At 71.1% G+C, this 45606-nt stretch carries 38 protein-coding genes and 1 pseudogene (1 of these 39 only partly in view); 16 read left to right on the top strand and 23 right to left on the bottom strand.

Annotated features, from left to right (window positions below; all coding sequences use genetic code 11):
• From ACIBCM_RS27275 to ACIBCM_RS27265, 3 genes are all read right to left on the bottom strand, one after another.
• The coding region (locus ACIBCM_RS27275; RefSeq protein ID WP_399247623.1) for a beta strand repeat-containing protein at window positions 1-1732 on the bottom strand (1732 nt) is incomplete at its 3' end.
• Between the two features lie 397 nt (window positions 1733-2129).
• Window positions 2130-3125 (bottom strand): endonuclease/exonuclease/phosphatase family protein, encoded by a 996-nt coding sequence (locus ACIBCM_RS27270; protein WP_399247635.1) that lies wholly within the window; start codon window positions 3123-3125, stop codon window positions 2130-2132.
• 140 nt (window positions 3126-3265) lie between these two features.
• Window positions 3266-3907, bottom strand: coding sequence for a M15 family metallopeptidase (locus ACIBCM_RS27265; RefSeq protein ID WP_399247621.1), 642 nt, complete (start codon window positions 3905-3907; stop codon window positions 3266-3268).
• Window positions 3908-3994: 87 nt separating this feature from the next.
• Here ACIBCM_RS27265 and ACIBCM_RS27260 point away from each other — a divergent pair, with 87 nt between their 5' ends.
• Together ACIBCM_RS27260 and ACIBCM_RS27255 are read left to right on the top strand one after the other, a co-directional pair.
• A complete protein-coding gene (locus ACIBCM_RS27260) occupies window positions 3995-4654 on the top strand; it encodes a response regulator transcription factor (protein WP_399247619.1) in 660 nt (219 codons plus the stop codon).
• A gap of 43 nt (window positions 4655-4697) precedes the next feature.
• A complete protein-coding gene (locus ACIBCM_RS27255; RefSeq protein WP_399247617.1) occupies window positions 4698-5927 on the top strand; it encodes a sensor histidine kinase in 1230 nt (409 codons plus the stop codon).
• A gap of 243 nt (window positions 5928-6170) precedes the next feature.
• On the opposite strand, the gene ACIBCM_RS27250 is transcribed toward ACIBCM_RS27255, so the two are convergent.
• The 4 genes from ACIBCM_RS27250 to ACIBCM_RS27235 are packed head-to-tail and all read right to left on the bottom strand — an operon-like array spanning window position 6171 to window position 10469.
• Entirely contained in the window at window positions 6171-7331 is a 1161-nt protein-coding gene (locus tag ACIBCM_RS27250) for a hypothetical protein (RefSeq protein ID WP_399247615.1), read from the bottom strand.
• Window positions 7328-8539 (bottom strand): VOC family protein, encoded by a 1212-nt coding sequence (locus ACIBCM_RS27245; protein ID WP_399247613.1) that lies wholly within the window; start codon window positions 8537-8539, stop codon window positions 7328-7330. Before ACIBCM_RS27245 ends, ACIBCM_RS27250 begins: the two co-directional genes overlap by 4 nt.
• A 20-nt stretch (window positions 8540-8559) precedes the next feature.
• On the bottom strand, window positions 8560-9120 hold the full coding sequence (locus ACIBCM_RS27240) for an aromatic-ring-hydroxylating dioxygenase subunit beta (protein WP_399247611.1): 561 nt from the start codon (window positions 9118-9120) through the stop codon (window positions 8560-8562).
• Window positions 9117-10469 carry an SRPBCC family protein gene (locus tag ACIBCM_RS27235; protein WP_399247609.1) on the bottom strand — a complete coding sequence of 451 codons (1353 nt, stop codon included), beginning with the start codon at window positions 10467-10469 and terminating at the stop codon, window positions 9117-9119. Before ACIBCM_RS27235 ends, ACIBCM_RS27240 begins: the two co-directional genes overlap by 4 nt.
• A gap of 192 nt (window positions 10470-10661) precedes the next feature.
• On the opposite strand from ACIBCM_RS27235, the gene fdxA reads away from it, so the two are divergent.
• The 3 genes from fdxA to ACIBCM_RS27220 all read left to right on the top strand — a co-directional run bounded on the left by fdxA (window position 10662) and on the right by ACIBCM_RS27220 (window position 13067).
• Complete coding sequence (gene fdxA / locus ACIBCM_RS27230) at window positions 10662-10994, top strand: ferredoxin (protein ID WP_399247607.1); 333 nt, start codon at window positions 10662-10664, stop codon at window positions 10992-10994.
• Window positions 10991-11989 carry an NAD(P)/FAD-dependent oxidoreductase gene (locus tag ACIBCM_RS27225; protein WP_399247605.1) on the top strand — a complete coding sequence of 333 codons (999 nt, stop codon included), beginning with the start codon at window positions 10991-10993 and terminating at the stop codon, window positions 11987-11989. Before fdxA ends, ACIBCM_RS27225 begins: the two co-directional genes overlap by 4 nt.
• Window positions 11990-12269: 280 nt before the next feature.
• A complete protein-coding gene (locus ACIBCM_RS27220) occupies window positions 12270-13067 on the top strand; it encodes an IclR family transcriptional regulator (protein ID WP_399247603.1) in 798 nt (265 codons plus the stop codon).
• A gap of 105 nt (window positions 13068-13172) precedes the next feature.
• Here the strand turns inward: ACIBCM_RS27220 and ACIBCM_RS27215 are convergent, their stop codons facing one another.
• The 5 genes from ACIBCM_RS27215 to ACIBCM_RS27195 form a co-directional block, all read right to left on the bottom strand.
• A complete protein-coding gene (locus ACIBCM_RS27215; RefSeq protein ID WP_397625056.1) occupies window positions 13173-13529 on the bottom strand; it encodes a cupin domain-containing protein in 357 nt (118 codons plus the stop codon).
• The gene (locus tag ACIBCM_RS27210) at window positions 13526-14299 is read right to left on the bottom strand and encodes an aldolase/citrate lyase family protein (RefSeq protein WP_399247601.1); all 774 of its coding nucleotides are present in this window, start codon (window positions 14297-14299) and stop codon (window positions 13526-13528) included. Before ACIBCM_RS27210 ends, ACIBCM_RS27215 begins: the two co-directional genes overlap by 4 nt.
• Before the next feature lie 28 nt (window positions 14300-14327).
• Window positions 14328-15491, bottom strand: coding sequence for an amidohydrolase family protein (locus ACIBCM_RS27205; protein WP_399247599.1), 1164 nt, complete (start codon window positions 15489-15491; stop codon window positions 14328-14330).
• 62 nt (window positions 15492-15553) lie between these two features.
• Window positions 15554-16378, bottom strand: a complete 825-nt coding sequence (locus ACIBCM_RS27200) for a fumarylacetoacetate hydrolase family protein (protein ID WP_399247597.1) — start codon at window positions 16376-16378, stop codon at window positions 15554-15556.
• Window positions 16379-16860: 482 nt separating this feature from the next.
• The gene (locus ACIBCM_RS27195; protein ID WP_399247595.1) at window positions 16861-17001 is read right to left on the bottom strand and encodes a hypothetical protein; all 141 of its coding nucleotides are present in this window, start codon (window positions 16999-17001) and stop codon (window positions 16861-16863) included.
• Between the two features lie 166 nt (window positions 17002-17167).
• Here ACIBCM_RS27195 and ACIBCM_RS27190 point away from each other — a divergent pair, with 166 nt between their 5' ends.
• The 5 genes from ACIBCM_RS27190 (at window position 17168) to ACIBCM_RS27170 (ending at window position 22807) form a co-directional block, all read left to right on the top strand.
• On the top strand, window positions 17168-18220 hold the full coding sequence (locus ACIBCM_RS27190; RefSeq protein ID WP_399247593.1) for a zinc-binding dehydrogenase: 1053 nt from the start codon (window positions 17168-17170) through the stop codon (window positions 18218-18220).
• Window positions 18217-19425, top strand: a complete 1209-nt coding sequence (locus ACIBCM_RS27185; RefSeq protein WP_399247591.1) for a methyltransferase — start codon at window positions 18217-18219, stop codon at window positions 19423-19425. The genes ACIBCM_RS27190 and ACIBCM_RS27185 overlap by 4 nt, the downstream gene beginning before the upstream one ends.
• Window positions 19422-20825, top strand: coding sequence for an amidohydrolase family protein (locus ACIBCM_RS27180; RefSeq protein WP_399247589.1), 1404 nt, complete (start codon window positions 19422-19424; stop codon window positions 20823-20825). The genes ACIBCM_RS27185 and ACIBCM_RS27180 overlap by 4 nt, the downstream gene beginning before the upstream one ends.
• Before the next feature lie 90 nt (window positions 20826-20915).
• A complete protein-coding gene (locus ACIBCM_RS27175; protein WP_399247587.1) occupies window positions 20916-21383 on the top strand; it encodes a VOC family protein in 468 nt (155 codons plus the stop codon).
• 1025 nt (window positions 21384-22408) lie between these two features.
• Window positions 22409-22807: a hypothetical protein gene (locus ACIBCM_RS27170; protein WP_399247585.1), complete on the top strand. Its 399-nt coding sequence runs from the start codon at window positions 22409-22411 to the stop codon at window positions 22805-22807.
• A 363-nt stretch (window positions 22808-23170) separates the two neighbouring features.
• Here the strand turns inward: ACIBCM_RS27170 and ACIBCM_RS27165 are convergent, their stop codons facing one another.
• From ACIBCM_RS27165 to ACIBCM_RS27140, 6 genes are all read right to left on the bottom strand, one after another.
• A complete protein-coding gene (locus ACIBCM_RS27165) occupies window positions 23171-24076 on the bottom strand; it encodes an ABC transporter permease (protein ID WP_399247633.1) in 906 nt (301 codons plus the stop codon).
• A gap of 5 nt (window positions 24077-24081) precedes the next feature.
• Window positions 24082-25260 (bottom strand): ABC transporter permease, encoded by a 1179-nt coding sequence (locus ACIBCM_RS27160; RefSeq protein WP_399247583.1) that lies wholly within the window; start codon window positions 25258-25260, stop codon window positions 24082-24084.
• Window positions 25257-26813, bottom strand: coding sequence for an ABC transporter ATP-binding protein (locus ACIBCM_RS27155; protein WP_399247581.1), 1557 nt, complete (start codon window positions 26811-26813; stop codon window positions 25257-25259). Before ACIBCM_RS27155 ends, ACIBCM_RS27160 begins: the two co-directional genes overlap by 4 nt.
• A gap of 30 nt (window positions 26814-26843) precedes the next feature.
• Window positions 26844-27932, bottom strand: a complete 1089-nt coding sequence (locus ACIBCM_RS27150) for a BMP family ABC transporter substrate-binding protein (protein ID WP_399247579.1) — start codon at window positions 27930-27932, stop codon at window positions 26844-26846.
• Window positions 27933-28067: 135 nt separating this feature from the next.
• A complete protein-coding gene (locus ACIBCM_RS27145) occupies window positions 28068-28382 on the bottom strand; it encodes a hypothetical protein (RefSeq protein ID WP_399247577.1) in 315 nt (104 codons plus the stop codon).
• Window positions 28383-30029: 1647 nt separating this feature from the next.
• Entirely contained in the window at window positions 30030-31478 is a 1449-nt protein-coding gene (locus ACIBCM_RS27140; protein ID WP_399247575.1) for an aldehyde dehydrogenase family protein, read from the bottom strand.
• Between the two features lie 73 nt (window positions 31479-31551).
• Here ACIBCM_RS27140 and ACIBCM_RS27135 point away from each other — a divergent pair, with 73 nt between their 5' ends.
• Complete coding sequence (locus ACIBCM_RS27135; protein WP_399247573.1) at window positions 31552-32634, top strand: NAD(P)-dependent alcohol dehydrogenase; 1083 nt, start codon at window positions 31552-31554, stop codon at window positions 32632-32634.
• Between the two features lie 132 nt (window positions 32635-32766).
• Entirely contained in the window at window positions 32767-34974 is a 2208-nt protein-coding gene (locus ACIBCM_RS27130; RefSeq protein WP_399247571.1) for a cytochrome P450, read from the top strand.
• Between the two features lie 328 nt (window positions 34975-35302).
• Here ACIBCM_RS27130 and ACIBCM_RS27125 read toward each other — a convergent pair whose 3' ends face one another.
• Window positions 35303-35974, bottom strand: a complete 672-nt coding sequence (locus ACIBCM_RS27125; protein WP_399247569.1) for a hydrolase — start codon at window positions 35972-35974, stop codon at window positions 35303-35305.
• Window positions 35975-36230: 256 nt separating this feature from the next.
• Between ACIBCM_RS27125 and ACIBCM_RS27120 the strand changes: the two genes are divergently transcribed.
• A complete protein-coding gene (locus ACIBCM_RS27120; protein WP_399247567.1) occupies window positions 36231-36533 on the top strand; it encodes a GNAT family N-acetyltransferase in 303 nt (100 codons plus the stop codon).
• 150 nt (window positions 36534-36683) lie between these two features.
• On the opposite strand, the gene ACIBCM_RS27115 is transcribed toward ACIBCM_RS27120, so the two are convergent.
• Together ACIBCM_RS27115 and ACIBCM_RS27110 are read right to left on the bottom strand one after the other, a co-directional pair.
• Window positions 36684-37919: a hypothetical protein gene (locus ACIBCM_RS27115; RefSeq protein ID WP_399247565.1), complete on the bottom strand. Its 1236-nt coding sequence runs from the start codon at window positions 37917-37919 to the stop codon at window positions 36684-36686.
• Window positions 37920-38499: 580 nt separating this feature from the next.
• Entirely contained in the window at window positions 38500-39501 is a 1002-nt protein-coding gene (locus ACIBCM_RS27110; RefSeq protein WP_399247564.1) for a dihydrodipicolinate synthase family protein, read from the bottom strand.
• A gap of 53 nt (window positions 39502-39554) precedes the next feature.
• On the opposite strand from ACIBCM_RS27110, the gene ACIBCM_RS27105 reads away from it, so the two are divergent.
• Both ACIBCM_RS27105 and ACIBCM_RS27100 read left to right on the top strand, forming a co-directional pair.
• Window positions 39555-40535: an LLM class flavin-dependent oxidoreductase gene (locus tag ACIBCM_RS27105; protein WP_399247562.1), complete on the top strand. Its 981-nt coding sequence runs from the start codon at window positions 39555-39557 to the stop codon at window positions 40533-40535.
• Window positions 40536-40671: 136 nt separating this feature from the next.
• On the top strand, window positions 40672-42633 hold the full coding sequence (locus tag ACIBCM_RS27100) for a PQQ-binding-like beta-propeller repeat protein (RefSeq protein ID WP_399247561.1): 1962 nt from the start codon (window positions 40672-40674) through the stop codon (window positions 42631-42633).
• A gap of 76 nt (window positions 42634-42709) precedes the next feature.
• On the opposite strand, the pseudogene ACIBCM_RS27095 reads toward ACIBCM_RS27100, so the two are convergent.
• Together ACIBCM_RS27095 and ACIBCM_RS27090 are read right to left on the bottom strand one after the other, a co-directional pair.
• Window positions 42710-43141, bottom strand: a pseudogene (locus tag ACIBCM_RS27095) (DegT/DnrJ/EryC1/StrS family aminotransferase); the annotation flags it as partial.
• Between the two features lie 135 nt (window positions 43142-43276).
• The gene (locus tag ACIBCM_RS27090; protein ID WP_399247559.1) at window positions 43277-45328 is read right to left on the bottom strand and encodes a hypothetical protein; all 2052 of its coding nucleotides are present in this window, start codon (window positions 45326-45328) and stop codon (window positions 43277-43279) included.
• A 180-nt stretch (window positions 45329-45508) separates the two neighbouring features.
• Here ACIBCM_RS27090 and ACIBCM_RS27085 point away from each other — a divergent pair, with 180 nt between their 5' ends.
• Window positions 45509-45606 carry the 5' portion of a hypothetical protein gene (locus ACIBCM_RS27085; protein WP_399247557.1) on the top strand. 955 nt of this gene lie beyond the right edge of the window, so 98 of the gene's 1053 nt are visible here — the first part of the coding sequence; its start codon is at window positions 45509-45511; its stop codon lies off the right edge, out of view.

The following is a 45606-nucleotide window of genomic DNA, read 5'->3' as shown; positions in this document are numbered from 1 at the left end:
TGAACCCGGCACCCCCGTACATCAGCCGCTCACCCACATACACATCACCGAACAGCTCCGCCGCGAGAGTACCTCCCTCGGCGACCACCCCACGCACCCCCTGGGCGAAGACACCGATACCGGGAGCACACTCACCCCACACACCGGTGTGCTGTTCACTGAGACCCAAGATGCCCGGCCCGGCTACGCTCTCCGCCTTGATGGCCGCATAACCGTTGCCGCCCCGGGCATGCAGTCCGATGTAGTTCACACTCTCCGCGGTCATGCCGTAGCTGTTCCGGCTGATGCCTTCCACACCGTAGGCGTATCCGGTTGCCTCCCCCTTGACGGCGGCGGTGTCGCCGGCGTCCGAGCTTGAGCTGCCCCAGACGCCGTAGCCTGCGCTGCTGGCCGCTCTGACCCCGGGGCCGCTGTCACTGATGCCATAGAGTCCGGGCAGGACACCGCTGCCCTTTCCGACGACCCCGGCGCTTCCGGTGCTGGTCCCGGTGATACCGGGTCCATTGGTGCCGGTGCCCAAGACACCGGGATTGCTGCCGGTGCCCTGCCCGAGGACTCCCGCGTTTCCGGTGCTGGTTCCGGAGACTCCCGGTCCGTTGGCCCCGGCGCCCGAGACGCCCGGGGAGGAGCCGCCGCCCGTCGCGGTGACGCCCGAGCCTTGGGTGCTGGTGGCTCTGACACCTGATCCGTTGGTGCTCGTAGCGGTGATGCCTGGTCCGTTGGTGCTCGTAGCGGTGATGCCTGGTCCGTTGGTGCTCGATCCGGTGATGCCGGGGCTGGAACCGGTGGTGGTTCCGCTGATGGCTGTGTTCTGGGCACTCGTACTCGTAATGCCGGGAGCGTTCGTGGCCTCGGCCTTCACCGCCGGACCGCCGCCGGCCGTCGTCGCCCAAACACCAACCCCCTGAACACTCGTCGCCCTCACACCCGGACCGCTGCTCCCGACACCCGAGACACCGGGATAGGAGCCGGTGCCCTGCCCGAAGACACCGGCGTTTCCCGTGCTGGTCCCGGAGACTCCGGGGCCGCTACTCGCGGTTCCGGAGACTCCTGGGGAGGTGCCGCCGCCCGTCGCGGTGATGCCCGCGCCTTGGGCACTCGTACTCGTGATGCCGGGAGCGTTCGTGGCCTCGGCCTTCACCGCCGGACCGCCACCGGCCGTCGTCGCCCAAACACCAACCCCCTGAACACTCGTCGCCCTCACACCCGGACCGCCGCGGCCGACGCCCGAGACACCGGGATGGGAGCCGGTGCCCTGTCCGAGGACACCCGCATTTCCCGTGCTGTTGCCGGTTACCCCGGGACCCTCGTCGCCCGTTCCCGCCACACCGGCCTTGTCGCCGTTCCCCGTGCCGGCGACCCCCACGTCTCCACTGCTCGTCCCCGCCACGCCCGGGCCCTGTGTGCCCGTACCCAGCACACCGGCGTGCGTGCCGCCGCTCCTGCCGGTCACCCCCGTACCGAGTTTGCTGGTGCCCAGCAAACCGGTGCCCGTGTCCGCGTCGGCCCTGCCGAGCACACCCACGCCCTGGAACTGGTGATTGAGACCGAGGACTCCCGGAGCTCCGGTGGTCACCGTCCCCGAGGCGTTCGTACCGGCCAGGCTGGAACTGCCGATGACCCCACTGCCGCGTGAACTGTCGCCCCAGACACCGAACTTGATCTCCGGAACTTCCTGACTCGGCTTGAATCCGGTGGCACCGTCCTGCGATTGCGGAGGCTTGATGGACATGACTCGCTCCCGTCCTGATGGGCGCTCATGCGCGGGTATCCGGTGTGGCTCGACCCTCGGGACGTCATCGCTGTTCACGCGGGCGTGGCAAGGGGAGCGCCCTGTCGGGCCGGTCGGTCGATCAGCCGGACCCGACAGTGTGTGTTTCACTTGACATGGTAGGCCAGTCGGGTGAACCGGGCACACCGGTACGGGGCGCCCCCGTGGGACGCGTACTCGATACGCTGCCGGAGAACACACCTCGCCCCGGAATCGCCCTGACGCCCGCGTGTACGGCGATGACTCCTGCGATCCCGTCCAGCGGGCGAGTCGGGCCGATACCGCCGGTAGGCGCCTTCGCCCGCGGCAGCGGCCCCGTACGGGAAGTGTGGGACGGTCCCGAGGCTCTGCGCAATGATCACCAGCGGATACCGGCCGCCACCGGCAGATGGTCGCTGCCGGTGGCCGGCAGCACCCACGAGCTCGTCGGCTCCACGCCCCGGACCAGGATCTGGTCGATCCGTGCCACCGGGAAGTCCGCGGGCCAGCTGAAGCCGAAGCCGTCCCCGGCGGTGTCGTTGACCGAGTGCAGTCGCGAGGTGATCCCGGCGAACGCGCCGTCGTCCGTGGTGCCGTTCAGGTCGCCGAGCAGCATCACCCGTTCGTTCGGCTCCGCGGCGACGGCCTCGGCGAGCGCCTTCGCGCCGCGGTCGCGGCTGTCGGTCCAGAAGCCCTTCCTGGGAAACACGCGTACGGACCCCAGGTGGGCCACATACACCGCCAGCGGCCCCCGGTCCGTGGCCACCGTGGTACGCAGCGCCCGGGTGTGGGCCGACTTCTCGTCGGCCGGCTTGGTGTCCGCCAGGGGCCCTTGGTCCATATCGACGTCGACGGGCCGGGTGTCCGACAGCGGCAATGTGCTCCACAGCCCGACCGTTCCCTGCACCGTGTGGTACGGATACGTCTCCGCCAGACCCTTCTCGTACAGCGGTTTCGCCTGCGGGGTGATCTCCTCCAGAGCCAGCAGGTCCGCCCGGGAGGCGGCCAGGTCGCGGACGGTGCCGAGCGGGTCGGGGTTGGCGGCGTCGACGTTGTGGCTGACCACGGTGAGGTCCCCGCCCGGGTGGGACTTGTCGGTGAGCAGTCCGCCGAAGTGGCTCAGCCACACCGTGACCGGCAGCAGCAGCGCGACCGCCGCGGAGGCGGAGCGGCGGTAGAGCGCACCGGCCAGCAGCACCGGAACGAACAGGCCGAACCACGGCAGGAAGGTCTCCACCAGGCTGCCGAGGCCCCCGCGGTCCGTGATCCGCTCGTGCGACAGCATGAGCAGGCCCAGCAGCAGCGCCGAGGCCGCGAGCACCCGGCCGCGCTTCCAGGGCTCCGGCCGTGAACCGGCGCCGAGTGCCCGGCGGATGAGCGCACGCCGGGTACCACCGCCGGAGTCGCGGCAGCCGGCGCCGTCCTGTCCGCCCGCCGCCGTGTCCGTCTGCGACGTCTGTGTCGTCTGTGTTGCCTGTGTTGCCTGCGTCGCGGTCCGTACTGGTTCGCTGCCGGTCACTGCTGCATCCTCGGGTCCTGGGTGGGGTCGGCATACATCCGCGGGCAGCCGTGGTCGATCGCATCGGTACGCAGTTCGTAGTGCCACGGTTCATTGCGGTAGATCCGGCACAGCCCGTACCCGGCGCCGTGTTCGGACAGCCAGGCCGTGGCGTCGGACCGGCCGATGTCGACCGCGTCCCCCGAAACGTGACGCGATGTCTCCGCGGTGGCCACCCATCGGGCGGCCTCCTCCTCGGACCCGTAGGTGGCGACCGCCTGGCGGAGAAGCTGATTCTGGTACGCCGCGGAACGCCAGCCGCCGTTGACGCCGAACTCGATCCCGTCGTTCACGGCGGCTTTCGCAGCCTGGCGGAGGGCCTTGAGCAGGCCCGGATCGAGGTTGGCCACAGCCGGAATCGCGTCATCGAAGACGGTCACGCCGTCGGGGACCACACCGTCGGCCTCGCCGGGCACATCACGGTGCTGACCGCGAGGCGCCTGCGGTGGTACGGCCGAGGTGGGCGAGGTGGACGGGGACTTCGGCACCTGGTGGCCGAGAACCGCGGTGATCACCGCTGTGACGACTGACAGGCCGGCCACCACGGGCCACCGGATCCGGCGGTTCCCCGTTCGTGCCGATGGTGGGGTTCGGTTCATGGCGCCAGTCAAGGCGGCGCGGTGTCGCCGGCACGTATACGGTTCTCGATACGCCGACGATATGCGCCGGCTCCTACCATCGGGAGCATGCGTGTGCTGATCGTCGAGGACGAGCCCTATCTGGCGGAGGCCATCCGCGACGGCCTGCGCCTGGAAGCGATCGCGGCCGACATCGCGGGTGACGGTGACACCGCTCTGGAGCTGCTGAGCGTCAACTCCTACGACATCGCCGTCCTCGACCGCGACGTCCCCGGACCCTCCGGTGACGACGTCGCCAGGAGCATCGTCGCCTCCGGCAGCGGTATGCCGATCCTCATGCTCACCGCGGCCGACCGACTCGACGACAAGGCCTCCGGATTCGGACTCGGAGCGGACGACTACGTCACCAAGCCCTTCGAACTCCGGGAACTGGTGCTCAGGCTCAGGGCTCTCGACCGCAGACGTGCTCACAGCAGGCCCCCCGTGCGGGAGATCGCGGGGCTGCGGGTGGATCCGTTCCGCAGGGAGGTCTACCGGGACGGTCGCTACATCGCGCTGACCAGGAAGCAGTTCGCGGTGCTCGAAGTCCTCGTCGCCGCCGAGGGCGGTGTCGTCAGCGCCGAGGAACTCCTGGAACGCGCGTGGGACGAGAACGCCGACCCGTTCACCAACGCCGTGCGCATCACCGTCTCGGCCCTGCGCAAACGGCTCGGCGAACCCTGGATCATCGCCACGGCGCCGGGCGTCGGCTACCGCATCGACCCCTGAGCCGGAGACCGCCAGAGGCCCGACACGAGGAGGCAGACGGACTGTGAACAGAGCGCACGGGTTGAGCGTTCGCGTCAAACTCACACTCAGCTACGCCGGGTTCCTGATGCTCGCCGGCACGCTGCTGCTCGCCGCCGTGTGGGCGTTCCTCCTGCAATACGTCCCCGACGACTGGAACCGCAGACTTCTCCACGAGAACCCCAACCGCCAGCTCCTTCTGCGCACCTTCGCCCCGGCGGCGGCCACAGCGATGGCGTTCCTGCTGCTCATCGGGCTCCTGGGCGGGTGGTTTCTGGCCGGCCGTATGCTCGCCCCCCTGACCCGGATCACCGACGCGACACGCATGGCCACCGGCGGATCCCTCTCCCACCGAGTCCGGCTGGCGGGCCGCAGGGACGAGTTCCGCGAACTCGCCGACGCCTTCGACACGATGCTCGCCCGGCTCGAAGCACACGTCGCCGAACAGCGGAGATTCGCGGCCAACGCCTCCCACGAACTGCGCACCCCGCTGGCCGTCTCCAAGACGCTCCTCGACGTGGCCCGCACCGATCCGAACCGTGACACCGCTGAGGTCATCGACCGGCTCCACGCCGTCAACACCCGGGCGATCGACCTCATCGAGGCTCTGCTCCTGCTGAGCCGCGCCGATCAGCGGTCCTTCGCCCGCCGGCGCGTCGACCTGTCCCTCATGGCGGAGGAAGCCGGGGAAACACTCCTCCCCCTGGCGGAAGAACACGGCGTCACCGTCGAGACCGGCGGCGACATCACCCCCACGGTCGGATCGCCGGAGCTCCTGCTGCAGCTGACCACGAACCTCGTGCACAACGCGATCGTCCACAACCTGCCCGGACGGGGCACCGTGTGGGTCACCACCGCCGTCCGCCCCGGTACGGTGGCGCTCACGGTCGAGAACACCGGCGAGCGGATCACCGCGGAACTGGCGGCGACACTCACCGAACCGTTCCAGCGCGGCACCGAGCGCGTACGCTCCGGCCACGCCGGTGTCGGCCTCGGCCTGGCCATCGTCAAGACCATCACCCAGGCACACCACGGCACTCTCACCCTCACTCCGCGCCGGGCCGGCGGGCTCCGTATCACCGTGGAGCTGCCCGCGACGGCCCCGGGCAACGAGAGGGGAGAAGGCCGGCGGCCGCCTACGGACTCCCCCGCCGACCGCTGCCCCGGCCGGTCGTGGCGCCCCGGCGCCTCCATCCCGCTCGCCCTCGCACCGGACACTCCGGGGGCCGGAATCCGCGGGACTTCTCCGGCCTGAGGCACCCGGCCGTGGACCGGACCGCCGAACCCGGCGCCGTCCTCACGGGGCGGCCGGGCGCGACGGGCCGGGCGCGACGGGGATGCCGCAGCCGGGAACCATCCAGTCGTACGGCCCGGTCCCGGCTGCCTCCCTGAGTGGCCGGGCCCGTCGACGGCTGTGTGAACGGCTCATCGGCGCCCGCACCGGGGTCTCCGCGCCAAGGGCTTGCAGGGATTCAAGGTGTTGCTTCCCCGCAAGCCTTCAAGCGGGCAGCTCCGTCAACAACCGGCGGTAGACACGCGTGTAGGCGGTCAGCTGCGCCAACGACAGTTCATCGCGACGCGGATCGGCGGCGGGCTTCGCCTGGGGTCCGAGGCGTACGGTGTCGACGCCCCGGGCGCGGAGCACGACGCCGTCGGTCGATCCCGTCCATCCGTTGACCGGCGGCGGCGGCGTCCCGAACTCGTCGAGCCAGGCCGCCCGCGCGGCCGTCACCACCGGGGCGTCGGCGGGCGTGGCCGCGGCCGCCGTCCCCGGCTCGGCCTCCACATCGACCACGCAGTCCCGCAGCACCGACTCGGCGCACCGGGCCCGCAGCCGGTCGGCCAGTTCGCCGGCCAGCGCCTTCGGCTCCACCTGGTCACCGGCGACGACGTACAGTCCGATACGCAGCTGGGCGGGCAGCAGGTCCGGCTTGTCCTCCCAGCCCCCGTTGATCGCGCCGATGCCGCAGGCCCGGCCGGCCTGCCCGGTCCGCGGATCGGCCGCCAGGTAGGCGGTGCGCCAGCGGGCCAGCTCGTCCAGGACGACGCCGGCCGAGGCCACGACTCCCCCGGGCGGTGTGGCCGACTCCGCAATCATCGCGATCCCGGAGCGGCCGGTCACCCGGACGGTCAGAAAGAACGAGCCCGGCTCGTGCCACAGCAGCATGGGCGGGCCGCACTTGGCCACGATCGCCGACCGCGGCAGCGGATAGGTGTCGGCATACGCCTCCAGGCCGGTGATTCCGCCCGCGCGCCGGTGTGTCCCGGAGCCGGCGAGCAGCAGCCGCCCGGCGCCCGCCTCGGCGAAGGCGACCAGCACGGCGGCCGCCGGCCCGCGGGCGACTCCCAGACCGAAGCCGGTCACCACATCACCGGCCACACCGAGCGGCATGACCGGCGAGGTCTCGGCGGTAATGAGCCCGATGCCCGGGCCGCCGTCGTCCAGCGACGTGTCGAGGTGGGAGTACAGCAGGGGCCCGTCCCCGTGTGCGGCGACCAGGCTGCCGCCCGCGGGGCCGTGCTCCAGCACCTGCCACTCGATATGCGGCCACCGCTGCGCGCACCAGCCGCGCAGCCGGTGGGCCGCCGTCCGTTCCTCACCCCGTGGGGCCGGGGTCGTGTCGAGCAGCCGCAGGACGTCCAGCAGTTGCTCTCTCAAAAGCGTCCCCAGTCGTCGGAGGCCGGACGCCATACGTCGATATTGCGCGGGTCCGCCGGCATTCTGCGGGGCCGGTGCGTCTCGTGCTCCTGCGGGGTGAACACCCGGTGCGCGTCGCACAGCTCGTACCGCGGGCCGAAGCGCGGATCGTGCATATAGAACGCGATCGACGTCGACGCCGAGTGGTTGACGATGTCGGAGGCGATCGGGGCACCCTTGTACAGCGCGCGGGCGCGCATCCGCATGACATGGTCGAGGCTCTTCATCGCGAAGCACAGATGCGCGACGTAGTGCTCCGTGTTCTTCTGGATCGCGAGGCTGTGGTGGTAGCGGTCCTCGCAGCGGAAGAACGTGGTCGAACCGACGACATGGTCCGAGGGCTGGAACTTCAGGATGTTCTGGTAGAAGTCCACCGTCTCCTCGAACTTCGCGGTGGCGATGAAGGGGTGCACCAGATCGAGCGGCCGGATCTCGATGTGCGGGGGCTCGGCGTACTCCTGGAACTCGGTGAACAGCTCGACGACGAGGCCGTCCGGGTCCTTCACCGCGAAGCCGTTGTCGCACAGCGTCTTCTGCCGCTCCTGGAGCTCAAGGACCTCCAGGCCGGCGTCGAGAACGCTCTTGTGCAGCTGGTCGAGGACCTCCTCGCTCGCCACGCTGTAGCCGACCGCGGTCGTCCAGCCGTCGGTGCGCCCGGGCGCATGGATCAGCTCGATGGAGTGGTGTTCGATGTCGGCGCGCAGATAGGCGTACTCGTCCGTACGCTGCTCCAGTTGCAGACCCACGTGGTATTCGAGGAAGTCGATCGTGGCCTGCATGTCCGGAACCTCGATCCGGGCGTACTCCATGCCGTACGGGCCGTGCGGGCGGGTGCTCACCGGTGGTGTCCTTCCTGCAGTGAGCGACGCACGCTCGGCGAACTCGAACGAGGTGATGGCCTGCCTGCCGATGACGGGTCGCCAGCGCGTACGCACGAAGGTCTCGTGGGAGTCGCTGCCGAGATAGGCGAGCAGGTCGTCCTGGCTGTCGAAGTCGACGGCCATGGTGTGGGTGAAGGTCCGGTCGCGGGTGCTGATGTTCTCGCCGAGGACGAAGCCGCGCATGGCCGGGTACCGGTCCGGGAAGGTGCGCAGCTCGCCCAGCACGGACTCGCGCGTGGCCTGGTCGACTCCGTCGGCGAAACGGAAGGACAGGGTGTGTCTGATCATCGGGTCACCGTCCGTGCCGGCTAGAGGATGAAGCTGAGCCGGGCGCCTGCCGCCAGCGACTCATGGCCGAGGACGGAGCGCCGCAGCCGGAAGCGGAGCCCGTCCTCGGTCGGCACCAGCAGATGGTCGTACCACCCGACGTAGGCGTCGAAGTGTCCGTCGCGGGCGCGGTGCACCACGAAGGAGGCCGCCACCCGGAAGGACTCCCCCGTGTTCTCGGTGCTCTCCGTGCTCTCTGCGTTCGCCGCGTTCGCTGAGAGGCGCACGTTGGACACCAGCCGGTGTGTGCGGGAGTGCGGGTTCTCGGCGTGCGCCTTGCGGGACTTCAGGCGCTTGACCCGGGCGCGGAGCAGGTCCCAGTCGTCGTCGACGAACGATCCGGTCTCGTGCGGCGACCAGCCGGGCCGGTAGTCGGTGGTCGGGATCTCATAGCGGGCGCCGGGTTCGAAGAGGGCCAGCCAGCCGTCGTAGTCCCAGTGATCGAGGATGTCGGCCTCGGCGTAGAGGAAGTCCTCCACCTCCTGCCGGGTGACGGTGCGTCCCCCGCACCGTACGGAGCCGCTGCTGCTGATCGTGGTCATCGCACATCCCGCCCCGTCAGGAAGGACGCCGGACGCCCGCCGTTGATCTCGATGCCTGCGTCGAGTCCCAGGGCTTCGACCCAGTGCCGCCAGAAGCCCCGCATCGCGCCTTCGTCGATCGACCGGCCCTGGGCGCCCTTGACCTCGTCGGCCATACCGCGGGACATATCGCTGAAGTCCAGCTCGGGCGCGCCGGTGCCCGCCGTGGCCTGGATACCGCGCTGGACCGCCTCGTACGCCTCGATGTCGTCGGGCGTGGCGAGCCCGCCGGGGCCGACGAAGCTGACGACGGTCTTCATCCGCAGGGCGCGGGTGTCCGGGTCCTCGTTGCGCGGGACCAGCTGCCAGGCGCGTACGTCGGTCTGGTCGGGAGCCACCGGCTCCAGTTGCCGGATCGACAGGCCCTCGATGTCGAACAGCAGCAGGTTCGGGAAGACGAACAGGATGTGGCTCTCGTCGGCCACGTGGTGCGCCCGCTTCTCGCCCAGCCGCCGTGTCATCTCGGCCCGGTGGGCCTCGGTGCGTACCCGCTCGTCCTCGCCGAAGCGCGGTTCCCAGATCATGCTGATCCGTCCGCCGTGCCCGGTCAGGACCAGCAGGCCATGGCCGTTGCCGAGGTTGTACGCGTACTGGTCGTCGTCGGTGACGGCGTAGCCGCTCTCCCGCAGGTAGCCCACGAATGTGTTGTGCGTCGGCGAGAAGTGGTATCCGTCCATCGCGTTCTCGACGGCGAGTTTCCAGTTGCCCCGCACGCTGTAGAGCTGGGTGCCGGGCAGTGTGGTCATGCCGCCGACGTGCTGCTGCTCGATCATCGTCATGTAGTCGGCGGCGTCGCCGAGGTGCTCCAACAGCGGCGGAACGTCAGGGTCGAAGGAGACGAAGACGAACCCTTCGTGGATCTCCAGGCGCGGCACGCTCCGCAGTCCCATCGAGGCCCGGAACTCGTCGCTCGACTCGTACGCGCCCGCGTCGGGGATCGCCGCGACCTCACCGTTGTTGCGGAACGTCCAGGCGTGGTAGAAGCACTGGAACAGCTTGGCCGAGCCCTCGGTCTCGCGGCACAGCACGGTGCCGCGGTGCGGACACGAGTTGAGGAACGCGTGTATCTCGCCGGCGCTGTCCCGGCAGAAGATCAGCGGTCGGCCGCCCAGGGTGCGGACCTTGAAGTCGTTGGGGTTGGGGATCTCGGTCTCGTGCCCGAGATAGAGCCAGGTGTGCATCCACACCCAGCCGCGTTCCCGGGTGAAGATCTCCGGGCTGCGGTATGCCTCGCGGTTGACCCGGAAGGTGAGCTGGTCCCAGTCCTCGACGATCATCGGCGCCGGGGCGGTCCGGGGATTGCTTCCCATGCGGAGTTTGCCTCTCACAAGTCCCGACCCGAGTGGCGCGCTACGTGAGACGCCATCTCGTATGTCGCATTAGCGTCCCCTGGCGCACTCGACGGTGTCAAGCACTCACCCCGCTCGATTGACATCGGGGGTCGGCACGGTCATCATCCTGTTCCACATTGGAATACACCGTCTCGCATTCTGTGCGACCGTGTGAAGGGCAACAAGCTCGTGCCGTATGTCATCACTGATGCCTGCGTCGACGTCATGGACAAGTCGTGCATGGAGGAGTGTCCGGCCGACTGCATCTACGAGGGCGACCGGATGCTCTACATCCAGCCCGACGAATGCGTGGAGTGCGGGCGCTGCGAACCCGTCTGCCCACAGATCTCCATCTTCCACCACGAGGACCTGCCCGAGGAGAGCCGGCGGTTCGAGCGTGTCAACGCCGAGTTCTTCACCCTCGGGATCCGGCCGCTCGGATCGCCCGGCGGGGCACGCAAGGTCGGCCGGGTCGGCCATGACCACCCCGAGGTGGGAACGTGACGGCCCTCGCGGCCACGGGCTCCGGCCCCGAGGTGTCCGCCGACCTCCTCATCATCGGCGCGGGACCCACCGGACTGTACGGCGCGTACTACGCCGGCTTCCGCGGTATGAGCGTCGCGGTCGCCGACGCCCTGCCCGAGGCGGGCGGCCAGATCGCCGCGCTGTACCCCGAGAAGCTCATCTTCGACGTGGCCGGCTTCCCCGCCGTCCGCGGCCAGGAACTGGTGGACCGCCTCAGGGAGCAGGCCGGCCGGTGGTCCCCCACCTATCTGCTCGGGCACGGGGTCATGGGGCTGGACGACACAAGCGGGGGCATCGTCGCCACCACCGACGGCGGCGCGCGGATCACCGCGGGCGCGGTCCTCGTGTGCGGCGGGATCGGCAACTTCATCCCCCGCGAGCTCCCGGCGGGCTCGGAGTATCTGGGCCGGGGACTGCGGTACTTCGTGCCGCGTCTGGACGAACTCACGGGACAGGACGTCGTGGTGGTCGGCGGCGGCGACTCCGCGCTGGACTGGGCACTGTCGCTGGAGCCGATCGCCTCCTCGGTGACGCTGGTGCACCGGCGTACGCGGTTCCGGGCCCACGAACGCACGGTCGAGCAGGTGCACACCTCCTCGGTCAGAGTCCTGACCCCCTACGAGGTGGAGAAGATCTCCGGCGACGGGCCCCTGTCGGGGGTCGTGGTCGCCTGCTCCGACGGCGACCGGATCGACCTGCCCGCCCAGGCCGTCGTGGCGGCGCTCGGCTTCATCGCCGACCTCGGCCCGATCGAGCGGTGGGGACTTGAGCTGCGCCGCCGGCGCATCCTCGTCGACCCCACGATGCGCACCAGCCGGGAGCGCGTCTTCGCGGCGGGCGACATCGCCGACTACGACGGCAAGGTCGGCCTCATCTCGATCGGCTTCGGCGAAGCCGCCCTCGCCGTCAACCACATCGCCACCGTGCTCGACCCGGGGCGCTCGATCACACCGGGGCACTCCTCGGACGCCTAGGCTCTCCGCACCGGCGGCCGTACCGCGGGCGCGGAAGGCACCCGCGGACGGCCGGGCCCGGTGGGCCGGGTGCTGCCGGACCGCCCGGCGCCCGTTCACCGGCCCGCCCCGGCCCGGCTCCGCCCGCCCCGGCCCCGCCTGGCCCGGTCCGGCGCCGACGGTGGCGGTGGCGGTGGCGCCTCAGCACTCTTCAAGAACCCCTACCATGACGTCATACAAGACAGCGTTTCGTTTGATGCCCCCACCAATTTGACTGAGCACGGACAGGAGTCTGGAACCCATGGCCACGAAGGCGCAGCGCGGCACCGGCGAGCAGGACGGTCCCGACAGGACCGCCCCGACCATCCAGACGGTGCAGCGCGCGGCGCTGATCCTCGGCTCGTTCACGGTCGGCAAGCCGCATATGAGCCTCAACGAGATCACCGCGCGTCTCGGGGCGAGCAAGGCGACCGCGCACCGCTATACGAAGGCCCTGCGGGCGGCGAACCTGCTGCGGTACGACGAGCGCACCTCGCTGTACTCGCTCGGCCCCCAGGTGCTCACGCTCGCCTCGGCGGCGCGCGCCGGTCTGCCGATCGTCGCAGCCGCCGAGCCGTACATGGAGGAACTGGTCCGGCGTATCGACGAGACGATCGTGCTGTCGGTGTGGGACGGCGAGTCCGCGACCGTGGTGCGCTCGGTGGACAACACCGACCACATGGTGCGTATCAGCGTCCGGGTCGGCTCGCGCCTGAACCTCACGACCTCGGCGCAGGGCCGTGTCTTCCTCGCGCTGCTGCCCCCGGAGCAGGTACCGGCGCTCCCGCGTTCGGTCCGTACGTCGGCCGAGCTGACCGAGGAGCTGGACGCCATCCGGAAGCACGGGCTGTCGGTCAACTCCCCCACGGTCAACGGAGTCCGTACCATCGCGGCGCCGATCTTCGAGGGGGACAAGATCAGCGGGACCCTCGCGATCGTCGGCACGACGGCGACCGTCCCCGACGACGTCACGTCCCCGATGGCCCAGGCGCTGCTGGAGACCGCCCGCGCGCTGTCGCAGCGGCTGGGCACCTCGGACGGCGCACCCGGCGGAGGCTGACCCGCCGGGGTGACGGCAGTGAAAGGCCCACCGCGGATGCGGTGGGCCTCCGTCGTGACCCGTATGCCGTCGCGGGGTGTGGTGGGACCACGGCCCGCCCGCCGCTCAGGGCAGCAGATCGGCCCGCGGCGGGACGAAGAAGTCGATGTTCACACAAGGGGCCTCGGTCGGCTCCACATAGTGTTCGCTGCCGCGGGGAACGAGCAGGAACGACCCGGCGCGCATATCGTGCGCGACACCGTCCACGTAGTAGTTCGCACGCCCCTCGGCGATGTGGACCAGCTGGTCGAAGTCCTCGTGCCGGTGCGGGTTGAGCGTCATACCGACCTCCAGCTCGTGGTGGCAGATCATCACCTCGTCCGTGGCGTAGACACGGCGACGGACCCCCGGCCGCACCTGGGTCACCGGCAGCTCGTCCCAGTTGACGACGGTGCTGAACAGCGCTGCGTTGCGTGTGCTCACGGTGTTTCCTCTCCGGCGGCCGCCCGCAGGCCGGCCGCCAGCATCTGAAGGTCCGAACCGACGACGAGACAGCCGGCGTCTCCCAGTCCCAGATCCGCCGCGGCGCTCCGGGTCGGCGCCCAGCCGCCGAACGCCACCCCCGCGGAACGGGCGGCGCCCCGCACCCGGTCCGCCTCGGCACGCAGCACCGCCGGGTCCGCCGGCAGGCCCAGATCGACCGCGAGGTCGGTGCTGCCGAGAAAACACACGTCGAGAGCGGCGACCAGTTCCGGCAGAGGGTCGGTCCGCGCCGTCTCGATCTGTCCCACGAGGACCGGCGGGTCGTCCTGCTCGGCACCCAGGAACCCGGCCAGCGGGGCCGCACCGAACCGGGCGGCCCTGTTGGCCAGACTCACCGACCGGCGGCCGGCCGGAGCGAACCGGGTGGCCGCCACGAGCGCCTCGGTCTGGGTGACGCGGGTGAGCATGGACAGCTGGATGCCGGCCGCCCCCGCCTCCAGAAGCCGGTTGACGGCGGGTGCGTCCACCTCGGGGACACGGACGAGAGCCGGCAGGCCGCAGACGTCCGCGTGGCGGACCAGGTCGACGGCGTCCCGCTCGGTGAGGGTGGAGTGTTCGAGGTCGACGACCACGAACGCGAACCCGGCCGCCGCGGCCAGTTCCACCACGTCGGGCGACGCCAGTTTGACGAATGTGCCGACGGCGGGTTTCCCCGCCGTCAGGGCCCCTCGCAGACGGCGCCGCAGCAGATGGACGTCACCGGCGGTCATCGGATCCTCCCCTGGAAGTACGGGTGCCTCAGGCCGGCTCCAGACCCCGCCACGGCACGATGTCCACCTCGGCGCCACCGTGCAGCACCACGACCGGCTCCAGGCGCGGCGCGAGAATCGAGTTGCCCGCCGCGTCGGGCAGAGTGACCTCCTCGGTCTCGGTGACGACCGTGATGTCGGCCCGCCCACCGGCCTCCAGGCGCCCGTAACCCTCGGCATCGAGCCCGAGCAGCCGCGCCGGTACGACGGTGGCCCGCCGGACGCACTCCTCCAGCGGCGCGCCGAGCGCGACCAGCTTGGAGATGCTGGTGAGCAGGTCGAACACCGGGCCGCGCCAGTTGCGCGCACTGGTGTCGGAGCTGAGGACGTCGGGCAGGAATCCGTCGGCGATCGCCCGGCGCGCCACCTCGAAGCTGAGGTTGCTCCTGCCGTGGGCGGAGTCGAACAGCACACCGCGCTCACGGGCGGCGGTCACGGCGGGCTGCACCCGGTCGCCGTCGAGGATCCCGTGCGGCTTGCCGGTGTAGCAGTGGGCCACGATGTCGCCGGGGCGCAGATAGTCCAGGACGACGGGCAGCGGCTCCGAGGTCTCGCCGATGTGCAGCATCAGCGGCAGACCGGCCTGTTCGGCCAGTGACACGGACTTCTTCAGCAGCGACTCCCAGTGTTCGCCGACGACGTCCTCGGACAGACGGATCTTGAATCCGCGCACGGTCTCGGGGTGGGCCTCGGCGGTCGCGAGCGCGTCCTCGGGGACCAGGGTGTCGGGGTTCAACAGCTCGCCGAATCTGAAGTCGATCAGACCGAGCACCGAGACATTGAGAAAGTTGACGATGCGCAGCGGGTTCGCCTCGACCACCAGTTTACGGAAGGCCGGGAACGTCGAGGCTCCGGCCGTGCCGGCGTCCGCCGCGGCGACCACGCCACGGCGCAGATGGGCTTCCTCGGCAGGGGCGCCGACCGCGGAGACGTACGGGAAGATATGGGTGTGGCCCTCGACGAGACCCGGCAGCACGGTGGAGCCGGTGACATCGATCGTGCGGGCCGCGTTCGCCGCCAGACCCTCGCCGATCGCGGCGATACGGTCACCGGTGACCGCCACGTCGAGCCGGGCGTTCGTGCCCGATGCCGGGTCGATGACGGTGCCGCCGGCCACGACGAGGTCGTAGGCCGGCACGGAGGGGTTGGACATCGCTGTGGCTCCAGGGTGAGGGGCGGTCGGCCGGCCGTTCCGGCCGGCCGGTGGGCGCGCGGTCAGGCGTCCGTGGGACGCGCGACGCGGGTGACGAGGGGCAGCACGCCGTCCACCTCGACTCGTACCTCGTCGCCGTCGGCGAGGAAGCACGCGCGGTCCTGGCCGGTGCCGGCCGGGGTTCCGGTGAGGACGACGTCGCCGGGTTCGAGCGCCGCGAACCACGACAGCCTGCTGAGCAGATCAGGGATCGGGAAGATCATCCCGGCGCTTGTGTCGTCCTGGAGGAGTTCGCCGTTGATCCGGGTCCGTACGCGGATCGCGTCCCGGTCGGCGAGGTCGTCGGGGGTGCGGAGCGACGGTCCGAGCGGCGTGAATCCCGGGTAGCTCTTGGCGAGGGCGGGCACACCTGTGGTGCGCATGACATCACGGGCCGTCATGTCGTTGGCGGCGGTGATGCCGGCTATCGCGGGCCAGACCTCCGACTCGGCCGCCCGGTACAGCCGGCGCCCCACGACCACCGCGATCTCGCCCTCGTAGTCGGGTTCGGTCGCGCCCCGCGGGATCACCACCCGAGCACCGGGTGCCGCCACCGCGGACGACGCGGCCAGATACAGGATCGGCTCCTCCGGCAGCCCCCGGCCGGTCCGGGCCGCCTTCGACACATAGTTGAGCCCGACGCCCCACACCGCGCGGGGACGGCCCAGCAGCGCCATGAGCGTGGCCTCGTCGAGCGGGATGCGCCGGCGCACCGCGCAGGAGGCCAGGCACCGTAGCGAGCCCTCCTGTTCAAGGACCGCGCCGACGTGCGGAAAAGCAGTGTCCAGCAGGGCGGCAGCCCCGTCCTCGATCCGGCCGAGGCCGGATTGCGTCGTCACTACTTGCATGGCGAGCATCTTTCAATGCGAGACGGCATCATGTCAACCGATACGAAAGTCCGGGCTGGGAACGCGTCGAACCCCGTCCGCACCAGGGGCGGACGGGGTGTCGAGGGACCGGCATCCCACCGCTGTCCCGGCACTCCGCGCATGACGACAACGGGCGGCGACGGTGAACGGGAGGACACCACGGCTGCGTAGGGGGTCGCCGAACGCACCACAGGGCGGGGCGCGGCCGAGAAGACCGGTTGGCTTCCGGGGGCGGCATGCGTCAGGGGGCCGAGTGAGCGGGCCGGCCGAGTTGAGCCGGCGCGGGCCCGGGTCGCGCGGTCGGCCCCGGAGCCCCGGCCCGGAAGGGATCGGGATCAGGCCGGGAACCGGCGCAGGGCCGGGAACCGGCGTCGGCCCGTTGACCTCGATGCCGCCGATGCACGGCGGTACGAGGCACACTCACCGGCGGCACCCGGATGATCTCTCCGAACAGGTTCTCATCAGGCGTGTTCGGCGTTCCACCACACCGCGACCACACCCGGTACGCCGGAATCAACGGCCCGGCGCGCCCCCGCAAGGCGCTCGGGAAGATCCAACTCAGTACCGGAATCGTCGAGTTCGAGCCGTTTGGTTCCGGCCATTGACAAGGCCCACAGGCGGCAATAGCGTTCCGGCCCATCCGATCGGTGGGCAACAAACCGAATCGGGGGAGCGCCTGCGGCGCTCCGCGGAGACCGTTGCATGCCGACCAGGCGTGCGACGAGCTGGCCGGCGACCGAACTCCCACAGCCAGCGGAGGTCTCTCGGATGAAGGTTGTACTCCATCGAACGCACGGCGGTCTGGATGTACTCCAGGTCGCCGACGTCCCGGTACCCAAGCCCGGACCGGACGAGGTGCTCGTCCGCATCGCGGCCTGCGGCCTCAACCACCTCGACGTACTGCAGCGGCGAGGGCCCGCTCTCATCCCCGGCTTCACCCTGCCCCACGTCAGCGGCATGGACATCGCAGGCACCATCGAGGCGGTCGGCCCGCCCGGCGAGGGGCGTGCGGGCAGCAGTGCCGCGCTCACCGAGGGCGCGCGTGTCGTCGTGAATCCGGCCGTGCCGTGCGACCGCTGCGAGAGCTGCGCCGCCGGAGCCGACGGAGGGTGCCCGAGCGCGGGTGTCATCGGCGCCAACAGGGACGGCGGGTACGCCGAGTACGTCGTCGTCCCGGCGGCCAATGTGCACCCCGTGCCGGACGAGGTCGATCTGGTCGACGCGGCCGTCGTGCCCACGATCTGGATGACGGCCTGGCACGCGCTCATCGAGACCGGCAAGCTCCGCCTCGGGGAGACGGTGCTGATCCACGCGGCAGGCAGCGGCGTCAGCACCGCGCTGATCCAGCTGGCCAAGGCGGGCGGTGCCCGTGTGGTCACCACGGTCGGCTCGGACGCGAAGGCCGAGTACGCACGGGGCCTCGGCGCCGATGTCGTGGTCAACTCCACGACCGGCGATGTCGTGGCGGCCGTACGCGAGTTCACCGACGGGCGGGGCGCCGACCTCGTACTCGATCATGTCGGCCCGGCCACGTGGAACACGGGTGTCTACAGCCTCGCGCCGCGCGGGCGGCTGGTGTTCTTCGGGAACACGACCGGCAACCGGGCCGAGTTCGACCTGGTGTACGCCTACCACTTCGGCCTGCAACTGCTCGGCTCGGACCCGTACGACCGCCGCGAGTTCGCCACGATGCTCGACGCCTACTGGGCCTCGCCGTTCCGTACGCCCATCGACAGCGAGTTCCCGCTGGCCGAGGCGGCGGCGGCACAGGAGCGGATGGAGTCGCGGCAGGCCACCGGCAAGATCGTACTGCGTCCATGAGGACGGCGAAGGCCATCCCGGCCGGCCCGGCGGCGGTACGGGACGCGGCCGGACCCGCACCGGTACGGGACGTGATCAGCCCCGCGCCGGTGTGGGACGTGATCAACGGCTTCACGTCCTACTGGGCGCTGTCGGCCGCGCTAGACCTCGGGGTGTTCGACGCCCTGGCCGAGGACGCCGTCTCCGGGACCGGGCTGGACGCCGGGCAGCTGGCGGCCGCGATCGGGGCGGCCGGGCCGGGACCGGTGACGGTACTGGCCGAGACCCTCGTCGCGCTCGGCCTTCTCAGCACCGCCGGGGACCGCTTCCGGCTCACGCCCGCGGCCGAGCGCTATCTGGTGTCGACGGCGCCGGCCTCGATGGCCGCGCTGGTGCGGTACTCGCCCGGCCCACCAGAGGCCTGGCCCGGCCTGGCCGACACCATCCGCACCGGCGCCCCCGAGCCGGGCGTGACAGCCGGACTGACCGGGCTCTACCCGGCGCTCGTACGCGCGACCGGCCCGACCCAGTCCGCGGTGGCGACGGCGGTCGCCGCCGAGCTGGAGCGCCTCGGACTGTGGCCCGATCAGCCGACGATCGTCGATCTCGGCTGTGGCTCGGGGGCCTGGCTGACCGCGCTGCTGCGTACCCGGCCGAAGGGCACGGTGATCGCGGTCGACCTGCCGAATGTGCTGCCGATCGCCGAGCAGGCGGCAGCAGATGCCGGCCTGCGTGAGCGGGTGATCGCCGTCCCCGGCGACTACCTCGACGTCACGCTCCCGGTCGCCGCGGCGGATGTCGTCGTCCTGGCTCACGTCCTGCGGGCCGAACCGGCCGTACGGGCACGGAAGTTGCTCGCCCGGGCCGTCGAACTGGCGGGGGCGGACGGGGTCGTCGTGGTCGTGGACTACCCGCGTCCCGACCCGGCCCGTACCGGGCACAGCGAAAACAACAACAACAACGACAACGGCACCGACAACGGCACCGACAACGGCACCGACACCGACGGCGGCGAAGACGGCCGCGGCGCCGTCTGCGTCGCCGCGCGCCACGAACTGCTGCTGTCACTGACGATGCTGGCCTCGACAGCGGGGCTCGGTGTCACGGTCGCTGACCTGCGTGAGTGGGCCGAAGCGGCCGGGGCCGAGCCGGCCGGCGCGTTCGAGCCGGTGCCGCGCCAGCACGTCCGCCTCATCCGCTCCCGCACCCCGGAGGCCACCTCGTGAACCGTCCGAACAACACGGCACCCGCCGACACCCTGATCGTCAACACCCTCGTCGTGACGATGGACGACTCCCGCCGTGTGATCAGCGACGGCGCGGTCGCCATCCGGGACGACAAGATCGTGGCCGTCGGCAAGACCGACGAAGTGACCGCCGGGTGGCACAGCGACACCGTCATCCCCGGCGAGCGGTTCGTCGTCACCCCCGGACTGATCAACACGCATGTGCACATCACCGGTGAACCGCTCACACGCGGCTTCGTCCCGGACGACACCCCGTTCCTGGAGAACGTCTTCGAGTGGCTCACGCCGATCCACACGTACTACACCGAGGAGGACGAGCACATCTCGGCCCAGCTCGCGGCGCTGGAGATGCTCAAGAGCGGTACGACGGCGTTCCTCGAGGCGGGCACGATCCGGTTCATCGACCCGGTCGTCGAGGCTCTCAGCGAGATCGGCATCCGCGCCCGTGTCGGACCCTGGGCGTGGGATCTCGTGCCCGAGCCGGAGGTGCTGCGCATGTCGACCGCGCAGGCGATCGCCCGCCTCAACGACTCGATGGACAGATACGCGTCGGTGGCGGACGGACGTATCCAGGCATGGCCGATCATCATCGGCCACACCTGTTGCAGCGATGAGCTGTGGCGGGCCGCGAAGGGGCTGTCGGTCGAGTACGGCACCGGGTTCAGCTTCCATATGTCGCCGGCGGCGATGGATCCCGAGGGGTTCCTCTCGGCGTACGGGCAACGGCCGATGGTGCATCTCGACAAGCTCGGTGTGCTGGGCCGGAATGTGATCCTGACCCACGCCGTCCACGTCGACGACGACGAGGTGGCGCTGCTCGCCAGGACCGGGACGAGCGTGTCTCACTGCCCGACCACGGCACTGAAGGTGTCCTACGGTGTGACCCGGATCGGCAAGTTCCCCGAGATGGCGGCCGCCGGGGTGAACGTGGCGATCGGCACCGACGGCAACAACGCCTCGAACTACCACGACCTGATGCGGGCGACCTATCTGGTCGCCGGTCTGTTCAAGGACGCCCGGCGCGACGCCACCATCTTCCCGGCCGAGGACGCGTTCGCGATGGCCACCCGCAACGGCGCCCGCGGACTCCAGGCCGAGCACGAGATCGGCTCGATCGAGACGGGCAAGAAGGCCGACCTGGTCCTGCACGACACCCACCGGCCGGAGTGGCGTCCGCTGCACAACGTCGCCAACCAACTCGTGTGGTCGGCCGACGGGCGGGGGGTGCACACCGTGTTCGTCGACGGCCGGCGCGTCGTCGACAACTACCGCTGTACGACGATCGACGAGGACGATCTGCTGCGCCGGGCCCAGACCGCCGGTGAGGGCATCGTGGCCCGCTCCGGGCTGCCCGACCGGTCCAAGTGGCCCACGGTCTGACCGTACGGCCGCGAGCGCCGCGGCCGGTCCCAACCACACACATGAACGTGATGAACCCGATGAACGCAGGGAATTGAGGAGAGCCGAGCCATGGCAGAACTGACCGAACCCCGCTGGACCCATGTCGCCATCCCGGTCAGCGACCTGGACCGATCGATCGAGTTCTACGAGCGCATCACCCCGCTGGTGCTGGTCACCAAGAACACGGACAGCAACGGGCGCGGTGCCTGGCTGTCGAACAAGGGCCAGGTCGACTCGCCGCTCGTCCTCGTGCTGGCCGAGTTCATTCCCGAGGTCGGGGCGCGCTTCGGTATCGAGCCGGGCAAGCCGGTGACGACGCTGGCGCCGTTCGCGCACATCGGTATCGAGCTGCCCAACCGCGAGGACGTCGACGCGGTCGCCGCCAAGGCACGGGAGACGGGCAACCTGCGGTGGGAGCCGATGGAGATGGCCGCCCACATCGGGTACATCTGCGCCGTGAACGACCCCGACGGCAACACGATCGAGTTCTCGCACAACCAGAAGGTCTTCTCGACCATCCAGGAGCTCTGGGGCTGAGCCCCCCGGCCCCACCGCACGCTCCCCGGCCGGCCCGCTGATCACCGGCGGTGATGCCGTGACCAGGGTCGCGAGCCGCGAGGCCGTCCCCGGCGCCGGGGACGGCCTCGCGGCGTGAGCACCGTGATCGGGCCGGCCGGGAGCCTGTGGCTGTGCTGCCCGCGCGCCGCCGGACTCGACGCGCGGGACTGCGGCAGGGTGCCGGGGTTCATCACCGCGCACCCGCATACGGCTGTTCCCGTCCGTGCGCGGCACTGTCCAGGACGACTGCTGTCCGGAGGGGTCGAGCCACGGGTGGATCGTGCCGCGGCGCCTGGCCGAACCGGCGAGAGCATCACCGCCACCACCGACACCCGTATCAACACCGGTACAGGCACCCGTATCACCGCAGGCGCGGTACTCGTCTGCGCCGGGGGCGGCAACGTCATCCGCCGCGAACTCTTGAATTTTTCAGCGGATCGTTCTGGGCCTGAATGCACCATTTCAAGACTTGGTGTCGGACTTCTGACGTCAGAACATTCAGGGAAAAACAACGCTCCTGATTCGCGAGCCGAACCTGTGCCTTGTCATGGGAATCCGCACGTCGTCGAACCGCACACTCGGCAGTCACGGCGGACATCACGCGGTGATGGACGCAACCGGTACGCAGCACGACGAGTCCGGTCTTCGGCACGGACGTCGGCTACGCGGCTTGAGCGCCTTGTCGGCGATGATCACGTCTTCGTTGATGTCTGCCATCGTCTGGTGACCGCTGGAGCGATCCGCTCTCACCCGTCAATGGCAAGCCGCAGGACTCCGAGCCGGGCCGCGGGCTCGCTCCGGATTCCGTCATCACGCCCGCCGACGCGGCCCCACCTCAACCGGTGCAGCCATGTTGCCGCTGGTCAAAGGCGCAACCCTCTGTCTTGCTCCCGGTCGATTGCCTCAAGACCCTTCCCGGCGAGGCGTTCCGCTGGAACGATTTCTGCACGAAGTGCCAAGAGCGGAAAATCTCTTCGCATTGCTTCCACGAAAGGGAGGGCTGCATGAAATTCCGTTTTGCGACTGTGGCTGTAGCCATCGGGGCGACCCTTGCGGGTTCGGTCATCCTGGCCGCACCGGCTCAGGCGGCCACCAAGACCTGTCAAGTGGATCAGTGGAGGTACGACATCTGCTTCGACGGTGCGAATGACGCGTTCTACGTATCGGACATGTACGCGGACGGCCACAGGGCAGTCGTGGAGTGGATAGCCATGGACGGCTCCGGCCGTAAAGGTGAATGCCACGATTCGAACGGGGCACACAACGGATGGACCGTGTGCGACTACGACTTCCGAGAGGGAACAAACAAATACGTCATCTTCCAGGGGATGACGCGTAACGGCGCGAACGGGAAAAGCGCCTATTTCTCGTGGATGTACACCGGATACATTACGCCTCGGTGACCTCGAAGTCTCCTGACGGTCCGTCGGCGGAGTCGGCGGACCGTTGTGCGTGAGCTGTTGCACGAGCCTCGCGGCATACCGGGATCCGGATCGAGGACGTTCCTTCGGGCGAGCCCCGGTCATCCTGCTGCCTCTCACCGGGCAGGCCGATCGACTCCGCAGCCGCACGCGCCGTGGCGGCGGCGGTCGCCGTCCGCCGGGTCGACGAACTCGTCGCGCCGGGCGGTGTGGTCGACCCGCGCCGGGTCGGCCGGGCACCGACCGCGGGGACCGCGGCCCACACAGCCGCCGTGCCGGTGACGCACGAGGACGCCGGCTCCGCGCGGTCGCGGAGCCGGCGTCCGTCCTCGCCGGTCCACGGTGTCAGGTCGACCCTCGCTGGAAGGGCCGGCCGAGCGCCGCGGGTTCCCGGTGCTGGGTGGCGAACAGCAGCATGGCGAGGAGCGCGAGCAGATACGGCGCCGCCACGAGCAGTTGGGGGTTGAGGGTGACACCGAGCGCGGGGAGGGCCAGACGCATCGCGTCGGAGAGGCCGAACACCAGGCAGCCGAGCAGGGTACGGCCCAGCCGCCACGCCCCGAAGATCACCGCGGCGATGACGATGTACCCGCGTCCGGCGGTCATGTTCTGGTTGAACGATCCGACCTCGCCGACCGCGAGATAGGCGCCGCCGAGACCGGCCAGTGCGCCGCACCACAGCAGGGCCTGCCGGCGCCGTACGTTGACCTTGATGCCCGCGACATCGGCGGCCTGCGGGTTCTCCCCCACCGCCCGCAGTTCCAGGCCCCAGCGGCTGCGCTCCACCAGCCACCAGGTGAGCGGCACCAGCAGGATCAGCAGGTAGACGGGCCAGCGTCCGGAGAACAGCGCCTCGCCGATCAGCGGGATGTCCCGCAGCAGCGGGACCGACACCGATCCGACCTGGTGCGAGTCGAACTGCGCCGTCGTGATCAGATAGCTCGTCAGCCCGAGCACCAGCGCGTTCAGCACGAGGCCGACGACGAAGGTGTTGATCTGCGCCCGGTGGGAGAGGTTGCCGTGCACGAAGCCGATGACGAGGCCGGTCATGACACCGACCGCGAGACCGGCGGTGGCGCTGCCGGTCGCGCTCGCGGTGGCGATCGAGGTGAACGCGGCGCCGAGCATCATCGACTCGACGGAGATGTTCATCGCACCGGCGCGCTGGGCGAGGTACTCACCGCAGGCGGCGAACGCCAGTGGCACGGTCAGCCGGACACCGCTCGACAGTATGGTCGTGGTGCTGTCCATGACGCTCACGCGGCCGCCTCCGTCTTGGTCGGGACTACGGACAGGGGCGCCTGCGCCGACGGCGTGGCACCGCGACGCCCGCGGTAGAGGTCGACGAGGACGGGCGGTGCGACGAACGCGAGGACGAGCAGCGCCTTGACGATGTCGACGAGGTAGTACGGCACCCCGGTGGCCGACAGGAAGTCGCCGCCCGCACGGAGTACGGCGAACCCGAACGCCACCGGGATCGCGATCAGGGGCCGGTTGCGCGCGACGAGCGCGACGAGCAGGCCGTCCCAGCCGACGTTGTCCGAGAGGCCGGCCTGGAGCTGGTTGGGGCTCGCCGGACTCGCCAGCAGCAGCCCTCCCGCCAGCCCCGCGAAGGCTCCTGACAGCGCCAGGGTGAGTCCGCCGAGCCGGGCCACGCGTACACCGGTGTGCTCGGCCGTCAGCGGATTCAGCCCGACCATGCGCACCCGGAAGCCCCACCGGCTGCGGCTCAGGACGAGCGCGACGCCGGCCGCGGCGGCGAGCGCGATGAACAGTCCCGCGTTGAGCTGGAGCGACGGGTACTTCCCGAGGCCGCCGAGGAGGGCGTTCGCCGGGAGGGGGTTGGACTGCGCGTCGGCGATGCCCGAGGAGCCCTGCGCGCTCTCCTGCAACCAGGGGGTGCTGACCGCGAACGTGACGAGCTGGATGGCGAGGAACGTCATCAGCAGGGTGCTCACCACGACGTTGACGCCCCGGAAGCGGTGCATCAGAGCGCTGAGCGCGGCCCAGGCGCCACCGCCGACCGCCGCGGCGGCCATCACCACGACGACCAGCGCCGGGCCGGGCAGGGCCAGTCGCAGCGCGACCCAGGCTCCGAACAGGCCGCCGATCAGGACCTGCCCCTCCTGTCCGATGTTGAACGTGCCGGCGGACGCGCAGATGGACGCACCGACCGCCACCAGCAGCAGCGGCGCGGCGTTGAGCAGCGTCGCCGTCCATCCGGTGGTGTTGGCCAGACTCCCGGTCCAGATGGCGGACAGAGATGCGCTCGGCGAGGCTCCGTTCACCATGAGCAGCAGCGCGGACGCGCCCAGGGCGGCGGCGACGAGCACCAGGGTGACGCCCGCCGTCAGCCGGCCGTCTCGCCCCGGTCTGAGCCGGGCGAGGAAGCGCCGGCCGAAGTCGTCCGGAGCCGTCGGCGAGGCGGCACTCATGCGGCCTCACCGCCCACCAGCATGCCGAGCCGCTCGGGGGTCGCCCCGGAGACGGGGAGCGCGCCGGTGATCCGCCCTGAGGAGATCACCGCGATCCAGGTCGCAAGGGCCATGACTTCCTCGAGTTCGGTGGAGATGAGCAGCACCCCGACGCCTTCCGCGGCCGCTCTGCGCAGCCGGGAGTACATGTCCTCGATGGCACCGACGTCGAGCCCGTGGGTGGGCTGTGCGGCCACCAGCACGCGGGTGTCACCGGACAGCTCCCGGGCGAGTACGACTCGCTGCTGGTTGCCGCCGGAGAGGCTGCGCACCGGCGCGTCCAGCGACGGTGTGACGATGTTGAACTCGTCCGCGAGGCGGCGGGCCCGGGAGAGCATGGCGCTGCGCCGCAGCAGGAACCGTCCGCTGACCTCGTTCAGCGACTTCATCGTCAGGTTCTCGGCGACGCTCATGTCGAGGACGACGCCGCTGTGGTGCCGGTCCTCCGGCACGATGCCGAGACCGGCCTCCGACAGCGCTCCGGGCCGGGTCATGTCGACCCGGCTTCCCGCGACCTCGATGGTGCCCCCGGCCGGCGCGACCAGCCCGGAGAGGACATCGCCGAGCGTCGCCTGGCCGTTGCCCTCCACTCCGTACAGGGCGACGATCTCGCCCGCGCCCACGGTCAGATCGATGCCGTCGAGTACCCTGACCCCGCCCTGGACGACGGTGAGTCCGGCGAGGCGCAGGACGGGTTGCCGCCCGTCGTGCGCCCCGTCCCCGCCGGTGCGCGGATTGCGCACCGGCAGCAGGCCGAGGGCCGCGCCTTCCTCGCCCAGGGACACCTCACGGCCCACCATCTGCCGGGCGAGTTCCTGGGGAGTGGTGTCGGCCGTGGCCGACCGGAAGGCGACACAGCCCTTGCGCAGGACCGTCACCCGGTCCGTGGCCTGGGCGATCTCGGCGAGCTTGTGGCTGATGAGGATGACCGCGCGGCCCTCCTCCTGCACCACGCGGCCGAGCACGGCGAAGAGTTCCTGCGACTCGGCCTGGGTCAGTACCGAGGTGGGCTCGTCCAGGATCAGGATCTGAGGGTCGCGCCGCAGGCACTTGACCACCTCGACCCGCTGCCGCTCGCCGGCCGAGAGCGCCTCGACACGCGCCTCGGGGTCGATCGGCAGCCCGTACCGCGCGGAGACCTCGGCGATACCGGCGCAGACGGCCTGCTTGTTCACCTGGCCGGTGTCGCCGAGCGCCACGTTCTCCCACACGGTCAGCCCGTTGATGAGACTGAAGTGCTGATGCACCATGCCGATGCCGAGCCGGGCCGCTTCCTGCGGGCTGTCCAGCGCGGCCTCCTCGCCCCGCACCAGGACGCTGCCGGCGTCGCGCCGGACCAGTCCGAGCAGGACCTTCATCAGGCTGGACTTGCCCGCGCCGTTCTCACCCAGGAGTCCGTGGATCTCTCCGGCGTCGACCGTGAGGTCCACGCCGCCGCAGGCCGTGACGGGTCCGTAGGACTTGGTGATGCCGCGCAGCTCGAGTATCGGAACCGCTGAGGTCGTCGGTGTCATTCGCTGGTCTTCCTCGTGGGTGTCCGTACGTCATCCGAGGCGCTCGACCTCGGCGGCCGCGTCGATCTCCTTGGAGCCGATCTTCTTGATGAACTGCGCCAGTTGCTGCTCCTCGTCGCCCTCGGCGTCGCAGATCTTGACGGTCGGGAAGGGGTCGACACCCAGCTGCCACACGCGCGTGGTGCCCATCTTCAGGTTGTTCTTCGCGAACTCCTCCAGCGCGGCACGGAAGTAGTCGCCCGGGCTGAACATCACCGAGATGTCGAACTTCGGGCTGGTCGAGGCGCAGCGGTCGGTGCCCGGGGTGAGGGTCAGCGCGCCGCTGGAGTTCGCCAGCTTCGCCGAGGCGTCGGTCGCGCCGCCGAGGTAGGGGTAGATGACCTTGACGCCCTGGCTGATCTGCGCCTGGGTGGCCTCCTTGGCCTTCGCCGAGTCGTTGAAGTCACCGGTGTAGGTGCTCGTCAGGGTGGCTTTCGGCACCACCTGCCGGATCCCGGCCAGGAAGGCGGTGGAGGCGGCGACGCTGTAGTCGGCCTTGATGCCGGTGATGAACCCCGCCTTGGTGTGGCCGGCCGCCTTCATCCTCAGGCCCGCGGCGTAGCCGGCGACGAGCATGGACTGCTTGGGGTCGTCGGTGGACAGCAGGATCCGCGGGGTCTGATCGACGTTCCCCTGCATCGGCACGTACCAGGCGGTCTTGCTGCACACCGGCTCCTCCGAGGCGGGGATGGCGGCCTTCAGCTCGCTCGCGCCGATCGCGACCAGGTCGACGCGCTGCTGGCACAGTGCGCGCGCCGCGGTGAGCGCGTCGCTCGGGGGCACGCTGCCGCGCTTGATGACCGTCCAGTCCTTCTCCTTGGCGAAGGCGTCCGCCGAGTCGACGAAGCTCTGGTAGTAGCCGCGGTCGTTGATGTCACCGGGGCTGAGGACACCGATGACGACCTTGCCGTCGCCGTTGACATCGGGCTCCTTGAGGCCGGAGTCGCTGCCCCCGCTCGCCGCGGGGGTCGCCTTGGCCGCCGTCGCCGAGTTGTCGGCGCAGCCGGACAGCGCGATGGCTCCTGCGAGGGCGAGGCCGGCCGCGGCCCCACGACGCCAGAGCATGCTGTGTGTAGTCATGTGCGTGGGTTCCATTCGCTGGGTGGCACCGCCCCGTCGAGGCGGTCGTGGCGGCGGGGGTGGTGGTCGGTTGGCGGGTTCGGGGCTCGGGTCGGGCTCGGCGCGGCGGACACGCTTCCGGTGGGATGCGACTCCTCACTCGCGGCTGCGGACCACGGGCAGCCCCTGCGCCCGGCCGCTCGCGCCCGGGTGGGACCGGTACGGCCCGGCCCCGGGGACGACCGGGCTCACCGCGGGCCCGGTCGCCGCCACCGTTCCGGCGGAGTCCGTGCCCGTCCCCCGCGGATGACGGATGCCGGGGGCCGGGCCCGGCCCCCGGAGGCGCGGCGGGTCCAGACGGCTGCGCCCGCGGTACGCGCCTTCGGCGACGAACTCGCGCGGTCCGCGCATCGGTTCCGGGACAACCTGCGGGAACACGGCCTCGGGCCCGCCGAAATCGGTCTGCACCATGACGTGCACCGCGCAGCCTCCTCACCCTTACCGTCTCGCATTGCGAGGCGGTGGAACGTATTGCGAGGTACTGTGACCTCCGCCGCCGGGCGATGTCAACGCTCCTGCGCCATATCTTCGATTCATCGGCGTTTCGCCTGATCGCAAGGCCGACGGCCTGAGCGGCGGCAGTTGGAGACCGGTCCACGGGCGGCCGGGCCGGGTCCCGCGGTGGCTCGGCGGGGAGCGCGATACCGGTTCCGCGGCCGGTCGGCGGACGGGAAGCGCATGCCGGTTCAGCGCTCGCCCGGCACCGGCTCGTCAGCGCCGCACGGCTGTCGGCGGTCCTCGCCGCGTGATGGCCGGTCACGGGTGGCGAGCGGGTCCGGGCCGTCGGCGCCGGGCGCGGTGGCCGCCGAGGAGGTTCTCGATCCGGGCACCCGGCACCCCGACGGGCCGTGGTGCGGGGGACGTTGTCCGGAGCTCCGGCTGCTGCCTCTCGGCCGGGCAGCCGGGCAGCCGGAGTCGCCCACGGCTCCCGGCACTGCCGGATCGACCCGAGGGCACCTCGGCGTACGCCTTCAGCCGCGCGCGGGAGAGGCGACACACGCCTCCCCCTGTACCGCAGTCGCTTCAGTCCGGCAGAGGGCAAACGTGGCCGCCGCGTACACGGGTCGTGTCCCCCGTCGCGGTGGGGCCGATCACGGTCCGTCGTCTCCGCTTCGGACCGGTCCGGTACGTGCGGCTCCCGGCCGTCGTGCGATCACCGGTGGTCGCGGCGCGGCCAAGGGCTGTCCCGTGATCGGCGGTGGATCAGCGCGCGGCGTCAGATGCGGTGTATCGCAAGGCGGAGGAGCGCCCGCATACTGGGCGTATTTGGGCGTTTCGACAACGCTGGGGGTACCGCCCGTGCCCGCAAGGCACAGGGGGAGAGGTGCCGTAGCTGTCGTCGTGCGCCCGCCTGAGATTGCGGGAAAGCCCTTGGCCTCAACAGGGCCTTCGGCGAGGGCGATTCGGGCCGCGCCCCGGGGATTCCATCACCGGGATCGGCTACACCACTCGGCGGGACGCCATCCGTACACGCGGGGCCCACCGTCCACGACCGCACATCGGCGGCGACCGCCGGCCCGGTGTGTGCCGCGCCGGGACCTGGCGGAAGTGCTTCGGCGCGCACGGCATCGCCGAGCGGCGCGGTGCCGGTGGCACCAGCACCAGCACCAGCACCAGCACCAGCACCAGCACCAGCGGATCACCGGGGACCGGTCGTCGGCAACACAACCCGGCGTCCGCCACCCCGGTGGGGTCTCACACACCTGCGGTCCGGCCTCACCCGGTGTCGCTCGCCACTACCCACCGGCCACGCTTGTCACCGCACGACGGGCAGGCCCGTGGCCCGTCGAGCGGGTCCGCCACCGGTCCGGCCGCATCTGCGCGGGCGCCGTCGGCGAGCACCGCGGCCGTCGGTGCTCGCCGACGGCAAGCCCCCGGCGTCCAGCGGACGCAAACGCCCGGCCGGTCGTCCGGCGACACACATGGAGCACGTCCGAGCGCTCGGCACCACAGAACACGGCCTCCGTCAGCTCCCGCTCACCCACGGCAAAACCGGCGGCCGTACCCTCCCCTCGAAGCCTGACCGTGCTCCGGCGGTGGCACCCATGCCGTCCCGTCTCAACGGGCCAGCAGCCGGATGGCCACGCCCTTCTCCTGGGTGTACTCACGCAGCGCCGCGTACCCCCCGCCCCGGCTGAAACCGCTGTCCTTCTGCATATTGAACGGAAAGCCGATCACCCCCGCGTCGTGGAACTGGTTGACCGCCACCTGCCCGGAGCGGACGTCCTTCGCCAGCCGCAGCGCCCGGGAGACGTCATTGGTCCAGATACAGGCCAGCAGGCCGAAGTCGGTCGCGTTCATCAGCTCGGTCGCCTCGGCGGTGTCGCGGAACGGCTGTACGGCGAGAACCGGCCCGAAGACCTCCTCACGGGCGATGCGCATATCGGCTTCCACCCGGTCGAACACGGTCGGCCGGATGAACCACCCCTCGTCGGCGGGTGCGCCACCGGTGACCAGCCGGGCCCCCTCACGGGGCGCCTCCTCCAGAAAGCCGCTGACGCGGTCGAACTGCGCCGCACTGACCAGCGGCCCCATGTCCAGGTCGGCTTCCCAGGGCCCGGTCCTCACCTCGGCCATGGCGGCGGCGACCCGCTCCACGACCTCGTCGTGCACCGACGCCTCCACGAGCAGCCGGGAACCGGCGTAGCAGTTCTGCCCCGCGTTCTCGGTGATGGAGGTGACGATCGCAGGGATCGCCGTATCGAGGTCGGCGTCGGCGAAGAGCACGTTCGGCGACTTGCCGCCGAGTTCCAGCTTCACCGGGACGAGGTTCTGTGCCGCGGCCGCCATGATCGCCCGCCCGGTGGCGGTGGAGCCGACGAAGCTGATGTGGCCGACGCCCGGGTGGGAGGTGAGGGCGACGCCCGCCTCGGGGCCGAGGCCCGCCACGACGTTGATCACCCCCGGCGGGAAGCCGGCGCGGTGGGCCAGTTCGGCGAGTGCGTAGGGGGCCAGCGGCGCGATCTCGGACGGCTTGAGGACGACGGTGTTGCCCGCGGCGAGCGCCGGTGCGACGTTCGCGGCGGTGAGCACGGCGGGGACGTTCCAGGGGATGACGACCGCGCACACACCGTACGGCTCGGGAACCGTGTAGCCCAGGTAGTCGGGACTCCGGGTCGGCAGGGTGACTCCGGTGAGCTTGTCGGCCGCGCCGGCGAAGTAGTCGATGATGCCGTGGGTGATGTAGATGTTCGTCCGGCCCCCGGACAGCGGCTTGCCCACGTCCCGCGCCTCGACCGCCGCGAGCGCCTCGGCCTCGGCGATGATCAGGTCGGCCCAGCGCCTGATCAGTGCCCCGCGCTCGCTCGGGTTGGTCGCCGCCCAGGCAGGGAAGGCGCGGTGCGCCGCGGTGACCGCGTCGTCGACATCGGCGCCGCCCGCCCGGGCCACCGTGGTGATCACCTGCCGCGTGGCCGGATCGAGAACGTCCAGCGCCCCGCCGTCGCGGGCCGCGACCCACTTGCCGTCGATGAAGTGTTGGGAAGGAGGGAAGTCAACAGCCGCCATAGCGGGAACATTGACCGACCCTGTCACGCATGTCAATATGCAGTCTCGCTTTGTGAGGCACTGAGGAGGCCCTGTGCGTGCCACCGCCGCTCTGCTGGAGCAGCCCGGAAAGCCGTTCGTCCTGACCGAAGTGGATCTGGACGATCCCCGCCCGGACGAGGTGCTGGTTCGCGTCGCCGCGGTCGGCGTCTGCGGTACCGACCTTGAGTTCGCCGGCTTCTTTCCCACCCCCGCGCTGCTCGGACACGAAGGGGCGGGCATCGTCGAGAAGGTCGGCGCGCACGTCACCTCCGTACGCCCCGGCGACCACGTCGCCATGTCCTTCACCTCGTGCGGCACCTGCGCCCTGTGCCGTACGGGCTCTCCCGCCTACTGCCGCAGCTTCGACGCGGTGAACTTCTCCGGCCGCCGCCCCGACGGCTCCACCGCGGTGACCCACGGGGGGCGGGAGGTGAACGCCCACTTCCTCGGCCAGTCGTCGTTCGCCGATCACGTCGTGGCACCGGAGCGGGCGGTCGTACGGATGGACCCGTCGTGGGACCTGCTGCGGGCCGGCCCCTTCGGCTGCGGTTTCCAGACGGGGGCCGGCGGTGTGCTCAACGTACTGCGTCCGCGCCCCGGCTCGTCGATCGCGGTCTTCGGCGCCGGAGCCGTCGGCGTGGCCGCGATCATCGCCGCCTCCCTGAGCGGCTGCAAGGTCATCGCGGCCGTCGACGTGGCCCCGGGCAAACTCGAAGCGGCCCGCGGCTTCGGAGCCACGCACTGCGTCGACTCCTCGGCCGGGGAGACCGCCGGGCAACTGGCCGCCCTGGTCCCCGAGGGGTTCGACTTCGTCATCGACACGACCGGACGCGAGGACGTCCTGCGCACCGCGGTGGAGGCTCTCGGACCCCTCGGCCGCGCCGGTGTCATCGGCGTCGGCCCGAGCGAGTCGATGAGCTTCAACTGGCGCAGCGTCCTCAACGGACGTACGGTCACCGGCATCGTCGCCGGGTCCAGCCTGCCGCAACTGTTCCTGCCGGAACTGCTCGCGCTCAACGCCGAGGGACGGTTCCCGGTCGAGAAGATGATCACCTACTTCCCGTTCGAGCAGATCAACGAGGCCGTCGCGGCCATCCGGTCCGGCTCGGTCGGCAAGGCCGTGCTGACCTTCTGAGCGTCGTCCACGGGACATTGCCAAGCTCAGGGGCGCACCTTAGGGTGATCCGACGCCGTTGAGGCAGCCGACATCCGGTGGCGCGGCCGGACAACACCGCGCACAGTTCCGAGCACGTGGAGCGTGCCCACCATGTCTGCCGACTCCGACATCGATTTCGACCACCACTCCGACGAGGCCAACGCCGATCCGGTCGCCTACTACGCGGGCTTCCGCGAACGCTGCCCGGTAGGCCGATCGGCCGCCCACGGGGGCTTCTTCTACACGACGCGTTACGCCGACGTGGCCCGCATCGCCCGCGATGACGCGACGTTCTCCTCGGCCCGCGGCGACCACGGCGGGCAGGGGGTCGGCATCGTCATCCCCAAAGGACCGGGGCTCGAACAGTATCCGATCGAACTCGACCCGCCGCGTTCGGCCGAGTACCGGCAACTGATCAACCCGCTGCTGACCCCGGAGGCGGTCGGGCAGCTGGTCCCCATGATCGAGCGCCATGCCACCCGTGTCGTGGACGACTTCATCGAGCTCGGCTCCTGCGATTTCGTACGCGACCTCACCAACCCGCTGCCGGCCGCGGTCACCCTGGACTGGCTGGGTTTCCCCGAGGAGGACTGGGCGAAGCTCGCCGGGCCGATCCACGACATCTTCGCCGCTCCGGCGGACAGCGAGCGCGCCGTACGCGGAGCCGCGGGACTGGCCTATATGGACCGGCGTATCCGTGAGTTGATCGCCGAGCGGCGCCTGGCACCACGGGCCGACGCGGTCAGCACGCTGGTGGCCGGCCGGCGCGCCGACGGCGCCGAGTTCGGAGAGGACGAGCTGGTGTCGGTGATCGGCCTGCTCATCGCGGGTGGCGTCGACACCACCACCTCCCTGACCGGATCGACGCTCGTCCACCTCGCCCGCCACCCCGAACAGCGCCGGCGGCTGGTCGACTCCCCCGATCTGCTGGACGGCGCGACCGAGGAGTTCCTCCGCGCGTTCGCCCCCTCGCAGTCCATGGCGCGCACGGTCACCGGGGACGCCGAGGTCGGCGGCTGCCCGATGCGCGCGGGCGACCGGGTGCTGATCCCGTGGGTCGCCGCGAACCACGACCCCGCCGTGTTCCCCGACCCCGAGCGGGTACGACTCGACCGCGACGCCAGCCGGCACCTCAGCTTCGGAATCGGATCGCACCGGTGCGCCGGCGCCCATCTCGCCCGGGCCATGTTCCGCGCGATGATGACACAGGTCCTGACCCGGCTGCCCGACTACCGGGTGATCGAGGAGGGGCTCGTTCCCTACCCCACACGCGGCAACCAGTCCGGCTGGGACGCGGTCCCGGCGCTCTTCACACCCGGTCCCCCGGCGACGGGGGCGGCAGGCACGGTCCGTACCCTGAGCACCCCCACCCCGCTGCGGGTCACCTCGGTGCGTCCCGCGGCCGAGGGCGTCGTCGCCGTCGGCCTCGGCCTGCCGGACGGAGGTGAACTCCCCTCATGGCGGCCCGGCGCGCACATCGAGCTGCGTCTGCTGTCGGGGCGGCTGCGTCAGTACTCGCTGTGCGGCGACCCCGCCGACGCCACGACATGGCGCATCGGGGTCCTGCGTGAACAAGCGGGCCGGGGCGGTTCGGCCGAACTCCACGAACTCGCCCGCCCCGGAGCCACATTCGCGGTACGCGGGCCGCGCAACCACTTCGCGCTCGCCGAGGCGCCGTCCTATCTGTTCCTCGCCGGAGGCATCGGCGTCACACCGATCCTCGCCATGGTCCGCGAGGCCGCCGGACGCGGGGCGCCCTTCACCGTCGTGTACGGCGGACGCACCCGTTCGACGATGGCGTTCGCCGACGAACTCGCCGCCGTCGCGGGCGACGCGCTCACCCTGCTCCCGCAGGACGAGGCCGGGCTGCCGGACCTCCCCCGGCTTCTGGGCGGGCTGGACGCGGAGACCTCCGTGTACGCGTGCGGACCGGCACCGATGCTGGCGGCCGTCGAGCGCGAGTGCGCCCGCCTGGACCTCGGCGCCCGGCTTCATCTGGAGCGCTTCGCCGCCGGCGACGATCTGGAGACGGTGTTCGACGCCACGGAGAACCGGCCCTTCGACGTCCGGCTCGCGCGCACCGGGGCCACGCTCACCGTGCCGCCGGACCGCCGCCTCATCGAGGTCCTGCGCGATGCCGTGAGCGGCCTGTCGTACGACTGCGAGAAGGGATACTGCGGCGCCTGCGAGACCCGCGTTCTCGCCGGGACACCGGAGCACCGGGATTCCGTGCTCAGTGACGAGGAACGCCGTGCCGGGCGCACGATGATGATCTGCGTCGGGCGCTGCCGGGGCGACCGGCTCGTCCTGGACCTCTGAGCCCGGCGGGCCGGCGGATCACCTCCGTCGGCCGGCTTCCGGGCCCGGCCGGCACCCGCGGGGATCAACAGCGGGCGCGGGATTCCACGGATGCCCTGTGAGGACATCCGCCCGTCGCCGTCCGCGCCACACTCCGGTTCTTCGCCCACCGCTTCGGGGTGGCCGCTCAGGCCGGCGAGGCGCCGGCCCCGCAGTCGGCGGCCCCGCTCCGGCGGCCGTCGTGGGACCTCGGGCCCATAAGAACGGTGAGGGCGCCCTCAGCTGCCGGGCGCCATCGTTCCCGCAGCGCCCAACGCTGCTCGTTCGCCCGGTGGTGAGGGTTCGCCGCTCACCGGAAGAGGGTGTCGGTCTTCTCACCGATCGCCCGCTTGCGGGCGAAGTAGTCGTTGATGATGACGCGGTAGAGGTCCGCGTCCGGGCGGGCCCAGTTGCGCATGAGTTCGCAGCCGAGCGCGAGCGAGGTGATCGGCTGTGCACCGGCCTGGGTCATCCGCTCGATCGCCGTCCGGTGGGTCACCGGGGAGACTCCGCCGACAGCGTCGACGACCGGGTAGATCTCGTAGCCCTCGCGGAGCATGTCCAGCGCCGGGAACGCGAGGCACACCTCGGTCCACAGCCCTGCCATGACCATCTTCTTCCGGCCCGTCGCCTCGACGGCGGCACGGAAGTCGGCGTCTTCCCAGGAGTTGACTCCGGTGCGGTCGATCTCCGCCACCCCGGGCAGTTCGTCGGCGATCTCCGGTACGGTTGTCCGGTTGACACCCATGCCGACGGCGACGGTGGACAGCACGGTGGGGATCTCGTAGGCGCGGGCCAGCTTGGCCAGGGTGACGGCGCCGAGGTCGATCTCCTCTCGGCTCGCCGAGCCGACGGTGGCGTACTGGCCTTCCTGGTAATCGATGAGGACGACGGCGCAGTTGTCCGGTGTGAGCAGGTGATCGGTGTGCGGGTCCCGGACGGGCTCGGGGTCGGTTTTGACAGACGCGGCACCAGCGGTCATGACGTGCTCCCTCTCGCCTCTGGATCGTGTGCCGGGCGCCGCGCGCATCCGCGTCCCGCGCTGCCGGCGACCGGTTGGCCAGGACGGTCACGCCGCGAACCGGGCTGCACGTGAGAACACACGTGCTTGGGTACTGTACCCGAGGAGGGTACGTGACCCGGGCGCTTCCCGGGACCGTACCGAGCGCAAGACCCGGCGTTCCCGGGGAGCGGACGGTCTGCTCACCGGGCCGGCAGGACGACACGGAGACCTCACCATGGCCATCGAGATCAGCGATTCCTCCTCCGCACACCGTTACGAGGCCCGGATCGACGGGCAACTCGCGGGGTTCGCCGACTACATGCGTACCAAGGAGCTGATCGCCTTCGTGCACACCGAGGTCGACCCGTCGTACGAGGGACGCGGTGTCGGGTCCGCGCTCGCCCGCGCCGCCCTGGACGCCGCCCGCACCGACGGTTTGAAGGTACTGGCCGTGTGCCCCTTCATCTCGGGTTGGATGGCCCGGCACCCCGAGTACCAGGACCTCGCCTACCAGAACAGCAGCAGGGTCAACGACTGAGCTCCCCGTCTCCGTATCGCTCGGCCGGGAAGGTGTGGCGCCTCGGAGTACGGGATCCGGCCGCCCGCCTACGTCGACCGGCACCACCCTTTCGGGCCTGGTGAAACACGTCGGGCGCAACGACGGCCCCGCCCCGCCCGGCGCTCCGGCTCAGAGCCGCACCCGGTACACGGTCGGCGGCCGGCCCGTCTGCCCGTGCTGCCGGCTGCCGATCGGCACCGCCACCCCCGCCCGCTCCAGCCGCTTCAGCACGCGTCTCGCGGTGCGCCCCTGGACGTCGAGGTGCTCCGCCACCGCATGCGCGGTCAGGCCCTCGCCGTCGCCCGCGGTGACCAGCTCGCGCAGCTTGTCGAGCGTCTGCTGGTTGAGCCCCACGCGCCGGGCGAGCAGCACGCTGTTCTCCGGCCCTGCCGGCGCGGACGCGCGGCCGGAGTCGGCGTCGATCACCATGTCCAGGTCGTCCCGCATGGACACGACCCCGGCCACGGATCCCACCGCGCCCGCCCGGTTGACCGCCCGCCGCGCCAGTGACTCCGCCTCCGCCGCCGTACGGCCCAGTCCGAAACCCACGTGCACCGAGGTGTGCCGTGAGGCGAGTGCGTCGAGCAGCGGGAGCCGGGTGAAGTGTTCGCTGGCCTTCTCCAGCGCGCCGCGTGTGGTCACCACCAGCCGCCGCCCGTCGGGCAGATGGGCCAGGCTGCCGCCGAGCGCGGCGAGGTCGGCGGCGAGGTGGGAGTCGTCGGAGCCGGGCGGGATGTCGACGATGCCCATCGCCACCTGTGCGTCGCCGCTCTGCGCGGCGGAGGCGGCGAGCACCAGCGACTGAACGGTGGCGCGGATGGAGTGCCGGGAGGGCGCGAGGCGTACGGCGTGCATCTCGTTGTCGAGCGTGTGGAAGGTGGAGCCGAGGCAGGTGAGTGCGACCCGGGTGCGCTTCTTGTCACGGGCGCCGAGATGGAAGGAGACGAGGTCCTCGCCGGTCAGCCCGGGACGGTACGGCAGCACGTGCACATGCTCGGTCGGCAGCTTGGCCTCGGTCAGGGTCTCGGCGACCTCGGCGCGCTGGAGGGTGTCGATGGAGATCCGGGACACGTCGTGGCCGAGACGCAGCAGCTCGACGAGCGCCCGCAGCAGCGTCGCGCCGTTGTACTGCACGTACATCGCCGGCCGGTCCAGCAGCCCGGCCTCCGCCGCGAGGGTGTGCGGCACGACACCGGTGAACAGCAGGGCGTCGGCGCCGGACGCCGCCGCCTCGCGGACGACGTCGAGGGTCTGGTCCTCGTGCCGGTAGTGCAGGCCGAGCAGTCGCGTGGTGCCGGGGGCGCCGACCGCCCGCACCTTCTGCACCAGGTCCTCGGGGCCGATCACGCCGATGGTGAACGCCATGCGCCCCGTCTCCTTCATCCATACGGCCTGTTCCGGCCGGGTCCACAACTTCGCGCCGTAAGTCTAGGCATGGCGGCCGCGGCGACTCCCCGGATATCGGAGTTGATGTGCCGCAAAGAGCGATTGACTTTCGGTCAAGGTCATAAACGCGGTGCGTTGAGAGGATCACACCGACACGTTCGTACGGGACGGACCGCTGCCACCGTGTTCGAACCGCGCGGCCGCACGAACCGGCGACGAGGTGCGCGCCGCGGTACTGCGGGTGCTCGGCCCCGCCGTCCTGTGCGGCACACCCGGCGGCGAAGTGCCGGTGCCGGGGCGGGGCCTGCTGTCCGGCACGGACCCCACCCCCGGTGGCCTTGTGCACCGGTGGACTGCGGACCCGAACGTGCCCCCGGACGTGCTCCGCGACGCGGACTTCGCATCAGACGCGGAGCTCACATCAACGGAACTGGACCAGGTCCTATGACCCGACAACACCCGACAACAGCAGTCCGGCGCGGCCGGCCCCGACCGAGCGGAGCCGTCCGCCCCCGTCCGCCGGGCCGCTCCTCCGCGACCACGGCTCCAGAGGCGCCGGCTAGCCTGTCCCGTCCTCCGCCAGCCCCTCCAGGCACCTCACCACTCGATCCTGCTCCTCCTGCGGCAGTGGCGGGCCGAACGGGTCGTGGGCCGCCGCCTCCGGCAGCAGGCCCTCCCACACCGCCGCCCAGTGCATCCGCTGGACATAGCCCTCGATCGGGGAGAGGAAGGTGGCCTCCGCGAAGCGGTCCAGGCGGTTCGAGGCTCTGACGAACGCCGTGTGGTCCGCCGCGCGCCAGGCGTCGAGGACCTCCGTCGTCAGTTCCGCGCGGGCCGCCGCGATGCCGACGAGGGCCGTATCGGCGCCCCACATCAGGCTGGGGCCGAACATACGGTCCTCGCCGGTGACGACCAGGCGGTCACCGGCCCGGGCCGCGCGGATCGCGTCCTGGCAGGCCATCGCGCGGTCCAGGGTGGCCAGTTTGAGGCCCAGCGCCCCCGGCAGGGCCAGCAGGTCGCGGACGAGCGCCGGCGGGTACTCGTATCCGCCCGCCTCGCCGTGCAGGAAGAAGCCCAGCACCGGCAGCCCGCTCGCCTCCGCCACCCGCTCATGCAGCCGTACGGCGCGCGCGTGGCCGTCGGGGTGGTCGGCAAGGGCGCTCAGCGGGTACACCATCACGGCGTCCGCGCCCAGTTCGGCCGCCGCCACCGCCATCGCCTCGACCGCGGCCTCCGCCTCCCCGACCGTCGCCGCGGTGGTGTCGCGGGGAACGCCCGCGCCGACGACCAGCGGCTTGTCCGTCGCCGCGCGCCAGGTGCGCAGCACCCGGGCGCGGTCGGCCGCCGACAGATACAGGCCGCGGCCCGTGTGGGCCCAGACCGCGAACCCGCCGACCGGTGCGGCGTCGAGCTTCGCCGCGTACGCGCGCAGGGCGTCGAGGTCGACGACGCCCCGCTCGTCCATGGGGGTCAGCACCGCCGGGAGTACCGTCCCCCGCAGTCGCTGAAGCAATCCGTCGGCCATGTCCACCACGTGTTCCTGAGACCCTTTGGCAACCACGGACCCCACGCTAGCCTTTACGGCCCAGACCGTAAAGGGATAGGAGTCCCGCCATGCGCCTCGGCCTCTACGTCAATCTGTTCACGGGCAAGGACGACCGCCCCGCGCTCGCCGACGCCGTCGAGCAGGCGCGGCTCGCCGAGCAGGCGGGCTTCGACTGGGTGGTGCTCGGCGAACGCCATGTGCACCGCCCCGGCTACCACGAGGCGCTGACCTCGCTGACCTGGCTGGCCGCGCACACCGAACGCATCGGCCTGGCCACCGCGGGGCTCATCGCCCCCGTCTACCAGCCGGTGTGGCTCGCGGAGACCCTCGCCCACCTCGACGTACTCTCCGGCGGCCGGCTCACCGCGGGCCTCGTCCTCGGCTACCGCCCCGAGGAGTTCGCCCTGTACGGCACCCCGCCGCGCGAGAAGGTCGCGCGCTTCGAGGAGTGCGTGGAGCTGGTCACCCGTCTGTGGACCGAGGAGTCGGTGACGTACGAGGGGCGCTTCACCTCCGTGACCGACGCCTTCCTCTCCCCCCGCCCCGCACAGCGGCCCCGCCCGCGCCTGTGGAACGGCGGCCGGGTACCGGCCGCGCTGGAGCGCACGGCGCGGGTGTGCGACGGCTGGACGACCTCCTTCAACGAGACCGACGCCGAACTCCCCGCGAAGATCGCCGAGTACCTCTCGTACGAGCGCGGCCCCGGCACCCTCGGCGCCGACGTGCTCGTCTGCCGCGAGGGGTACTGCGCGCCCACCTCGCTCCAGGCCCGCACGGCTCTGGAGGACCCGCTGCGCGGACTGTACGACGCGTACGGATCGTGGAAGCGCACCTCGACGGACGCGGCGCGGTACGCGCAGGAGTGGGACGACATCGCCGCGCGCAGCGTCGTCGGCTCCCCGGAGCAGTGCGTGGACGGCCTCGGGCGCTACGCCGCGATGGGCGCGGACGGCGTCATCCTGCGCGTCCAGCCGCCGGGGATGCCCCAGGCGGACGCGCTGCGGGCGATCGAGGGCTTCGGCGAGGTACTGGGGCGGCTGGAGGACTGAGCCGGGGGGCCGCGGCGGGGGTGGACGACGTCCGGGGCGCGGACACGGGGTCCGGGGCGATGTCTGCGCGATGTATTGCCGTCCCCTCCTTCGCCATTTACGGTCAGGGCCGTAAATTACTCCCGTTGGAGGTCCCATGCGTCGTGCCCTCACGGCCGCGTGTCTGCTCGTCGCCACCCTCGCCGTACCGGCCCGTGCCGAAACCGCCCCCGAACGACCCGCGTCCACTCTCCCGGCCCCCGAACAGTGCGGCTTCGCCGACCTGGGCTCCCTCCCCCTCACCGGCGCCACCACCGCCGGCACCGCCATGGACCGCGGCCGCATCTACTCCGTCACCTCCTCGGCATCCGGCCCCGCCCTCCTCGGCATCCGCGACGCCGGCGACGGCAGGCTGATCGCCGAACACCCGCTCCCCCGCGCCCTCGGCTCCTGGGCCGTGACCGTCGCCGAGGACCACACGGTCTACGTCGGCACCTACGGCGGCGCCGAGCACAAGGGACGGCTCTTCCGCTACGACCCCGAGGACGACAAGGTCACCGAACTCGGTGTCCCCGTCGACTCCGAGACATTCGTCTGGACCGTCGCCGCCACCGAGGACTACGTCTACGGCGGCACTTCCGGCAACGGCCACCTCGTCCGCTACGACCCCGACACCGGCGAGACGAAGGACCTCGGCCGGCCGGTGCCGGGACAGGGCTTCATCCGCGATCTCGCCGTCGACGACGACGGTACGGTCTACGCCGGCATGGGCTCGTCCGGTATGCAGGTCGCGGTGCTCTCCCCCGACGGCGAGGTCCGCCGCGTCCTCGACGCACCGATCGACGCCACCGGCTGGGCGTACGACGTGGACGTCGTCGGCCGCTACCTCCTCGTCCGCTACGAGACCTCCGCAGCCAAGAAGCCGCTGGCCGTGTACGACCTCAAGCGCCGCACATGGCTGCACGTCACCGAGGACGTCGACAGCCTCACCGTCGGCGGCGCCGCCCGCGGCCACGTCGTCCACCTCGTCCAGAAGGGCGAGCTGATCCGGCTCGACCTGAGATCGGGCCGGACGACGAAGCTCGGCATGACCGAGTTCGGCGAAGGCGGCATCCGCACGCTCGGCTGGCGCGGCAACACCCTCGTCGGCACCTCGTCCACCGGCGGTATCTGGCACTACGACCGCAGAACCGGCAAGGGCAGGCTCCTCGACGGCACCCTCACCGGCCAGCCCGTGGCCATCCGGTCCATGACCGAGGGCCCCGACGGACGCCTGTACGCGGGCGGGTTCTTCACCGGCGGCCTCGCCGCGTACGACCCGGGCACCGGCGCCACACAGTTCTGGCCCCGCGTCGGCCAGAGCGAGGGCATGGTCACCCACCAGGGGAAGCTGTACCTCGGCGTCTATCCGGGCGGACGTATCTACGAGTTCGACGGCACCGCGCCCAAGCTGCTCCTCAACCTGACCGAACAGGAGCAGGACCGGCCCTTCAGCCTGGTCTCGGCCGGCGACTGGCTCGCCTTCGGCACCGTGCCCAAGTCGGGCACCGAGGGCGGCGCGCTGGGCCTGGTCAACCCCGCGACCGGCGAGTCCCGGATCAGGCGGAACATCATCCCCGGGCACTCGGTCGTCGGCGTGACCTATCGCGACGGCGTCGTCTACGGCGCCACCTCCGTCTTCGGCGGCACCGGCAGGCCGCTGGACACGGTCGCGAAGGTCTTCGCGTACGACATCGCCGCCGACAGGCTGCTCTGGCAGAGCGCCCCCGTGCCCGGCGACCTGGCGCTCGGCGAACTGGCCTTCGACGGAAGCGGCAAGCTCTGGGGGCTGACGCCGGACGCCCTGTTCGAGATGGACCCGGCCACCGGCGAGACCCTGCGTACGGCCAAGCACCAGACGTACCCCTGGGAGAACCAGACGCAGGTATGGCACGACACCGACCTCGTGTTCCACGCCGGTCTTCTGTGGGGCAAGACGCAGGGCAAGGCGTACCGGATCGACCCGGCGTCGATGCGGATGACGCTGATCGCCCGTCCGGTCTCGAACCTGGAGAAGGGCCCCGACGGCAATATGTACCTGTCGCGCAACGAGAGGTTCTACACCTACCGGGTCTGCTGACCCGGGGCACGGCGAAGGCGGTGGGGACCGTCCCGAAGGACCGGTCCCCACCGCCGTCTTGTGTTCACACCGCCACTCAGGCCGGGCGCGTGAACCCGTCCCGTACCTTCCGCGCCGTGCGCCTGCGCCGTGTCCTCGGCCACGGGCCCCCGGGCGCGCCGGCGTCGGCGATCGCGCCCGGCAGGTGGACCGCCATGGCGGCCCCGGTCCACGGCCCGACGAGGGCGGCGACCGCCTCGGGGTCGCCGAGGACGTCCGCGAACACCGGCCGGGCGCCCGCCAGTACCACCGCGGTGGCGCCGGCGACGAACGTGTACGCCGGGACGATCACCTCGTCGCCGGGCTCGACGCCCACCGCGCGCGGGGCGGGCAGCAGCCCGACGGTGGCGTTGACGGTGCACACCCCGTAGGGCGCGCCCACCGTCTTCGCGCACGCGGCCGCGAAGTCCTCGGCCTCCGGCCCGTCGGTCGCGCCCCACCGGCCGCTGTCGGGTACGGCCGGCAGAGCCTCGCGCTGCTCGACGGTGGCGGGCGGCGGCCACTCGGGCCGGGGTGCGGTGCGTACGGGCGAGGATGCCCATGAGCCGGCGGGGGGCGACGGGGCCGGGCTCGCCCGGGGGACGACGACGGAGGTCCGCCCGGATCAGTGGTCGTCGCCCGGGGCGTGGTCGCGCGGGTCGATGCGGTACAACTCGGCGCCACGGCTGAAGTAGAGCCGGCCGTCGGAGTGGGCGACGAGCCGCCGGTGCGCATGCTCGACGACCGGCACCGGAGCCTTCCGCGACCAGGGATCGACGCGGTAGACGCGGTTGCCGTCGATGCTCGCGTACAGATACCGGCCCACCACGGCGAGATCGCCGCCGCCCCGGCCGGCACCCACCGTGAAGCGCCGGACGACCTTCCGGGTGTAGGGACTGATCGCGAAAACCGTGTTTCCGGCGATGCCCCAGAGGTTGCGGTCGGCGCCGATGGCCACGGCGGTGACGGTGGCCGCCCCCGGCACCGGGACCAGCTCCCACAGCTTGCGCCTTCTTCGTACGTGCCAGGCGAAGACGGCGCCCGACTCACGCGTGGGCGGGGTGGTGCTGAGGCCGCCGGTGATCGAGCAGCCGCCGTAGACCACGCCGCCCGCGGTGGCGAGGGCGAAGACCGACTCGTCCTGTACGACGTGCCGGGTGACCTCCAGTTCGCCGCTGTCCGGGTCGTACACGGCGATCGCCCCGCCGAGCCGGTCGCCGTCCGGGACGGTGCCCATCACGATCTTCCCGCGCACCTCCACCAGGGCCTTGGCCCGCATCTGGACATGCTCCTTGAGCGTGTAGGCGCGCTCGGGGTTGTCCGGGGTGCCGTCCGGGCCCGGGGAGTACTCCGGCGAACTCCAGGTCCTGCGCGGCTCGTAGCGGTAGAGGCGGGCCTCCGGGTATGTGCCGATCCACACGGAGCCGTCGCGGGTCTGCAGGACGGACTCGATCTGCGAGAAGCGGTGGAAGTCCGGCGTGCCGGTGCCGGTGTCGACGGCGGCGAAGCCGCCGTTGAGGAACCCGCCCGCGTAGACGGTGCCGCGGCCGCCGGCGCCGAGGGCGAGGATCTCGATCGGCTCGTCGCGCCGGACCTTGGTCTCCAGGGTGGCGTACGCGCCGGTCGCCGGGTTGTAGCGGAACATATGGCCGCGCCACAGGGTGCCGACGAGGCTCTTCCCGGGGTAGTCGGGCAGGCCGAGTTCGGCCCAGCCGATGGAGCGGGCGTTCTGCACCCTGCCGCTGAAGGTGAGGCCGGTACCGGTGAGCTTCCGGGTGGTGGGGTCGTAGCGGCGCATCTCGCTCTTCTGGATGAAGTAGACGCCGCCGTCCGCGTCGGGCGGGGAGATGTTGAGGCCGTGCGCGTCGGGGATCTCGTCGGTCCAGGTGCGGGCGGCGATGTCGTAGACGAACAGCGTGCTGGGGTTGGCGGTGCCGATACGGGCGTAGAGGCGGCCGTCGTGGACGTCGATGTCGTACACGCTCAGCTTGTTGTCGGCCGGCAGCCCCGGCGGCTTGGGCAGCTCGGTGAAGGTGCGGGTGGCGGGGTCGAACTCGGCGATACGGCCCTGGGAGTACGCGCCGGTGTAGACCTTGCCGCCGGCGCAGGCGAGGCTCTTGATGTACGTCTGGTCGGCGATCGGGCGGCCGAAGTCCTCGATGGCGCCGGTGTCCGGGTCGTAGCGGAAGAGGTGGGCCATCGGTGAACCGCCGCCCCACACCTTGCCGTCGGCGTCGACGGCGACCCGCCAGATGAAGTCATCGCCGGGGACGGGCACGCCGAGGTCCTCGGCGGTGTCGCCGCCGCGCCAGCGGTAGAGCCGGCCCCTGCTGCCCCACGTCCCGGCGTAGACGGAGCCGTCGGGCCCGGCGGCCGCCGTCCAGCCGCCGTCGGCGCCGGGCAGCTCGGCGGCGACGGAGACCTCGCCGGTGACGGGGTCGATGGCGTTGATGTGCGCGGGGTCGCCGTTGGACACGTTCCAGCACGCCGGGCGGCCGTCCGGGCCGGGCGCGACGATACCGCCGATGAGCAGCACGTCCTTGAGGGGGATACCGAGCGGATGCGGGCCCGGCGAGGCGGCACCGGCCCCGGTCCCGGCCAGTGCGGGGACGGCTGGCAGGGCGGTGGCGGACAGGGCTGCGGTCGTGCTCACCAGAAACGCGCGGCGCGTCGACATGGTGTGGAACACCTCCGGTCCAGACTGAGTTACGGCACTAGCCGAAAGTGATACGTCGCCCACAAGAGAGCCGTCAAGACTCTGTTCGTACCCATCTCCACACCGCAAGCATTGACGGAAGGCGCCAGGCTCGCTGTACTTACGGCACTGACCGAAACCTCACTCAGGTGGAGGAAGCTCATGAGACGTTGGTCCCTCGTGTTCTCTCTCGGCCTGGTACTCACCCTTCTCGGCTTCGCGCCACCCGCCGGCGCCGCCGTCGAACTCCCCGGCGGCAA

Source organism: Streptomyces sp. NPDC051018, assembly GCF_044456085.1.
Classification (GTDB): domain Bacteria; phylum Actinomycetota; class Actinomycetes; order Streptomycetales; family Streptomycetaceae; genus Streptomyces.
Note: the sequence above shows the minus strand (reverse complement) of the source record. Positions and strands in the feature narration are given on the sequence as shown.

Excerpts from the sequence above, each read along its gene's own strand:
- ACIBCM_RS27265 (WP_399247621.1), bottom strand. The coding sequence starts at position 3,907 with ATGAACCGAACCCCACCATCGGCACGAACGGGGAACCGCCGGATCCGG.
- ACIBCM_RS27260 (WP_399247619.1), top strand. The coding sequence starts at position 3,995 with ATGCGTGTGCTGATCGTCGAGGACGAGCCCTATCTGGCGGAGGCCATC.
- ACIBCM_RS27245 (WP_399247613.1), bottom strand. The coding sequence starts at position 8,539 with ATGATCAGACACACCCTGTCCTTCCGTTTCGCCGACGGAGTCGACCAG.
- ACIBCM_RS27240 (WP_399247611.1), bottom strand. The coding sequence starts at position 9,120 with ATGACCACGATCAGCAGCAGCGGCTCCGTACGGTGCGGGGGACGCACC.
- ACIBCM_RS27235 (WP_399247609.1), bottom strand. The coding sequence starts at position 10,469 with ATGGGAAGCAATCCCCGGACCGCCCCGGCGCCGATGATCGTCGAGGAC.
- ACIBCM_RS27220 (WP_399247603.1), top strand. The coding sequence starts at position 12,270 with ATGGCCACGAAGGCGCAGCGCGGCACCGGCGAGCAGGACGGTCCCGAC.
- ACIBCM_RS27210 (WP_399247601.1), bottom strand. The coding sequence starts at position 14,299 with ATGACCGCCGGTGACGTCCATCTGCTGCGGCGCCGTCTGCGAGGGGCC.
- ACIBCM_RS27205 (WP_399247599.1), bottom strand. The coding sequence starts at position 15,491 with ATGTCCAACCCCTCCGTGCCGGCCTACGACCTCGTCGTGGCCGGCGGC.
- ACIBCM_RS27200 (WP_399247597.1), bottom strand. The coding sequence starts at position 16,378 with ATGCAAGTAGTGACGACGCAATCCGGCCTCGGCCGGATCGAGGACGGG.
- ACIBCM_RS27195 (WP_399247595.1), bottom strand. The coding sequence starts at position 17,001 with ATGGCCGGAACCAAACGGCTCGAACTCGACGATTCCGGTACTGAGTTG.
- ACIBCM_RS27190 (WP_399247593.1), top strand. The coding sequence starts at position 17,168 with ATGAAGGTTGTACTCCATCGAACGCACGGCGGTCTGGATGTACTCCAG.
- ACIBCM_RS27185 (WP_399247591.1), top strand. The coding sequence starts at position 18,217 with ATGAGGACGGCGAAGGCCATCCCGGCCGGCCCGGCGGCGGTACGGGAC.
- ACIBCM_RS27175 (WP_399247587.1), top strand. The coding sequence starts at position 20,916 with ATGGCAGAACTGACCGAACCCCGCTGGACCCATGTCGCCATCCCGGTC.
- ACIBCM_RS27170 (WP_399247585.1), top strand. The coding sequence starts at position 22,409 with ATGAAATTCCGTTTTGCGACTGTGGCTGTAGCCATCGGGGCGACCCTT.
- ACIBCM_RS27165 (WP_399247633.1), bottom strand. The coding sequence starts at position 24,076 with ATGGACAGCACCACGACCATACTGTCGAGCGGTGTCCGGCTGACCGTG.
- ACIBCM_RS27160 (WP_399247583.1), bottom strand. The coding sequence starts at position 25,260 with ATGAGTGCCGCCTCGCCGACGGCTCCGGACGACTTCGGCCGGCGCTTC.
- ACIBCM_RS27155 (WP_399247581.1), bottom strand. The coding sequence starts at position 26,813 with ATGACACCGACGACCTCAGCGGTTCCGATACTCGAGCTGCGCGGCATC.
- ACIBCM_RS27150 (WP_399247579.1), bottom strand. The coding sequence starts at position 27,932 with ATGACTACACACAGCATGCTCTGGCGTCGTGGGGCCGCGGCCGGCCTC.
- ACIBCM_RS27145 (WP_399247577.1), bottom strand. The coding sequence starts at position 28,382 with ATGGTGCAGACCGATTTCGGCGGGCCCGAGGCCGTGTTCCCGCAGGTT.
- ACIBCM_RS27140 (WP_399247575.1), bottom strand. The coding sequence starts at position 31,478 with ATGGCGGCTGTTGACTTCCCTCCTTCCCAACACTTCATCGACGGCAAG.
- ACIBCM_RS27130 (WP_399247571.1), top strand. The coding sequence starts at position 32,767 with ATGTCTGCCGACTCCGACATCGATTTCGACCACCACTCCGACGAGGCC.
- ACIBCM_RS27125 (WP_399247569.1), bottom strand. The coding sequence starts at position 35,974 with ATGACCGCTGGTGCCGCGTCTGTCAAAACCGACCCCGAGCCCGTCCGG.
- ACIBCM_RS27120 (WP_399247567.1), top strand. The coding sequence starts at position 36,231 with ATGGCCATCGAGATCAGCGATTCCTCCTCCGCACACCGTTACGAGGCC.
- ACIBCM_RS27115 (WP_399247565.1), bottom strand. The coding sequence starts at position 37,919 with ATGGCGTTCACCATCGGCGTGATCGGCCCCGAGGACCTGGTGCAGAAG.
- ACIBCM_RS27105 (WP_399247562.1), top strand. The coding sequence starts at position 39,555 with ATGCGCCTCGGCCTCTACGTCAATCTGTTCACGGGCAAGGACGACCGC.
- ACIBCM_RS27100 (WP_399247561.1), top strand. The coding sequence starts at position 40,672 with ATGCGTCGTGCCCTCACGGCCGCGTGTCTGCTCGTCGCCACCCTCGCC.
- ACIBCM_RS27090 (WP_399247559.1), bottom strand. The coding sequence starts at position 45,328 with ATGTCGACGCGCCGCGCGTTTCTGGTGAGCACGACCGCAGCCCTGTCC.